The sequence below is a fragment of the Kitasatospora sp. NPDC001660 genome, from assembly GCF_053596725.1.
Genome location: NZ_JBSFGU010000027.1, coordinates 1 through 56,614 on the forward strand (window position 1 = coordinate 1; position 56,614 = coordinate 56,614).

Genomic DNA, 56,614 nt, shown 5'->3' on the forward strand with positions numbered 1-56,614 from the left:
CGAACTCCACACCCCCACCGCCGACACCGTCCTGGACCGCATGCGCCGCTTCGACGCCAAGGGCCGCACCAGCTGACACACCAGCAGCCCCGCCGCCCCTACGCGACCTCAGGACACCTCATGTACCGCACCGCACTGCGCAACGTGCTGGCCCACAAGGGCCGGCTGCTGATGACGGCCCTCGCCGTCATGCTGGGCACCGCCTTCGTGGCGGGCACGATGGTCTTCTCCGACACCTTCGGCAAGGCCATGCGGGACAGCAACTCCAAGAGCTACTCGGACGTCGCCGTCCAGATCGTCGACCGGGCCGCCGGCTCCGGCGCCTCCGCCAAGCAGAAGAGCGAGGGCGGCCCCACCGCCCTCACCGACGCCACCGTCCAGCAGCTGGCCGCCCTGCCCGGCGCCGCGAGCGCCCGTGGCGTGGTCAGCGGCTTCACCGGCGTCGCCGACCGGAACGGCAACCTCATCGGCCAGTCCTGGTCCGCCAAGGGCGCCAACTTCGCCCCGGGACCGGACGGCAACGACGCCCGCTACCCGATGGCCGAGGGCCAGGGCCCGAAGAACGGCAAGGAGATCGCGCTCGACCGCAGGACCGCCGGCAAGGCGGGCTACAAGGTCGGCGACACCGTCCGGGTCGCCTCCAACGGCCCGGTGGTCGAGGCGAAGCTCACCGGCGTCTTCACCACCGACGACCCGGTGGTGAACTCCGGCGGCACCCTCACCCTGTTCGACCGCGCCACCGCCCAGCAGCTGCTGCTGGAGCCGGGCCGCTACAGCAGCGTCGTGCTCACCGCCGGGCCCGGCACCACCGAGGACGCGCTGCTCGCCGAGGCGAAGGCCAAGATGCCGTCCGGCTCGCAGTTCACGGCCGAGACCGGCGCCCAGCTGCAGGCCGATGAGCAGGCCATGATCACCAAGGGCACCGACAGCATGCGGACGATGCTGCTCGTCTTCGCCGCGATCTCGCTCTTCGTCGGCATCTTCATCATCGCCAACACCTTCACCATGCTGGTCGCCCAGCGCACCAAGGAACTGGCGCTGCTCCGGGCGATCGGGGCCAGCCGCAAGCAGGTCACCCGGTCCGTCCTGGTCGAGGCCCTGGTCATCGGCGCCGTCTCCGCGGTGGCCGGTCTGCTCGCGGGCATCGGGATCGGCGCCGGGATGCAGTCCCTGATCGGCACGCTGAACGAGAACATGCCGAGCGGCCCGCTGGTGATCAAGCCGATGACCATCGTGGTGACCATCGTGGTCGGCGTCCTGGTGACGGTGCTGTCGGCGGTGCTGCCGGCCGTGCGCGCCGCCCGGATCGCGCCGGTCGCGGCGATGAGCAGCGGCGAGCAGCCGGCCAGCCAGAAGAGCCTGGTGGTCCGCAACACGATCGGCGCGGTGGTCACCGCTGGCGGCCTCGCGCTGATCGCCTTCGGTGCCTCCACCGGCGACGACACCGGCCGGATGCCGGTCGGCCTCGGCGCCCTGCTGGCCCTGGTCGGCGTGTTCGTCCTGCTGCCGCTGCTGTCCCGCCCGGTGGTCGCCCTGATCGGCCCGGTGCTGCGCAAGCTGGGCGGCACCCCCGGCAAGCTCGCCCAGCAGAACGCGGTGCGCAACCCGCGCCGCACCGCGGCCACCGCCGCCGCGCTCACCATCGGTCTGACCCTGGTCAGCGGCCTCACCGTGATGGGCGCCTCGGTCGGCGGCGCGATCGACCGGGCCGTCACCAGCTCGATGAAGGCCGACTACATCGTCTCGACCGCCAACGGCATGAGCCTGTCCGAGCAGGTGCCCGCCCAGATCGCCAAGACCTCCGCGGTCGCCGCCTCCTCGCCGATGACCTCCGCCTACTGGGAGCTCAACGGCACCGCCAAGGCGATCACCGGCCTGAACGCCGACTCCGCCGACCAGCTGGTCGACTTCAAGATGGTCAGCGGCTCCACCGCCGCGCTCGGCCAGGGCATGCTCCTGGTGAACCAGGACGTCGCCAAGAAGCTCGACGTCACCGCCGGCTCGACGCTGACCGTGTCCTACCCGGACGAGTCCACCGGGCAGCTCACCGTCGGCGGCGTGTACGAGACGGGCGGCATGCTCGGCCAGGCCGTCCTCGCCAACAGCGAGATCGCCAAGCACGATCCGAAGCCGTACGTCGCCGACATCCTGGTGAAGGGCAAGGACGGCGCCACCGCCGCGCTCAAGCAGTCGCTCAAGGACGCCACCGGCGCCAACCCGGTGATCGAGGTCAAGTCCAAGCAGGACGTGCGCGACGACTTCAGCCAGACCATCACCTTCGCGCTGAACATGATGTACGGCCTGCTGGCGATGTCGGTGCTGGTCGCGATCCTCGGTGTGATCAACACGCTGGCCATGTCGGTCTTCGAGCGCAAGCGCGAGATCGGGATGCTGCGGGCGATCGGCCTGGACCGCCGGGGCATCAAGCGGATGGTCCGTCTGGAGTCCGTGGTGATCTCGGTGTTCGGCGCCGGCGTGGGCCTGCTGCTCGGCTGCTTCATCGCCTGGGCGATCAACGGGACGCTGAAGTCCAGCCTGGCCGGGCTGACCACCGTCCTGCCGTACGGCCAGCTGGCACTCTTCCTGGGCCTCGCCGGGCTGGTCGGCCTGGTGGCCGCGATCTGGCCGGCCCGCCGGGCGTCCAAGCTGGACATCCTGGCGAGCATCAAGACCGACTGACGGCCGGTCGGAAGACCGCGGAAGGCCCCTGCCGGAGGATCCGGCAGGGGCCTTCCAACTTCTGTACTCCGCCCGGTCGCACGGCCGGCTGAGCACCACGGAGGTCGTGGTCCGGCAACACTGCCGGGCGGAGGGCCTCCGACTCATACCCCGGTGCTCCCACACCGGGGTCTCAGTCGCTTACTTGCTCGCGAGTTCCTTCTCGGCGGCCGGCTTGGCGGCCTCCACGGGCTTCGTGGGCGGGGTGACCTCCTGGATGGGCAGGTACGGCTGCTCCATCTGGGACAGGCCGACCATCTCGCGCTTCAGGAAGACGGCCAGGGTCCAGTCGGTGAAGACCCGGACCTTGCGGTTGAAGGTCGGGACCATGGCGCCGTGGTACGCGCGGTGGAACCACCAGGCGAGGCGGCCCTTCAGCTTGAACTTGCCGAAGAGGATCGCGACGCCCTTGTGCAGGCCGAGACCGGCGACCGCGCCGAGGTTCTTGTGCTTGTACTCCTTCTGCGGGAAGCCGCGCATGCCGGAGATCACGTTGTCGCCGAGGACGACGGCCTGGCGGCAGGCGTGCTGCGCGTTCGGCGGGCACCAGGCGCCCTCGCCGGCGGCGAGGTCAGGGACCTGGGCGTTGTCGCCGGCGGACCAGACGTAGTCGAAGCCCTGGACCTGGAGGGTCGGCGCGGTGTCGACGTGGCCGCGCGGGCCCAGCGGCAGGCCGAAGTTGGCCAGCACCGGGTTCGGCTTCACGCCGGCCGTCCACACGATGGTGGAGGCGTCCATCTCCATGCCGTTCTTCAGCACGACGTGGCCGTCGACGCAGGAGTCCATGGAGGTCTCGATGTAGACCTCGATGTTGCGCTCGCCGAGCTTCTCCTTGGTCCACAGACCGAGGTCCGGGCCCATCTCCGGGAGGATGCGGTTGGCCGCCTCCACCAGGATGAAGCGCATGTCGTCGCGGCTGACGGTCTTGTAGATCTTGGCGGCGTCGCGCGCCATGTCCTCGATCTCGGCGATCGTCTCGACACCGGCGAAGCCACCGCCGATGACGACGAAGGTCAGGGCCTTGCGGCGGACCTCCTCGTCCGAGGTGGACTCGGCCTTGTCCAGCTGGGCCATGACGTGGTTGCGGAGGGCGATGGCCTCCTCAACCGTCTTCATGCCGATGCCGTTCTCCGCCAGACCCGGGATCGGGAAGGTGCGGGAGACCGAGCCGGTCGCGACGACGAGGTAGTCGAAGGGCAGCTCGTAGGAGTCGCCGGCCGCGGGCGCGATGGTGGCGACCTTGCGGGCGTGGTCCACAGCGGTCACGTGACCGGTGAGCACCTCCGCCTTCTTGAGGGCGCTGCGCAGGGGCGCGACGAGGTTGCGGGGCGCGACGTTGCCGCCGGCCGCCTCGGGGAGGAAGGGCAGGTACGTCATGTACGACCGCGGGTCGACGACCGTGACGGTCGCTTCGCCGTAACGCATCTTCTTGAGGATGCGCATCGCGGCATACAGGCCGACGTAACCACCGCCGACAATGAGGATGCGAGGACGCTCCGTGGTGCTCATATCCGAAAGTATCCAGCACCGTCCGGAGCAACCTTCGTGAGCCCGGTCACAAGTGGATGGACACCCCGTGCTACACTGCGCGGCCACAAAACGGCCCCCTCGGCGACACCTCACCGCCCCCACGGGCGCCCCGTGAGTACCGGGGGTCACACCACCCGGCTGAGCAGCAACGATCCGTACAACACCCGGGTTCCCGTTGGTGATTTCGATTTTCAAACCTCAAGCGAGGCCTGGCCTGCGATCCAACGGGCGGCGCGGAGCGGCGGCCTTCGGTCCCGCAATTCGGACGTAGCGGGCGAGCGGATGCGACGAATGACCGGATCGCCATGTGAAGAAATTCACGAACTTTTCCGCCCGCGACCGGGCGCGTCCCGGCCCCGGACCCCCGCTCGGGGGCTCCGGGGCCGGTCGGGTAAGGCGCGCGGCAGGTCAGGAGGCCGTACTCCAGGCGATGCCGTCCAGGATGTCGTGCTCGCTCACGACGACCTCGGCGGCGCCGGTGCGCTCCATGATCTCCAGCAGCTCCAGCGCGCCCGCCGCGATCACGTCCACCCGGCCCGGGTGCAGCGACGGGATCGCCGCGCGCTCGGCGTGGGTGGCGGCCAGCAGCTCGCGGGCGATCTCGGCGACGCGCTCCCGGGTGATCCGCGAGTGGTGGATCACCGCCGAGTCGTAGGCCGGCAGGCCCTGGGCGATCGCGGACACGGTCGTGACCGTCCCGGCGAGGCCCACCAGGGTGGCCGCACCGGTCAGCGGGACGACCTCCTCGGCCCTGTCCAGCTCGGCCCGCACGTGCGCCCGGGCGTCGGCGATCTGCTCCTCGGACGGCAGCTCGGCACCGCCGAAGTGCCGCTCGGTCAGCCGGACGCAGCCGATGTCCACCGAGCGCGCGGCCTGGACGTCGTCCGCGCCGAGCACGAACTCGGTCGAGCCGCCACCGAGGTCGAACACCAGGTACGGGGCCGGGAACTGACCGCCGGTCAGCTCCTTGGTGGCACCGATGAAGGAGAGGTGCGCCTCCTCCTCGCCGCTGACCACCTCGGGTTCGACGCCGAGGATCTCGCGCACGCCCTTGACGTACTCGTCGCTGTTCTCGGCGTCCCGGGAGGCGCTGGTGGCGACGAAGCGGGTGCGCTCCGGGCCGACCCCGAAGCCGGCGATGACCTCCCGGTACTCCCGGCAGGCCGCGAAGGTGCGGGCCAGCGCGTCCGGGTGCAGCCGGCCGGTCTGGTCGACGCCCTGGCCCAGCCGGTTGATGATCATCCGACGGTCCAGGTCGGTGATCTCGCCGGTCTCCGGGTCCAGGTCGGCGACCAGCAGACGGATCGAGTTGGTGCCGCAGTCGATCGCGGCGACGCGGGTCGCGCTCACTCGGACTCCTGCGCTTCGGTCTCTTCCGCGGCGCGCTTCCTGGCGGCGCGCTCGGCGGTCTTCTGCTCCTTGGCGGCGATCACGGCCGCGTGGTCCTGTTCCTTGGCCCGGTTGCGGGCGACCCGCTCACCGGCCGCCTCGACCTCGGCCGGGGAGACGCACGGGCCCTTGGCCCACCAGTCCTCCAGCATGCCGAGCGCCTCGTCGCCGAGCGGGTTGACGCCCTCGCCGGCCGCCAGCGAGTGGCCGACCAGCACGTGCAGGCACTTGACCCGGTCCGGCATGCCGCCGGCGCTCGGGAAGCCCTCCAGCACCTCGATGGCGTCGCGCCGGGCGATGTAGTCCTCGTGCGCCTTCTGGTACGCGGCCGCCAGCTCCGGGTCCTCGGCGAGCCGGGCGGTCTGCTCCTTCATCACGCCGTCCGCCTCCAGGGTGCCGATCAGCGAGGCGGCCTTGGGGCAGGTCAGGTAGTAGAGCGTCGGGAACGGCGTGCCGTCCGGCAGCCGGGGGGCCGTCTCCACGACGTCCGGGTTGCCGCACGGGCAGCGGTGCGCCACGCCGCGCAGGCCGCGCGGCACCCGGCCCAGCTGGGCGGCGATGGCCGCGATGTCGGCGTCGGGGACGGCGGGGTGGTTCTCAGTGGTCATGGGGGGAGGGGTCTCCAGCAGGGGACGATGGGAGCGGGCGGGTCGACGGCAGGGCCGGGGCGGCCGGGGCCAGGGCAGCGGTGTCGGCGGCGTCCACCGAGTCCCAGATGCTGGAGTACCAGGGCTTGGCCGCCTTCACCGAACTGGTGGCCGTGCCGTCGGAGGGGGCGGGCGGGGCGGTGGAGGACGGGGCGGCGCCCGCTCCGGCCGGATCGACCGCGATGTACGGGGTCTCCCCCGGCATCGCGTAGTGCAACCGGGTGCGGGCCTGCGCCTTGACGTACTCGGGATCCTGCCAGCGGGCCTTGTCCCGGCGCAGCTGCTCGACCTGCTGCCGGGCATGCTCGGCCTTCGCCCGCTGGGCGGAAATCTCGGCGCGCTGGGAGATGAACTGCCGCGTCGGGTAGGCGAGGATCGCCACCAACGAACAGAGCACCAGGACGAGGACGGTCGCCCGGCTCGTGAACCGAGGGCGGGCCGCCAAGCCCGGGATCCTCCAGCCAGCCATCTCCCGTTCCCCTCCTGGTCGCGACGGTGCCCCGCCGTCCACCCTACGGGGTGAACGGCGGGGCACCGGTCAGGCATGCGCTACCGGGAGCGTTCAGCCCTCGTACTTGAACCGCGGGAACGCGCCGCGGCCGGCGTACTCGGCGGCGTCGTCGAGGATCTCCTCGATGCGCAGCAGCTGGTTGTACTTGGCGACGCGCTCGGAGCGGGCCGGGGCGCCGGTCTTGATCTGGCCGCAGTTGGTGGCGACGGCCAGGTCGGCGATGGTGACGTCCTCGGTCTCGCCGGAGCGGTGCGACATCATGCAGCGGTAGCCGTTGCGCTGGGCCAGCTCGACGGCGTCCAGGGTCTCGGTCAGCGAGCCGATCTGGTTGACCTTCACCAGCAGCGCGTTGGCGGTGCCGGTCTCGATGCCCTTGGCCAGGCGCTGCGGGTTGGTGACGAACAGGTCGTCACCGACCAGCTGGACCTTGTCGCCCAGCTTGACGGTGATGGCCTTCCAGCCGTCCCAGTCCGACTCGTCCAGCGGGTCCTCGATGGAGACCAGCGGGTAGGCGGCGACGAGCTCGGCGTAGTACTCGATGAGCTCGGCGGCGGACAGGGCCTTGCCCTCGAACTGGTAGGCGCCGTCCTGGTAGAACTCGGAGGAGGCGACGTCCAGGGCCAGGGCGATGTCGCGGCCGGGCACGTAGCCGGCCTTCTGGATGGCCTCGAGGATGAGGTCCAGGGCCTCGCGGTTGCTGTCCAGGTTCGGCGCGAAGCCGCCCTCGTCGCCGAGGCCGGTGGACAGGCCGCGCTCCTTCAGGACGCCCTTGAGGGTGTGGTAGACCTCGACGCCCCAGCGGACGGCCTCGGAGAAGGACTCCGCGCCGATCGGGGCGATCATGAACTCCTGGATGTCGACGTTGGAGTCCGCGTGCGAGCCGCCGTTGAGGATGTTCATCATCGGGACCGGCAGGACGTGCGCGTTCGGGCCGCCCAGGTAGCGGAACAGTGGCAGGTCGCTCGCCTCGGAGGCGGCGTGCGCGACGGCCAGCGAGACGCCCAGGATGGCGTTGGCGCCGAGCGAGGACTTGTCCGGGGTGGCGTCCAGGTCCAGCATGGCCTGGTCGATCAGGCGCTGCTCGGTGGCGTCGTAGCCGACCAGCTCCGGGCCGATCTGCTCGATGACGGCCAGGACGGCCTTCTCCACACCCTTGCCGAAGTAGCGGTTCTTGTCGCCGTCGCGGAGCTCCAGCGCCTCGAAGGCACCGGTGGAGGCACCCGACGGGACAGCGGCACGACCGGTGCTGCCGTCGTCGAGGCCGACCTCGACCTCGACCGTGGGGTTGCCACGAGAGTCGAGGATCTCACGGGCTACGACGACATCGATGGACGGCACGAGGCATCTCCTTGCGGAAGCAGGGTCCTGCTGACGGTGGTGCGGTCAGCGGGACGATTGCGGAGTCGTTACGACCAGAGCCTAACCGCACGGGGTCCCGGGGCCACGCCGACCTCGGTCCCGTCTCAGCGTGTGGCCGTGCTACTTGCCGGTAGTTCACCTGCCGGCCCCGTGGAATGGGCCGAATGCGGACGAAAGGGGCCGATCCGGGGTCGGCCCCCTCCGCGTGTCGCGCCGTCCGCCGTCGGTCGGGCGGTCAGCCGAGGTGCAGGACCTGGCCGGGCAGGATCAGGTTCGGGTCGCCGCCGACGGTGGCGCGGTTGCCGTCGTAGACGGACTGCCAGCCGCCGGACACGCCTTGGGCGGCGGCGATGGTCGACAGCGTGTCACCGGCGCGGACGGTGTAGTCGTGGCCGCCCTGCGGGGCGGCGGCGTGCGGGGCCGCGGCCGGGGCCTGCTGCTGGGGCTGGGCGTACTGCTGCTGGGCGTGCTGCTGCTGGGCGTGCTGCTGCTGGGCGTGCTGCTGCTGGGCGGCCTGGCCGGCGTACTGGTGGTAGACGCTCTGGTGGCTGGTCCAGTGCCAGGCGCCGTTGCTCTGGTACCAGTACACCTTCGCGTCGGCGTCCCAGCCGGCCTTGCCGGAGAAGCCCGAGGCCTGGGTCTGCTGCTGGGGCTGGGCCTGCTGGGCGTGCTGCTGGTACTGCTGGTGGTACTGCTGCTGGGCGGGCATCTGAGCCGGCTTCGGCTGGGCCGGCTTCGCCGCGGGCTGCTGCGCCGGCTGGGAGTGCTGCTGGGCGGCGGGCTGGGCGTCCGAGGTGTCGACGGCCGCCGGGGCGCCGCCCTTCGACAGGCCGGCCTTCTTCGAGCAGACCGGCCAGGCGCCCGGGCCCTGCGAGGCCAGGACCTTCTCGGCCACCGCGATCTGCTGGCCCTTGCTGGCCTGGTTGGCCTGCGGCGCGTACGCGGTGCCGCCGAACGCCTTCCAGGTGCTGGAGGTGAACTGCAGGCCGCCGTAGAAGCCGTTGCCGGTGCTGATGCCCCAGTCGCCGCCGCTCTCGCACTGGGCGACGGAGTCCCAGGCGGAGGCCGGGGCGGCGGAGGCGCCGGTGGCGGTGAGGATCGGCATCGCGAGTCCGACGCCGGCCACACCCGCGGCGGCGATGGCCTTCTCGGTCTGGGTGCGACGACGGTGACGGCCGGTTCCAACGAACAGCATGAAGGGGTCCCTCTCCGCACGCCTGCGAGGTGAGCTGTCGGGTTCGGACCGGGAGGTGGCCCGGCCGCCGTCTGCGGAAACGATTCCGCTCGGGCGGCTTCACCCCAAGCCGTGGAGGAACGGCAACAAACCTGGTTCCCCCGCCCCTGCCCAGGGTTCTGGTCGGTTTCCCGTGGTGCGGCGGGCAGGACTCGGCGTTCCGCACTCGGGGTCCGCAGCTGCGAACTCCAGGGAGAGTAGACAGATCCTCAGATCAATCACAAGCTCATATCGCAGATATCACACAGACATCACGGCGCGTGGTCGATCGCCTACCAACGGCGGTTGTTTGTCCGGATTGATGGGTGTTCACACCAGGCATGTGGACCGGTTTGCGACGTATCGTCAGCATGGTGGAGCGTCCGCGAGCGCATGCGGCGAGCGGCTCTCGGGACTGAATTCGACCGGTAGTTCACGCAATCCGCGCATGATCAGGCCACCGCGCCAGCGCAGTTCCTCGGGGCTTTGCGCCAGCGCGAGATCGGGCAGCCGGGACAGCAGCGTGGCCAGCGCCGCCCGCCCTTCGAGCCTGGCCAGCGGGGCGCCGATGCAGTAGTGGATGCCGTGCCCGAAACCCAGGTGCGGATTGTCCGTTCGGGCCAGGTCCAGGGTGTTCTCGTCCGAGAAACGGGCCGGGTCCCGGTCCGCCGCGGCCAGCACCACGAGCACCGGGTCGCCGACCGGGATGTCCACCCCGCCGATGGCCAGCGGGCGGGTCGCGAACCGCCACGTCGCGAGCTCCACCGGCCCGTCGTAGCGCAGGAGTTCCTCGATCCCGGTCTCCAGCAGCGCCGTCTCGCCGCGCGCCACCGACTCCTGGAGCAGGCGGCGCTGCTCCGGGTTGCGCAGCAGCGCGTACGTCCCGTTGCCGATCAGGTTGACGGTGGTCTCGAAGCCCGCGAAGAGGAGGATGAACGCCATCGCGGCGGCCTCGTTCTCGGTGAGGTGCTCGCCGTGGTCGCTCGCCCGGATCAGGCCCGAGATCAGGTCGTCCCCGAGGTCCGCCCGCTTGCGGTGGATCAGCTCCAGCAGGTACGCCCGCATCCGCTTCACCGCCCGCCCCACGCCGCCGCGTTGACCGCCGCCATGGCGGATCATCATCCCGGCCCAGTCGCGGAAGTCGTCCTGGTCCTCGGCCGGCACGCCGAGCAGGTCGCAGATCGCGTAGATGGGGAGCGGGAACGCGAACTCGTGGATGAGGTCCGCCGAACCGCGCTGCGCGAAGCCGTCGATCAGACGGTCGGTGAGCTGCTGCACCCGCGGCTCGAACTCGGCCACCCGGCGCGGTGTGAACGCCTTCGACACCAGGCGGCGCAGCCGGGTGTGGTCCGGCGGGTCGATGTTCAGCAGGTGGGTCATCAGGTCCGCCTGCCGCTCCCCCGGGATGCCGACCCGGCCGGTGCGGTGCGCCTGCTCGCTGTGGTGCGCGGGGTTCTTCGACAGCCGGCTGTCCGCCAGCGCCTGGCGCGCGTCCGCGTACCGTGTCACCAGCCAGGCCTCCACCCCGCTCGGCAGCGTGGTGCGGTGCACGGGGGCGTGCTCGCGCAGCCAGGCGTAGGCCGGGTACGGGTCGGCGGCGAACTCCCAGGTGAAGAGCGGCGGGCGGGCGGCGTCGGGCTGAACTGGCATGGGTCGACCGTATCCGGTGGGTCGGGGGCGACTCGCCATCCACGGTGCGTAACCGGCTCGTCAACGGCCCGGGGGCGGCGCATCACCACCTTGCGAACGGTCTGTGGACAGTGCGTGGACAGGCCTTGGACGGGCCTTGGACGGACGGCAGGCGTGAGCCTGGTCACCTGAGGGGTAACCCCTGTTGCGGAGGGTCAGGACGTGCCTACGATCCTCGGCAGAAATCGTGGGCGCCGGTGCGGTGCCGCCCACAGGGAGGAGCGACCAATGAGGGTCAGCGGCGCAGTCGTCGTCATCGCGGTACTCGACGGCGGGTCGGGAGCCGACCTCGCCCGCCGGTTCACCGCGGCCGGCGCCGCCGGAGTGCTGATCGCCGACCAGCGGGTCGCCGTCGCCGAAGACCTCGCCGCCGAGCTCGACCGGCCCGGCTGCCCCGTCGTCGGCGTCGGCGGGGACATCCGCCGCCCCAGCGACGTCGCCGCGCTCGTCGACACCGCCGAGAAGCACCTCGGTCCGATCGACCTGTTCTGCGTCGCCGGACCGGACGGCGAGCGGATCGTCTCCCTCGCCGACCTGCCCGACCACCTCGACCTGGACCGCCTCGCCGAACTCGTCGCCCTCGTCGGCGAGGCGATCGGCGAGGTCGTCCTGCCGCAGCCGCGGACCGCGCAGGACACGGTCTCGGCGGCCTGAGTCCCCGCCCCCTGGTCCGGCCTGCTCCGGCTTATTCCGGCTTGAGCCCTTCCGCCTCGCGGACCGCGTCCCGGTAGGCGCGCGCGGCCGCGCGCAGCGCCGCGTCCACGTCCACCCCGGCGTCGTGCGCCCGCTGCGCCACGGCCAGCAGCAGCCTGCCCGCGGACTGCTCCGTGAGCTCCGCGGGCAGCTCGTACGGCTCGTCCGGCACGCCCTCGAACCCGGCCCTGCGCACCCGCGACACCAGCTTCGCCGCGTACGCGAGCGACGGCAGACCGGCCGGCACGCCGTCCAGCACCGACTCGCGGTCCGCCTTCTCGGCGGCCTTCAGCTGCTCCCAGTTCGCCTCGACCTCGGCGGCGCCCTCCGCCTCGACGTCCCCGAACACGTGCGGGTGCCGGTACATCAGCTTCTCGACGATGTCGCCGGCCACGTCGTCGATCGAGAAGGCCTCGGTCGGGTGCTCCTCGGCGATCCGGGAGTGGAAGAACACCTGGAGCAGGACGTCCCCCAGTTCCTCGCGCAGCGTCTCCCGGTCCCCCTCCTCGATCGCCTCGACCAGCTCGTACGCCTCTTCGACCAGGTACTTCACCAGGCTCGCGTGCGTCTGCTCGGCGTCCCACGGGCAGCCGCCCGGCGAGCGCAGCCGGTCCATCACCGAGACCAGGTCCAGCAGGCGTGCCCCGGGCAGGTCGTACGACCCGGGCAGCACCTCGATCTCCGGCACCTCGCCCGCGTGCTCCACGGCCAGGCGCGCCAGCGCCTCCGTCAGGCCCGGATCCCCGTCGGGGCTGCCCAGCCACACCGTGGGACCCCGGCCGGCGGGCTGCTCGGTCAGCAGCCGCGCCAGGGCCGGCGCGGAGGCGGTCGCCACGATCTCCACGTCCACCCCGGCCTGCCGCACCGCGGCCACCTGCGGATGCCCGGCGTCCCCCGCCAGCACCCGCCCCGCCGAGCGCAACGCCTCCCACGCCGGCCACGCCAACAGCCCGGGGGCCACCCGGTGGGTGGTGGTGAGCAGGATCAACTTCGCGCCCGGAAGATTCGTCGTCACACCCCGAACCTACCCGCCGCAGCCACCGATCCGACCGGCGGAACCCGATCCCCCGCACTTTCCCGGCTCTCCCCACCACCCACCCCGCAGGCGGGCCCGGCACGGAAAGTCGGAACCGGCCGGCTTCCTGCGCGGGGCGGCTCAGCGGGTGGTGCGGTGGGGTTGGAGCGTGTCCAGGGTCCGGCGGAGGCGGCGGACGGCGGGGTGGTGGGGGCCGTCCCGGCGCTCGCGTTCGAAGAGGAGTTGGAGGAGCCACTGCCAGGCGCTCTCGGCTTCGCCGGTGGCGGCGAGGCGCAGGCCGATGCGTTCGCGGAGGTCGAAGGCGCGCTCCGGGTCGGGGTCGTGGGCCGCCGTGGCGAGCAGGGACCGGTACTCGGCCATCGCCTCCGCGCCCTGCCCCAGGTGGTCGAGGCAGATCGCCGCGCGGTAGCGGTGGTCGAGGGCCTGGGGTCCGTACGGGCCGCCCTCCGCCGTGGCGGCCAGGCGGCGGTACTCGGGGAGGGCCTGTGCGTAGTGCCCCTCCTGGAGGAGGGTGCGGGCGTGGATGGTCCGGATCGTCCGCACCAGCGGCGCGCCGTCGCCGAGCTCGGCCTCGGCGCGGGGCAGCAGCTGCGCGGCGAGCCCGAGGACCTCGGTGTGGCGTCCGGCGTCCACGAGGTCGGAGAGCCGTCCGCACTCCGAGCCGAGGTCCGGGGCGGACGCGGTGGCGGTGGCGGGGACGGCCGGGACCACGGGCGGCACGAATGGCGGTGGCGGGGTCGTGCGGGTCGGCGGCACCGGTGCCGGCCGGAGCACGGGCTCGGCCGCCCACGGCTGCGGCTGGTGCGGGAAGCGGTACGGCCGGGTGGGGTCGGGCAGCGGCGCGTACCGCGGCTGGGTGGTCGGCTCGGCCGTGGGCAGCAGCGGGAGCAGCCGCGCGTACACCTGCTGGGCGTCGGCGGGGCGGTCGGCGGGCTGCTTGGCGAGCAGGTCGAGGACGAGGCGTTCGAGTGGCTGCGGCACGTCCGGCCGCAGTTCGCGCAGGGGGACCGGCGGCTCGTCGACGTGCCTGCGCAGCACCCCGAGCGCGGTCGGCGCGCGGAACGGCTCCTCGCCGGCGAGCATCTCGTGCAGAAGGCAGCCGAGCGCGTAGAGGTCGCTGCGCGGGTCGGTGGTGGTGGCCAGTGCCTGCTCGGGGGCCATGTAGGACGGGCTGCCGATCGGCGCGCCGGTGAGGGTGAGGCGGGTGGCGCCGGGGTCGAGGGCGGTGGCGATGCCGAGGTCGAGCAGGACCGTCCGGCCGTCGTGCCGGACCATCACGTTGCTCGGCTTGAGGTCGCGGTGGACCACCGGCACCGCGTGGACGGCGGCCAGCGCGGCGCACAGCTGGGCGGCGACGGCGACCGCCCGCTCGATCGGGAACGGCGCGTCCTCGGCGATGAGGTCGGCGAGGCTGACCCCGGGGACCCGCTGCATGACGAGGTACAGCTCGCCCTCGTCCTCGCCGGCGTCGAAGACGGTGACCAGCCCGGGGTGGTCCAGCGCGGCCGTGACGCGGCACTCGCGGAGGAAGCGGCGGCGCAACTCGTCGCCGTGGCGGCGGTGTTCGGTGGTCGTGGTGACGGGGTCGGGGCCGGCGGCGAGGAGGTGGTCGGTGCGGAGCAGCTTGACCGCGACCGGGCGGTCCAGGCGCTCGTCGTAGCCGCCCCACACCTGGCCCATGCCGCCGTGGCCGATCTTCTCGGCGAGCCGGTAGCGGCCCGCGATGACACGGGAGGTGGTCACGACCGGCCCTCGCGGGCCTGGCGGCGGAGGAGTTCGCCGAGTTCGCGCAGGTCATCGGCGGGCGGTGACGCGGCATGGCCGGGCATGGCCGCGCCGTACGGGGCGATCGGCGGCGACGCGTAGGGGACGGCGGGCGGAACGGCCCCCCAGAGGGATCGACGGTCCATCAGGATGAAGTGCAGCGACGGGGTGAGCCAGAGCAGGCCCAAAGCGACCTCGCCGACGACGTTCGCGACCGGGGCCCTGGTGCCGCCGCCCGCGATCCCCGCGCAGACGATCATGGTGAGGAGCAGCACGCAGTAGACGACGGCGCCCGCGACGTCGTACGGGCGCCTGCGGCGCATCGCCAGCAGGAGGGAGGGCAGGGCGCCCAGCACACCCGCCGTCAGCAGCGGGGTGAGCACGCACAACACCCGCCCGGGCAGCCCGAACCGGCCCGGCGGCCGGGCGGCGGCACCGGGCGGGGGTCCGAACGTCCCGGGGTACTGCCCTGCCATGTGCACTCCTGAGCTGGTGAGGACGGACGGACCGAGCACACCGTACCGCCCGGATCGCCGGCGCTGGAGGGCTTCCCTGCGACCGCTGGCGACGGGGCGTCAACTCGGCGGCGGGGCAGTGGGAACGGGAGAGAAGAGCGGGTTCGCCGGCGAGGACATTTGGCCGAGCTGGAGCGAACGGGGGCGCGGGCAGGCAGCGAAAGGGGCAGCTGCAGAGGCGACTTGGGTCGGCAGGGAGGCGGCACCGGGCGCTGTCGGCCGGGAAACGCGGGAGGCGGGGCCGGGCTTTCGGCCGCGCCCCGGGCGAGAAGCGCCAACCCGGTGAGGCCGCCGCACCTCCGTCCGCTCCAGCACCGCCGCGGCCGGCCTGCGCGCCAGGCCGGTGAGGACGTGGTGTCGGCGGCCGTGGGGGTCAGGGTGCCAGGGTGCCGCTCGCCAGGGCGTCGGTGGCGGCCCGGGTCAGGGTCTGGGCCAGGGACGCGGCCTGGGTGAGGGTGGTGGCGAAGGTCGCCAGGCGGGCGAAGGCCGCACCCTGGCGCTGCTGGTCGGGGAGTGGGAGACGGGGCAGTTCGACGCGGCGGATGTCGAGGCGGGCCGTCGTGGTGGCGTGGCTCGCGGCGCGGCGGGTGCCGGCGGTGGAGCGGAGGTGGCCGGCCAGGAACTCCGGGTCGAGGGCGGCCGGGTCGGGGCGGAGCAGGTGGAGGCGGCTGCCGAGGGCGGCGCCGACGAGGGGGCCTTCGGCCGGGACGACGCGGGCGAGGCCGCCGCCGAGGGCGGGGACGAGGACGTCGCCGGGGCGGGTGCGGAGGTCGCCGACGGGGCCGGGGGTGGCGAGGGCGGCGGTGGGCGGGTTGCCGGCGGCGAGGTCCTGGTCGGTGACGACGAGGGTGTCGCCCTGGCCCGGGCGGGTGGTGGCGCCGGTGCCGGAGGAGTACACCTCCAGTGCACCGCCGCGCACGAGCTCGCCGATGGTGACGACGCCGACGGCGGGTTCCGCGCCGGGCGGGGGCAGGAGGGTGGCGGGGTCGGCGAGGCCGGCCAGGAGTTCCGCCAACCGCCCGCTGAGGTGGGACAGTTCGCCGGCGCCACCGAGCGGGGCGGCGGGCGGGACGTGCCGGGCGGGCGAGAGGTCGGTCTCGTCGTCGAGCAGGTCGATCGCGGCCATGGCCCGGCGGACGCCGGGGACGTCGGCGGGCACCGGCTCGCCGTCCCGGGCGGCCCGGTCGAAGGCGCGCCAGGCGTGGACGACGGTCCGCCGCAGCGCGGGCCAGTCGACCTTGTCGCGCCCGCCCTCCACCGGGACCGACCCGGCGTCGAGCAGCAGCACCTGGCGGAAGTCGTCCCCGGCCCGGGGCGCGCGGAGCACCCAGAGGTGCAGCGGCACGCCGTACGGCGGGGCGGCGCCGGCGGGCAGGGCGATGACGGCGCGCAGGGCGCCGGAGCGGAGGAGTTCGGCGCGGACGCGGCGGCCGGCCCGGCGCCCGGCTACGGCGGGGGGCAGCAGGAGGGCGGCGAGGCCGCCGGGGCGGGTGTGCGCGAGGCAGTGCAGGACCCACGCGAGTTCGGACTCGCCGCGGGGCGGGACGAGACCGCCCGGCCACCGGGTGTCGAACTGCAACTCCTCGTGCCCCCAGTCCCGTTCGTTGTACGGGGGCTGGCAGAGCACCGCCTCGAAGGTGTCGCCGGGGTAGGCGTCGGCGCGCAGCGCGTCGCCGGCGCGCACGGCGAGCGGGAGCGGGCCGGGTTCGGCGGCGGGGGCGTGCAGGGCGAGCCGGAGCTGGGCGAGGGCGGCGGTGACGGGGTCGGCGTCCTGGCCGTAGCGGCCGGTGGTGTGCGGGTGGGCGAGCAGGACGGCGCCGAGGCCGGCGGCCGGGTCGAGCACGGTGGCGGGAACGCCGGCGACGGCGGCGAGCAGCTCGGCGGCCTCCGGCGGGGTGGGGCTGAGCTGGCGGGTGTTGGCCTCGGCGTAGCGGGTGAGCAGTTGCTCGTACGCCCCGGCGGCGCCGGTGTCGGCGGCGAGGGCGGCGAGCAGGCGGGCGAGGTCGAGCTGGGTGCTGCCGAGGAGTCCGGGGAGGCGGAGGAGGCCGGCACCGTCCGGGCCGAAGGCGTGGACAACGGTGTCGGTGACGGCGCGCGGCAGCGCGGTGGCGAGGCGCGTGTCGGGTTCGGCGGCGAGGGCCGCCCAGCGCTCGGGGGCGCGGTGCAGCAGCAGGAGGACGGCGCCGGCCTCGACGAGGGGGGCGGCGGGGTGACCGGCCGGGTCGCGGAGGGTGTCGACGAACTGCCAGGCCCGCTCCAGGGGTGGGAGTTCGGCGATCTTGCCCTGCGCGCGCAGCCACGCCTCGACCTCGCCGAGCGCGAAGGTCGGGCTGGCGTCGGTGCCGCCGACCGGGCGCGGGAAGTCGGCGTGGCGGCGGCGCCAGTTGCTGACCGCGGCCCGGCCGACGCCGGCCAGCCGGGCGATCTCGACGGCGGTCACTTCGGCTCGGTCCGGCACGGGGGCTCCTCCGACGTCGCACGGGACAGGGATCAACGGGTGGGTGTGATCACACAGCATAGCCAACGCCACACATCCAGAGCGTTCACACGTGAACAGAGAGGTTTCATTAAAGGTCGTTGACATGGTTCACAGCGAGTGGTGTGATCTCTCTGTCGGCACCGCACCACCAGGCACCGCCGCGACACCACCACCGAGAACCGGAGAGACCCATGTCCATCCGCACGACCGCCCGCCGCGCCACCACCCGCCGCTCCGCCGCCCTCCTGCTGGGCGCCGCGCTGATCACGCTCACCGCGACCGCCTGCAACTCCACCGGCACCACCGTCTCCACCGAGGCGAAGCAGACCGCCCCGGCCGCCGCGGGCACCTCCGCCGGCGCCCCCGCCGCGCCGAGCAAACCCGCCGACGCCCCCAAGGCGCCCGCCAAGATCGGCGACACCATCGCCCTCAAGGGCACGGACAAGGCCAACACCGCCGACGTCGTCGCGGTGAAGGTGGTCGACCCGGCCGAGAGCGCCAACGAGTACCTCAAGCCCGCCGACGGCAAGCACTACGTCGCGGTGCAGTTCCAGATCAAGGCCACCGGCGCCCAGGCGTACGGCGAGGTCCCCGCCAGCAGCGCCAAGGTCGTGGACACCCAGGGCCAGGCCTACGGCCCGAACCTGGAGGAGACCAAGGCCGGCCCGGCCTTCCAGACCCCCACCAACATCGCCCCCGGCGAGACCGGCAAGGGCTTCGTCACCTTCGAGGTCCCGGACGGCGTCAGGCTCGACAAGGTCCAGTTCGCCCTGGACAACGGCTTCGCCAACCAGGTCGGCCAGTGGAAGATCGGCTGACCCCGGGCCGCGCTCCCCGCACGAACGCGACGGCGGCCCCGGGCCGAGCCCGGGACCGCCGTGCACCAACCGCCTGCGGGTGCTACTTCTTCGCCCCCGCCAGGTCGTCGAACATCGCCGACAGGAACTCGCTGCACCACCCCAGCAGCTCCCGCCCGACCAGCGGCTTGCCGCCGATCCGGCCGGTGCTCGGCCGGGGCACCAGCAGCTGCTGGCTGGCGGCCTTGACCTGGCTGCGCGGGTACAGCCGGTTCAGCCGCAGCTGCTGCGACTCGCGCAGCTCCACCGGTCCGAACCGGACGTTCGCCCCCTGCAGCGTGATGTCCGAGATGCCGCACCGCCGGGCGTACAGCCGCAGCGCCGCGACCAGCAGCAGGTTCTCCACCGGCTCGGGCAACTTGCCGTAGCGGTCGACGAGTTCGTCCCGGACCTGCTGGATGTCCGCCTCCGAGTTGACCGCCGCGATCGAGCGGTAGGCCTGCAGCCGCAGCCGCTCACCGGGCGCGTAGTCGTGCGGCACGTGCGCGTCGACCGGCAGCTCGATCTTCACCTCCAGCGGCTCCTCCTCCGGCTCGCCGCCGTTCGCGAGCGACTCGCGGAACTCGGCCACCGCCTCGCCGACCATCCGCATGTAGAGGTCGAAGCCGACGCCCGCGATGTGCCCGGACTGCTCGCCGCCCAGCAGGTTGCCGGCGCCGCGGATCTCCAGGTCCTTCATCGCGACGTACATGCCGGCGCCCATCTCGGTGTGCTGGGCGATCGTGGCGAGCCGCTCGTGCGCCGTCTCGGTGAGCGGCTTCTCCGGCGGGTACAGCATGTACGCGTAGCCGCGCTCGCGCCCGCGCCCGACCCGGCCGCGCAGCTGGTGCAGCTGCGAGAGGCCGAAGGTGTCGCCGCGCTCGACGATCAGGGTGTTGGCGTTGGAGATGTCGATGCCCGATTCGACGATCGTGGTCGACACCAGGACGTCGAACTCCTTCTCCCAGAAGTCGACGACGACCTTCTCCAGCTGGGTCTCCCCCATCTGCCCGTGCGCGGTGGCGATCCGCGCCTCGGGTACGAGGTCCTTGAGCCGGGCCGCCGCCTTGTCGATCGACTCGACCCGGTTGTGGATGTAGAACACCTGGCCCTCGCGCAGGAGTTCACGCCGGATCGCGGCCGAGATCTGCTTCTCGTCGTAGGGGCCGACGAAGGTCAGCACCGGGTGCCGCTCCTCCGGCGGGGTGGTGATGGTGGACATCTCGCGGATGCCGGTGACGGCCATCTCCAGCGTGCGCGGGATCGGGGTCGCGGACATCGTCAGCACGTCGACGTTGGCGCGCAGCTTCTTCAGCTGCTCCTTGTGCTCGACGCCGAACCGCTGCTCCTCGTCGACGATCACGAGGCCGAGGTCCTTGAACCTGGTCTCGGACGAGAACAGCCGGTGGGTGCCGATGACGACGTCCACCGAGCCCTCGAACAGCCCCTCCAGGACGGCCTTCGCCTCGCCGTCGGTCTGGAAGCGGGACAGTGCCTTCACCGTGACCGGGAAGTTGGCGTACCGCTCGGCGAAGGTCGAGAAGTGCTGCTGCACCAGCAGCGTGGTCGGCACGAGCACGGCCACCTGCTTGCCGTCCTGCACCGCCTTGAACGCCGCCCGAACCGCGATCTCGGTCTTGCCGTAGCCGACGTCGCCGCAGATCAGCCGGTCCATCGGGACGGACTTCTCCATGTCCGACTTGACCTCGGCGATGGTCGTCAGCTGGTCCGGCGTCTCGGCGTACGGGAAGGCGTCCTCCAGCTCGCGCTGCCACGGGGTGTCCGGGCCGAAGGTGTGGCCGGGCGCGGCCATGCGCGCCGAGTACAGCTTGATCAGGTCGGCGGCGATCTCCTTGACCGCCTTCTTGGCCCGCTGCTTGGTCTTGGCCCAGTCGGCCCCGCCGAGCCGGTGCAGCGTCGGGGCCTCGCCGCCGACGTACTTGGTGACCTGGTCGAGCTGGTCGGTCGGCACGAACAGCCGGTCGCCGGGGTGGCCGCGCTTGGCCGGCGCGTACTCCAGCACCAGGTACTCGCGGGTGGCGCCCTGGACGGTGCGCTGCACCATCTCGACGTACCTGCCGACGCCGTGCGCCTCGTGGACGACGTAGTCGCCGGCGACCAGGGCCAGCGGGTCGATCGCGTTGCGGCGCCGGGAGGGCATCCGGCGCATGTCCTTGGTGGAGGACTTCTGGCCGGACAGGTCGGTCTCGGTGATGACCGTCAGCTTGAGGTTCTCGTCGACGAAGCCGTGCTCGATCGAGCCGCAGGAGACGTACACGACGTCCCGGGTGGGCGCCTCGGCGAGGTCGGCGACGAGCCGGGCCGCGATGCCCTCGTTGCCCAGCACCTCCGCCAGCCGGGAGGCCGGTCCGTGGCCCTCCGTCACCATGACGACCCGCCAGTCGGAGGCCAGCCGCTCCTTGGCGTCGGCGATCGCGCGCGCGGTGTCGCCGCGGTAGGCCTCGACGGCGTGCATGCCGAGGGTCAGCGTATTGGCGTCGAACTCGAGAACGCCGTCCACCGTCGACTCGCTCGTCGCGAACGGGCTGACCGACCACCAGGGCAGCCCGATCTCAGCGGCGTGCTCGCGCACCTCGGCGAGCGAGCGCAGCGAGGCGGCGGAGACGTCGATGGTCTCCAGGTCGATCGGCCGGTCCCCGCCGGCCGCGGCGGCGACCCAGGAGGCGTGCAGGAACTCCTGGCTGGTGGCGACCAGGTCGGCGGCCCGGGTGCGCACCCGCTCGGGGTCGCAGACCACGGTGACCGAGCCGAGCGGCAGCACGTCGACCAGCAGCTCCATGTCGTCCACCAGGACCGGCGCGAGCGATTCCATGCCCTCGACCGCGATGCCCTCGGCGATCTTGTCCAGGATCTCGGCCAGCCCGGGGTGCTCGGCGGACAGCTCGGCGGCCCGCGCCCGCACCGCGTCGGTGAGCAGCAGCTCGCGACAGGGCGGCGCCCACAGGCCGTGCTCGGCGATCTCCAGCGAGCGCTGGTCGGCGACCTTGAAGTAGCGGATCTCCTCGATGTCGTCGCCCCAGAACTCCACCCGCAGGGGGTGCTCCTCGGTCGGCGGGAAGACGTCCAGGATGCCGCCGCGGACGGCGAACTCGCCGCGCTTCTCGACGAGTTCGACGCGCGCGTAGGCGGCGGCGGACAGTCGGCGGGCGACCTCCTCCAGGTCGTGCGACTCACCGCGCCGGACGGCGACCGGCTCCAGTTCGGCCAGCCCCTTCACCTGCGGCTGGAGCACCGAGCGCACCGGGGCGACGACCACCTGCACCGGCCCCGCCGCCGGATCGTCCGCGCGCGGGTGAACGATGCGGCGCAGCACGGCGAGCCGACGGCCGACGGTGTCCGAGCGGGGCGACAGCCGCTCGTGCGGCAGCGTCTCCCAGGCGGGGAACTCGGCGACGGCGTCGGGCGGCAGCAGCGAGCGCAGGGAGGCGGCGAGGTCCTCGGCCTCGCGGCCGGTGGCGGTGACGGCGAGCACCGGACGGCCGTGGTCCCCCGCCGCCGCGGCGGCGAGCGCACGGGCGAGCGCGGCGATGGCGAACGGCCTGGCGGCGGGCGGCCCGACCAGGTCCAGGTGGCGGCGGCCGCCGGCCGCGGCTCCGGTGGCGGTGGCCGCCTCGATCGCCTCGGCGAGCGCCGCGTCCCGCGCGACGACATCGAGAAGTCCGGTCAGGCTCATCTGGGGTCTCTTCTTCGTCCCGTGGCTGGTGCTGCCTCCGGGCGGCGAAGGCCCGCCGGGGCAACGCGAACGGCCCGGCACGCCGAGCGGCCGGGGGTCTCCAGCCTACGCCGCGGCACCGACACGCACGCGGTGTACGGCCCCGGCGGGGCCGGGCGGGAACGAACCATCCTCCCGGGGCCCGGCAGGAGCACCCGCGGACGAACCACTGGACGGAACACCGGGCGGGCCCGTGGACGAACCGACGGGAAGGCCGTCCGGCTCCGCTCCGCGATCCGCCACGAAGTGGCCATACTCCTGTCACTGCCCGTCCATGGAGATCGCGCACCATGGTGAACGTGCCCGCCGCACCCAACCGTGGGGGATGGCTGCGGAGGCACTGTCGCACCCCCGATGGGGGTCGGAGGTGCGCGGCCGGGCGACCCTGGGTGGGGGCGCCCGCCCAAGCGCCGGGAACCGTGGCGCCCTTTCCTGGAGGGCGCCACGGGTCTCGGCCTCAAGCGTTCCCGGGGCCCGTACGGGCCGGGCGACCGCACCCGCCCGACCCGCACGCGGGCCTCCGGCGGGCTACCAGCGCGAGAGGTTGATGTCGTACATCATCACCTGGCGGCCCTGGTTGGCGTTGAAGTCGTACTGCTCCCAGCTGAAGACCGTCCAGGAGCCGAGCCCGCCGCCGAGGTAGGTGACGACCCGGTTGTTGCCGGCGTCGATCCGGTCGACGTTGTAGACGCGGACGGCCATCCAGCCGTCGTTCGCGAAGCAGAGCCGCCCGCTGTAGCCGTAGTTGTACACCTTCGCGAAGTCGTTCCGGTTGCCGCAGTCGACCCGTTCCACGGCCTGTGCGCCGGGCGCCGGCAGCAGGGCCGCGGCGGCCGCGGTGAGCACCACCAGCGCACCCGGTCGACGGGCCTTCGCATTCCTGTTCCGGTGGTCCGAATTTCGCTGGTCCGATCGGAAATGTGTGCGGATAACCATGGACCCTCCATCGGTCGCGGTTGCGACTCCAGAGATTTGCACGGCGGGACAGCCCCGGACAGTTGTTTTCCGGCCAAGCCGATCCTTCGCGGCCGCCCCGGGAACCAGCCGCGAAGGAATGCGCTAGGGTCCGAACAGGCTTGCCGCGCTTGAGGATCGGAGCACTCGCTTTGCAACTTCCCGGGCAGTTCGGACGATTCACCGCCGGCGCCCTCACGGCGACTCTCGCGGCATTTTCCGCCGGCTGTTCCGGCGTTTCCGGAAGCGGCTCGTCGGATTCCGCGCCGACCCCGCCGGAGGTCTCCGCGGCGCGGGCCCCGGAATCCGGCCGGGGTGGAATGACCGGACTTCCACTCTCCGCTTATCAGGCCGACGACCGGAGCGCCGTGAAAGAGATTCAGGTGCGGAATGCGCTCGTCGGCTCGTGCATGCGCCGGGCCGGATTCGCCGCGTTCGACGGGGACGGCCTCCAGCCCGCCGAGGCCCCCGACAACGCGACCGCGCTGCCGGCCGGCGCCTGGGGCTACCTGGGCGCCGGGGCCGCCGCCGTCCAGGGCTTCCACCCGCCGCGGCGCACGCTCCCCCGCCCGGCCGCCGCCCCGGCCGGCTCCGGCGAGGCCTACGACGCCGCGCGGGTGGACTGCGACCGGCAGGCGGCGGAGCGGATCGGCCCGCCGCAGGGGCCCGGCACGGACCTGGTGGACCGGCTGTTCGGCCAGTCGCTGACGGCCACCGGGGCGGACGCCCGGGTGGCCGCGGCGACGAAGGACTGGTCGGCGTGCATGGCCGCGACCGGATTCGCGGTCGAGCGCCCGGAGGCCCTGCCGGAGCGGTACCGGGGCGCCGCGGAGATCACCCCCGCCGAGCTGGCCGCCGCCCGCGCCGACCTCGACTGCACGGCCCGGAGCAGTCTGGCCGCCCTCTGGTTCACCGTCCTCGCGGGCTACCAGCGCCAGCTGATCGACCGCAACGCCGAGGCCCTGGCCGCCCGGCGGGAGGCGGTCAGGGCCCAGGACGCGAAGCTCACCGCGCTGCTGGCGGACGGTGCGCCGGCACAGTGAGCCGCCGGATCAGCGGCGGCGGTAGGCGACGGTGTTCGGGGTGGCGTAGCCGCTGCCGTCGTCCACGATGACGATCTTCGGGATGATCCGGGTCTCCTCCGGCTCCCCGTCGGCGGCAACGGCCCCGACGGCGGCGGCCTCGGCCGGATCGGTCCTCGGCGGCGCGACCGGCATCGGCGGCACCACGGCCGGCGCCACGGGGCCCGTCGCCACGGGGCCGGTCGCCACGGGAGCGTCGGCGGGAGCGGCATCGGCAGGGACGCCGGTCTGGGCGGACGGCAGGCGTAGGGCGGCCGTCGCCGCCGCCCCGGCCGGCACGTCCCGCTTGCGCGGGTCGGGCACCGGGATCTCGCCGGTCTCCGCCTCGGGGTCCGTCTGCACCGCGTCCGTCTGCACGGCGTCCGCAGGTTCGGCGGCGGCCACGGACGCGGGCTCGATCTGGCCGACCGCCGCCCCGGTGAGCGAGGCCAGCGTGGCCTTGATGTGGTCGAGGTGCTGCTGCACCGTCTCCAGCCGGACCGCGAACTCGCTCTGCTCCCGCTCGCTCACCGCGTTGACCTTCTCGGCCTCCCGGCGGGCCTGCTCGATCAGCTGGTCCGCCTTGGCCTGGGCCTCGGTCTCCAGCTGCTTGATCCGGCCGAGCACCGTCTCCCGGTGCTGCTCGGCCTCCTTGAGCCGGCGCTCGGCGGTCGCCGCGACCTCGGCGTCCTCCGCTTCGGCCGTGGCCTGGGCCTCGGCGAAGGCCTCGTCGGCGCTGCGCCGCCGTTCGGCCAGCTCGGTCTCGGCCTGCTCGCCGGCCTCGGCGGAGGCGACACGCACCTTGGCGGCGTAGGCGGTGGCGGCGTCCCGGGCGGCCCGGTCGTCGCGGTCGGCGTCGCCGCGAATCGTCTCGGCCTCGGCGCGCGTGCGCTCCTCGGTGCGCCGGGCGGCCTGGTCGGCCTCGCTCCGGGTGGTGGCCGCGTACTCCTTGGCGGCGCGGTCGGCGGCCTGGCCGGCCTCGTACACCTCCTCGCGCAGGTCCTCGGCGAAGCGTTCGGCCTTCTCCCGGACGGCCCTGGCCTCGTTCTCGGCCATCACGGCCAGTCCGGCGGCCTCCTCGCTCAGCACCGTGTAGTCCGGCGCCGGGGCGTCCTCCGCGGCCTGGCGGACCTCCGCCAGCCGGTCCTCCATCTGCCGGATCCCGGCGCCGAGGACGCTGAGCCGCTCCCAGGCCTCGTCGCGCTGCGCGGTGAGCGCGGCCAGGGCGCGGTTGACCTGCTCGGGCGCGTAACCGCGCCGGGCCACGGTGAAGCCGTACTGGGGGACGGCGTCGCTCATGGGCTCTTCCCCTCGTGTCGCGGGCTGCGGAGCCCATGATCGGACGGAACGGACGGATCCGGAACCGGTGCGGCGACCGGGTCCGGATTCCTGCGTCGGACGGATCGGGACAGGTCGAGGACCGGAACGAACAGACCCACCCGCTTGACCTATTTTGCGCAGATCCGGACGAAACCCCAACGAGGCACCGCCGCGACGACACGCCGAAGGGGCCGTTCCGGACACCGGAACGACCCCTCCCCACCTGCGAGGATCCGTGACGGTCCGCTACAGCAGGCCGTCCCAGAACTGCTCCAGCAGCACGGCCCACCAGGTGTCCGTGTTCTGCAGGGCCGCCGGGTCGATCGCGGCGAGCTGCGCCTGGAAGTCGGCCGTCCAGTGTCCGGCCTGCTCCGGCGTCAGCCCGTACCGCAGCCGCCACATGCGGCCCAGCAGGGCCAGCGAGCGGACGAACTCCGGTACACCGGTGTTGACGAACCGGGGCGGCTGGCCGGTTCCGTCGACGTCCACCGCGACCACGTTCGCGGTGCCGTACTGGACGCACAGCTGGCGGCCGTAGTCGTTGCCGAGCACCAGGTAGCCGCCGAAGTCCGGGCCCTGCTGCAGGCCGCGCTCGGCGGCCAGCTCGGCGAGCGTCGGGATCGGCCGGCCGTCCTGCGCCTGCGCCCAGAAGAACGGCCCGAAGTCGCGCGGCAGCCCGGCCCACATCAGGGTCTGCGCGACGGGTTCCGGCACGCCCTGGCGGGAGACCGCGCGCTGCTCGAAGCGGAACACGTTCGGCCCGAAGTGCTGCCCGAGCTCCTGCGCCAGCTGCTGCGGCGGGAGCGGCGGCAGCGCCTGGACGGTGCCCGGCACGGGCAGCGGCACCCGCAACGGTCGGGCCCGCTGCGGGCCCGACGCCAGCTGGTGCAGCTCGTCCAGGTGGTCGAGCAGCTCGGCCATCCCCGCCTGCCGGGACGCGTGGTCGCGGCCGTAGGAGGCGGTGTGGGTGAGCCGGACGTTCGGCCAGGAGGCGGCGATCATGCGGTTGCAGTAGCCGCCCGGCAGGTCGCAGGACTCCAGCTCGGTGTAGAGCTCCAGCACCTGGTCCGGCGGCACGTTGAGCCGCCGCAGGTCCTGGAGGATCTTCCACTCCGGGTGCGGGGTGCCGGGCTCGCTGCGGTGCAGCAGCTTCTGCTCGGAGCCGTCCGGGCTGCGGTAGCTGAGCGCGGCGAAGTAGCCGGGGCCGACCGTGGGCACGCCCGGCGGCACCGGGGCGGCCTGCGGCGTGCCGGGCACCGGCGCCGGGGGGACGACACCGGGGGCGCCGCCCGCGTTCGGGTAGCCGTAGCCCGCGGGCCCGGCCGGAGCGGCCGGGCCGCCGGGCGGCGGCGGGACGGCCGGGCCGCCGGACGGCGGGGTGCCCGGGTCCGCCGGGCCGCCGCCCAGCAGCGCCGGGTCGATCGCGCTCGCCAGCTGGGTGGCCTCGTACGCGATCCCGGCCGCGGGCGCGCCGGGGGCCGGCGGGCCGGCGGCGGGCGCGGGTGCCGGGGCGGCCTGCGGCGCGCCGCCGCGCAGGCCCGCAGGGGGCGGGGGCGGCGGAGCGGAGGCGGCGCCACGGCCGCCCGGGTTGGCGGCGGGCGCGCCGGAGCCCGGGGTGTGCCGCAGGCCGGCGGGCGGGGGCGGCGGCGGGGCCGACGCGGCGTTGCGCCCGAGCGCGCCGCCCTGGGACGCGCCGGGAGCGGACGCGTCGCCGCGCAGTGCGGCGGGCGGGGGCGGCGGGGGCGCGGAGGCCGCGTTGCGGCCGAGCGCACCGCCCTGCGGCGCCTCGGCGGGCGCGGGCGCGGGGGTGGCCGGGGCGCCGGGCAGGCCGCCCAGGCCGGGGCCGCCGGGCGGGGCGAGCATGGTCGGCGCGTACTCGACGGCCGGACCGGCCGGCGGCGCGGCGGGGGCGGGCGCCTCGGGGGCGCCGGGCAGGCCCATCAGGCCGGGGATCCCGTCGGACGGCGCCAGCATGGTCGGCGCGTACTCGACGGCCGGACCGGCCGGCGGCGCGGCGGGGGCGGGCGCCTCGGGGGCGCCGGGCAGACCCATCAGCCCCGGGACCTCACCGGGCGGCGCCAGCAGCGTCGGCGCGGGCTCGGCCACCGCCGGAGGCTGCGCGGGAGCGGGAGCGGGAGCGGGCGGCGCCGGGGGCATGCCGCTCCTGGGCATCAGCGCGGTCGCGGCCTCGGAGCCGGCCGGCGGGGGCCCGTCGGACGTCTCGGAGCCGAGCGTGCGCAGGCTCTCGGGCATCAGCATGGTCGCCGCCTCGGAGCCGGCCGGGGCGGACGCGGGCGGGACCGGCGGAGCCGAGTGCACCTGCGGCGGGACGGCCGGCTCGTCGTGGCCGGGCGGCGGCGCGAGCATGGTCGGCGCGTCCCCGGCGGGCCGGTCGGAGACCGGCGGCGCGGTCAGGACGGCCGGCGGGGGCGTGGGCGGGCCGGTCGGCGGCGCCCAGGAGGCGGCCTCGGCCGGAACGCCGGCCGCGTCGGGAGCGGGCGCGTCGACGGGAGCGGGCGTGTCGAAAGGAGCCGCCGGATCGCCCTGCAACGACGGGGCCGGGCCGGGTACCGGAACGCCGGGCTCGACCACCGGCTCCGGCAGCGGAGTGGGCACCGGGGCCGGATCGGGAGCCGGGGCCGGAACGGGAGCGGGAGCCGAGGCCTCGCCCAGCCGCTCCGCCTCCGCCGCGATCGCCGCCGCGCCCGCCTCCTGGAGCCACTGCGGCGGGCTGAGCAGGAAGGACGTGGCCTCGACGGGCCCGGGCGCGGGCTTCGCCGCCCCCGCCGGGTTGGCCGCGACCGGCCGCCCGTACACCTCCTCGTACTGGCGGACCACCTCGTTGACGGGCAGCGCGGGCCAGAGCGTGCTCGCGCCGGAGTCGCGGGCGATCACCAGCCGCGCCTCACCCGTCGAACCGCCGTCGCCGCCCGCGTCCGGAGCCCCGTCCGCCGGCTGCACCGCCCAGCAGACGAAGCCCAGGTCGAACTCCCGGACCCGCACCTCGCACTGCTGCGACCGCGGCACCCCGCCGTTGATCCACTCCTCGGCGAGCTCCTGCGCCTGCGCGTACGTCACCACGCCCGGTTCACCCCTGTCCCCATCTTCGTCGTCCCCGTCGTCCCGTCAGCTCCGCCGACCCCGCAGGGCCCCGTCAGTCCACCGGGACGGCCCGGGCGAACCCGCCGTCCACCATCAGCTCCGCGACCGTCTCCAGCTCGGGCGGGCTGCCGGCCAGCCGGAGCAGGAACTCGTCGAAGTCCTCGCCGCAGGGCAGCAGCAGCCGCTCGGTCCGGGCCTCGGGCGACTCCGGGGCACCGGTGTCGCGGGCATCGTCGTACAGGTGGAACCAGACCGTTCCGGTCCGGTCGCCGCGGACCTTGAGCGCGACGATCCCGCCCTGGGCGTAGGCGATGCCGAGGTAGTCCTTGGTGAGGTGGTCGCGCAGGCACTTGTTGGCGTACACGACGTCCGCCGTCCCGTACTCCTCGGTGAGGCTCAGGAACGGCTGGTCGAGCAGCATGCCCAGCTCGGTGTCGAGCGCGACGCCGACCGGGGCGCGGCCGCCGCCGAGCTTGAGGAAGGTGCGGTAGGCGCCGGGCAGCCGGTAGCCGAGGCGGTCCTCGGCGCGCTGGAGCAGGTCCTCCGGGACGCTGATCGGGTCGCCGCCGTCCAGGGCCAGCGGGAAGTGCACCGGCCGGCGCTCCTGGAGCGGGCGGGTGCCGCGGTGGCCGTGGTCGGCGGCGGAGGTGGCGAGGCCGCCGTGGTGCCGCAGCAGCGCCTTGACCTCGACCGGGACGAGCTCCATCCGGCGCCAGCCGGGGGCGGCCCGACCGACGACGTGGTGCCAGGTCCAGCCGGGCGGGGTCGCGACGGCGGTGTGCAGGTCGGCCCAGAGCGGGTGGCCCTGGGTGAACAGCGCGGCGTTGGCCGAGACGTAGTCGGTGAGCCGCAGCTCGTCGACGCCGAGGCCCTCCGGCGGGTCGGCGACCTCGGCCGCCGCGGCGGCGTACGGACCGAAGTCCGGGTAGCCGTGCTCGTCCACCCGGACCCCGGCGGGGTACCGCTCCGCGCGGACCGGGTCCGGGAACTGCACCACCTGACCTGCGTATGCCGCGTTCGGTGCGGCGGCGACGCCGGGCCGACCTGTCGTCATCTGGGAGCCCCCACTGGCTGCTGCAACATCGGTGCGTTTGCTGGACACCAGCGTAGGGGGTCACCCTCCTGGCCGAACCCCCGCACCCGGGGCCGGTCAGCCGCCGAGTGTCGCCGGCAGCGCCCCGGCCACCCGGACTTCCTGCGCTTCGGTCAGCGGGCATCAGCGGGCGGGCGACGGAGTTCGGCGCGCAGGGCGACGGCCCGCACGTCGATCCGGGAGTTGCAGCCGAAGTGCTCGTGCGTGCGCTTCTCGCGCGCACCGTGGTCGCCGATCAGCCGGACGGCGTCGGCGAGTTCGCCGTGGTCGGTGAGCACCGCGCCGCCGTAGCCGTAGCCGTCGCAGCCGGACAGGCCTTCGCGGCCGGAGAAGTCATCGCACGATCCCCTCTCGCTCCGGCACCGGCAGGCGCACCCCGGCGACCTCAACGGTCGGCGCGGGCAGCGGAGTCGGACCCGGCGCGGGCGTCCCGGGCGGGCGGCCGCACCCCCGGCTCGCTGCCGGAACGGTACCGGCCGCTGCCGGGGCACGGGGTGGTTTCCGGAAATCGGCGAACAAGTCGTGACGACAGTGTGCAGATTGAGTCAGCGTTCCGTCTGGACCGCGGCCTGAACCGGTCAGGTGCCCCGTCCGTTCGCCCACCCCCGCACCCCGGTTGTGCGGATGTCGGTGTCGTTTGACAGGCTTGCCCCGGACCGACCCCATCAGTCCGGTCCACCAGTGGGAAACCCAGCAGGAACTCGACAGGAACTCCGCAGGACGAGGAGGAGGACGCATGACCAGCGGTGAGCCGACGGGCCCGCCCGTACTGCGCCACCTCCGGGACAGCCTGCTGCCCGCCGTCGCCGCCGCGCTGTCGCTCAAGGGCGGCGAGGTGCACACCCTGGCCGGGAACAAGTCCGCCCGGCGCCCGGTCCTCCACCCGCTGGTCGGCGACTTCCTGGACGGGCTGCCGGTCGAGCTGCGCGAGCGCTTCACCGGCCGCTGCCCGGAGGCGGTGCTGCTGTCGCAGTACCTGACCACGGTGGACGGCCGGCGCTCCAAGCGCGCCGCCCGCAAGCCCATGGGCCTGCACGAGGCCCGCAAGGCGCTCAAGGGCGCCCGGATGACCACCGTCCGGATCCGCGAGGAGGACGACCCGGCGCACGGCACCCACGCGCCGCCGTGCCGCTCGTGCGTCCCGATGCTGGAGCACTTCACCGTGCAGAGCGTCGCGATCGGACCGCCCGCCCGCTGACCGCCGGCGGCCGCGTCCTCGTCGGCGCGGCGCCACCGCGCCCCTGCCACCGCCCTGTCCCCGAGCCACCGGAGTCCGTCCTGAATCCGACCAGCCCGCCCCCGCCCCCGCCGGCCACCCTGGCCGCGAGCGCCCCCGGGCGGACCCGCCCGCGCTTCCCCGCCGACGTCGCCGCCGAGCTCAAGGCGGCCGGCTGGCACCCCGGCCGCTGGCAGATCCAGCAGGCCGAGGAGTGGGCCGACACCCTGGTGGGGTACGGCGGCGCGGCCGGCGTGCCGCACGCGGTGTTCCCGGCGGCGGTGGAGGCCTGGGCCGAGTTCGGCGGCCTCACCTTCGACCTGTCCGGCGCGGGCCGCCAGCTGGCCCGCACGCCGTTCCTGATCGACCCGATGTGCGGGCTGCACCAGCCGCGCACCCTGGCCGACCTCGGCCGCGCGCTGGGCAGCAAGGTCGCGCCGCTCGGCGAGGAGGCGTACGGGCAGGCGCTGTTGGCGGTCGACGAGGAGGGCCGCGTCTACAGCCTGGACCACACGGGAGAGTGGTTCCTCGGCCACGGGATCGACCAGGCGATCACGACGCTGGTCCTCGGCACCGCCCCGGAACGGCTGCGCACCGCGGACGAGAACTGAGCCGGGACGCCTAGCGCAGCGGCTCGGCGCGGACGGCCAGCCGGGACGGCAGCACCGCCTCGACCCGGAACCCGCCGTCCGCCTCCGGCCCGGCCGAGAAGGTGCCGCCGAGCGCGATCACCCGCTCCCGCATCCCGACCAGCCCGTTGCCGCCGCTCGGCAGCTTCGCCGCGCCGCGCTCGCCGCCCGGGCAGGCGTTGACGACGCTCACCCGGACCCCGTTCGGCGCGTACGCCAGCAGGACGGACACCTCCGCGCCGCCGGCGTGCTTGTGCGCGTTGGTCAGGCCCTCCTGGACCACCCGGTACGCGGTCTGCTCGGCGTCGCCGGTGAACTGCTGCCGGCTGCCGCTGACCGTCAGGGTGACCGCCATCCCGGCCGCCCGGGACTGGTCGACCAGCCGCGGCAGCCCGGCCAGCGAGTCCGGCTCGGCCGGGCGCTCGTCGTCCATCCGCAGCACGCCGAGGATCTCGCGCAGCTCGTTGAGCGCCTGCCGGCCGACCTCGCCCATCAGCTTCGCGCTCTGCGCGGCCTTCTGCGGGTCCTTCGCGACGATCCGCTCCAGCGCCCCCGCGTGCACCACCATCAGCGAGACCCGGTGCGCGACCACGTCGTGCATCTCCCGGGCGATCCGCGTCCGCTCCTCCAGCCGGGCCCGGCGGGCCCGCTCCTGGGCCTGCTCGGCCAGCAGGTCGAGCTCGGTCTCCAGGCCGTGCGCGCGGTCCTTGAGCGACTCGATCAGCCGCCGCCGCGCGCCCACGTACAGACCGGTCACCACCGGCGGGACGGTCAGGCCGACCGCCACCAGCACGGCTATCAGCACCTGGACCCAGAGCGGTGTCGGGTCCGGGGCGGCGGCGTCGCCGGGCAGGAGCATCGACACCATCATCACGGTGACGGCCTCGGCGAAGGCCAGCGCCGACAGCGCGACCACCCGGCGGCGGCGCGAGGGCCACTCCCAGGTCTCGGCCAGCGTGTAGAGCGACACCACGAGCAGCACCACGCCCAGCATCCCGGGCATCGCCACCAGCGTCACCAGCACCGGCACGGCCGGCCACCGCCGGCGCAGCACCAGCGAGCCGCCCGCCACCGCGCCGAGCACCGCGATTCCGGTCGCGCCGGCCGCGCTCAGGTGCGCGCGGGCGGACAGGAAGGCGATGGTGCTGAGCGAGCACTCCACCGCGGCCAGCAGCGCCAGCCCGATGTCGAGGAATGCGCTGCGCGGCCGTTCCCACCACCAGAACGACCGGACCGGCGCGCGCTCCCCAGGCGACTTGCTCATGGCTGACAGCCTAAGGCGCAACCCCGTTGCCTCCCCACCGGGATGGCCCGCGCACCTTCCCGGCGCCTCCAGTGGTCCAGACCACATGGCGGCCGCGGTGATCCTGTCCGCCATCCGGCCACCTCGCGGACACCCGCCTCCCCGACACCTATGCTGGTCGCGTCGGACAGCGCGGTCCGCACGCGTCACACCCGCCACACGCGGGCGGGCCTGTGACGATGAGCCGTTGCCGAACCCCACCACCACAGGGAGCCAGCCGTGACCGCTCCGGTCCCCAACCCGGCGGACAGCCCCGCCTCCGTCGCCGCCGGCCCAGACGCCGACAACGCCGCGCTGCGGGCGGACATCCGCCGCCTCGGCGACCTGCTCGGCGAGACGCTGGTCCGTCAGGAGGGCCCCCAGCTGCTGGGCCTGGTCGAACAGGTCCGCCTGCTCAGCCGCACCGACGGCGAGGCCACCGCCGAACTCCTCTCCGGCATCGACCTGGAGACCGCGGCCAAGCTCGTCCGCGCCTTCTCCACCTACTTCCACCTCGCCAACGTCACCGAGCAGGTGCACCGCGGCCGCGAGCTCGCCACCCGTCGCGCCCGGGAGGGCTCGCTGCTCGCCCAGACCGCCGACCAGCTCGCCGAGGCCGACCCCAAGCACCTCCAGGACACCCTGGCCCACCTCGCGGTCCGTCCGGTCTTCACCGCCCACCCCACCGAGGCCGCCCGCCGCAGCGTCCTCAACAAGCTCCGCCGGATCGGCGAACTCCTCGACCGCATCCACCGCGAGCAGCTCACCTCCGGCCTCGCCGACGCCGGACCGGCCCGCACCACCAGCGCCAAGCGCTCCGCCGACCGCCGCCTCGCCGAGGTCATCGACCTGCTCTGGCAAACCGACGAGCTGCGCATCGCCCGCCCCGAGCCCACCGACGAGGCCCGCAACGCCGTCTACTACCTGGACGAGCTCTACCGCGAGGCCGTGCCGGAGGTCCTGGAGGAGCTGCACGAGGAGCTCGCCCGGGTCGGCCTCACCCTGCCCGACGGCGTCCGCCCGCTCACCTTCGGCACCTGGATCGGCGGCGACCGCGACGGCAACCCCAACGTCACCCCGCAGGTCACCTGGGACGTCCTCAACCTCCAGCACGAGTACGGCATCAAGGACGCGCTCGCCGCGATCGACGACCTGCGGGGCACGCTCTCCACCTCCGAGCGCCTGGCCGGTGCCTCGGTCGAGCTGCTCGCCTCGCTCAACACCGACCTGCACCTGCTCCCCGAACTCAGCCCGCGCTACAAGCGGATGAACGCCGAGGAGCCCTACCGCCTCAAGGCCACCTGCATCCGGCTCAAGCTGGAGAACACCCGCGAGCGCCTGGCCGGCGGCACCCCGCACGTCGAGGGCCGCGACTACCTCGGCACCCGCGAACTCGTCGCCGACCTGCGCCTGATCCAGGACTCGCTGCGCTCCCACCGCGGCGAACTCATCGCCGACGGCCGCCTCGCCCGCGCCATCCGCACCATCGAGGCCTTCGGCCTCCAGCTCGCCACCATGGACGTCCGCGAGCACGCCGAGGCCCACCACCACGCGCTCGGCCAGCTCTTCGACCGTCTCGGCGAGGAGGCCTGGCGCTACGCCGACATGCCCCGCGAGTACCGGCAGCGGCTGCTCGCCAAGGAGCTCCGCTCGCGCCGCCCGCTCGCCCCCACCCCGGCCCCGCTGGACGACGCCGGTACCAAGACCCTCGGCGTCTTCAACACCATCCGCCAGGGCTTCGAGCGCTTCGGCGACGAGATCGTCGAGAGCTACATCATCTCCATGTGCCAGGGCGCCGACGACGTCTTCGCCGCCACCGTGCTGGCCCGCGAGGCCGGCCTGATCGACCTGCACGCCGGCATCGCCAAGATCGGCATCGTGCCGCTGCTGGAGACCACCGACGAGCTCCAGCAGGCCGACCGCATCCTCGACGAGATGCTCTCCGACCCCTCCTACCGGCTGCTCGTCTCGCTGCGCGGCGACGTCCAGGAGGTCATGCTCGGTTACTCCGACTCCTCCAAGTTCGGCGGCATCACCACCTCCCAGTGGGAGATCCACCGCGCCCAGCGGCGGCTGCGCGACGTCGCCCACCGCTACGGCATCCGGCTGCGCCTGTTCCACGGCCGCGGCGGCACCGTCGGCCGCGGCGGCGGCCCCTCGCACGAGGCCATCCTGGCCCAGCCGTGGGGCACCCTGGAGGGCGAGATCAAGGTCACCGAGCAGGGCGAGGTCATCTCCGACAAGTACCTGCTTCCCTCCCTCGCCCGGGAGAACCTCGAACTGACCATCTCCGCCACGCTCTCCGCCTCCGCCCTGCACACCTCCCCGCGCCAGGCCCCCGAGGAACTGGCCCGCTGGGACGCCGCGATGGACCGGGTGTCCGAGGCCGCCCACACCGCCTACCGGGCCCTGGTCGAGCAGGACGACCTGCCGAAGTACTTCTTCGCCTCGACCCCGGTCGACCAGCTCGCCTCGCTGCACCTGGGCTCCCGCCCGTCCCGCCGCCCCGACTCCGGCGCCGGCCTGGACGGGCTGCGCGCCATCCCGTGGGTGTTCGGCTGGACCCAGTCCCGCCAGATCGTCCCCGGCTGGTACGGCGTCGGCTCCGGCCTCGCCGCCGCCCGCGCGGCCGGCCTCGGCGACGTGCTGGACGAGATGTACGGGCAGTGGCACTTCTTCCGCAACTTCCTGTCCAACGTCGCCATGACGCTGGCCAAGACCGACCTGCGGATCGCCCGCCACTACGTCGAGCAGCTGGTGCCCGCCGAACTGCACCACGTCTTCGACCAGATCGTCGCCGAGCACGACCTCACCCTGCGCGAGGTGCTCCGGCTCACCGGCGAGGGCGAACTGCTGGAGCACAACCCGGTGCTGAAGCAGACCTTCACCGTCCGCGACGCCTACCTCGACCCGATCTCCTACCTCCAGGTCGCGCTGCTGCGCCGCCAGCGCGAGGAGGTCGCCGCCGGGCGCCACGAGGACCCGCTGCGCGCCCGCGCGCTGCTGCTGACCGTCAACGGCATCGCCGCCGGTCTGCGCAACACCGGCTGACGGCAGGCGCGTTGGAGGGGCCGGTGTCCACCCCCGTCGGACACCGGCCCCTTCGCGTGCGCGCCCCCTGGCAGACCTCGGCCGCCTAGCGGACCTCGACCACCTTGGGTCCGTACTTCGCCTTGATCTCCGCCTGGGCGGACTCCCACTGCGGGGTGTCGACCACCACGCCGGCGCCGTCGTTGGCGACCTGCACGAACTGCAACTGCACGCCCTTGGCCTGCCAGTACGCGCGGTCCGCGTCGATCCGGTCCGCGAGCTCCCGCAATTCGTCGAACGATCCGACCGCGTCGGTGGGCTGCAGCTTCACCGCGGGCCAGTCGACCAGCACCCGCGCCACGGCGGCGTCCAGGTCACCGCCGCCCGGGACGCGCATCACGTAGAGGGTGTCGCTCTCCGGGTCGCGGCAGACGCCGAAGTAGTGGTCCGCGTAGTTCTCCCTCCCCACCTTGTCGACGGCCTCGCTCGCGCGCGCCAGGTCGAGCTGCCGCAACTCGGCCGACGACAGCGGCGACGGCGAGCCCGACGGCGTCGGCGTGAACCAACCCGTCGGCGGAGGGGCCATGACGCGGCCCCCCGTCGGCAGGCTCGACGAGGGCAGACTCGACGTCGGCAGGCTCGACGAGGGCAGGACCGACGACGGCGTGAACGAGGGCGTGAACGACAGCGGGCCCGTCGGCACCCCGGTCGGGTGCTCGTGCATGCCCGGTGTCCGCAGCGAGGACGGCCCCGCGTGGCAGCCGAAGACCATCCTCCCCTTGAGAGAGTTCCACCCGGCCGACGGCGACGCCCCCGCCCCTCCCGTCGGCACCCCGGCCGGCCCGCCGCCCACGCCCTGGCCGGACGACGTCCCCCCGCCGCCCAACTGCGTCAGCACCCCCGCGCCGACCGCCAGCACCGCCACCGCCGTGACCCCCCGCACGACCCCCTGCCGCCGCACCCGCCGCCGACCCGCCGCCCGCAGCTCGGCCAGCGGCGGGCTGCCGACGACCGCCTCCGCTCGCGCCCCGAGCCGGACGACCAGCTCCTCCTCGAATCGGTCCTCAGCGCTCACGACCCACCAACTCCCTCACCGGTTCGAGTTCCTGTCGAAGCGCCCTGATCCCCCGCGCCAGGTGGGTCTTCGCCGTGGGCACCGAGCACCCCAGTTCCTCCGCCACCTGCGCGACCGACAGGTCCACGTAGTAGCGAAGCACCACGGCCGCCCGCTGCCGTCGCGGCAGCGCGCCCAGCGCCGCCGCCAACCACTCGTCCCGCTCGGCCTCCTGGGCCGCCGGGCCGTCCGGCAGCGCGGAGGTCAGCACCTCGCGTCTGGTCCGGCGCCAGCGCGACACGTGGGTGCGGACCATCGTCCGGCGGACGTACCCCTCGGTGGCCCCCGGGTCCCGGATCGCCGACCGCTTCGGATACACCCGGGCGAGGGCGTCGTGCAGCAGGTCCCGGGCATCGTGGACGTCCCCGGTGATCAGGTAGGCCCCCCGCAGCAGGGCCTGGTACCGCGCCGCGACGAACTCGTCGAACGGGTCCCCGTCGACGCCCCCCGGGCCCATCGATTCGCGCTTCATACCCACAGGACGCCCCGCCCGCCGAAAACGGATGACAGACCGGCGCCCGGATTCCGGGCACACGAAAGGGCCGGGGCCCACTTCCGTGGACCCCGGCCCGACAGCCGTGCGTGCCCTACTCGGCCGACCCGCCCGCGCGGTGGCGCCTCAGCCACAGCGCGGCGCCACCGGCCACCACCACGAGGCCGCCGCCGACCGCCAGCAGCCCGGCGTCCGGCCCGACCGAGTCGCCGAGCACCGGCGCGAACTGCGCCGCCGCCGGCTCCGGGGACGCCCCCTGCTCGGGCTCCGCCACCGGATCGGCGTGCGCCACACCACTGGACAGCAGCACCCCGGCCGCCCCCAGCGCACCGGCCGTGCCCATCCGCCGGCCGAACTGCCGCAACCGCATCACCCGGATCCGCCCCAGTCGGCGGACCGGACGCAATCTCCGCATCGAGCAACTCCCCAGGACCCGTTCGCGTACGGGACCGACGCTATCCGATCCCGCACAGAGTTCTCACACCTATTCAGGTTTGGACCGTCAAGCGTTGTACGACTGTTGCCGACCGGCCCCGGCCCGGTCCGCTCCGCCCCCATCCGCCCCCATCCGCCTCCGGTCAGCGCCGCAGCGCCTCGGCCGGCTCCACCCAGGCGGCCCGCAGCGACGGGTAGAGCCCCGCCACCAGGCCGACCAGACTGCCCGCCAGCGGCGCCGGCAGCACCGTCCACGGCTGGAGGACGGCCGACCAGTCGCGGACCAGCGCGACCCCCACCACCACCCCCACCCCGATCGCCGTGCCGACCAGCCCGCCGAGCGTGCCGAGCACCGTGGACTCGGTCAGGAACTGGGCCGCGATGTGCCGCGGCCGGGCCCCGAGCGAGCGGCGCAGCCCGATCTCCCCGGTGCGCTCCAGGACGGCGACCAGCGTCGTGTTGGCGATCCCGACCGCCCCGATCACCAGGCAGATCGCGGCGAGCAGCAGGAACAGCCCGGTGAGGTCGCCGGAGACGCTGTCGCGCAGCCCGTGCGGGTCGGGTGGGGCGATCACGCTGAACCTGGCCGGGTCCTCGGGCCGCAGGGCGGTGGGCGCCTGGCTCGCGATCAGCGGCGCGGCGCCGGTCCGGGTGCGGATCAGCATCCGGGCCTGCCCCTTGTCGCCGGTCAGCGGGTTGCCCCAGAGCGTGTGCGCGGTGGTGGACGGCACCATGACGCCGAGCAGTGTCTCGGGCAGCCGCTGGGTGTCCGAGACGATCCCGATGACGGTGAAGCCGACCCCGTTGATGAACACCGCGGGCGCGGCGTCCAGCCGGTTGATGCCCAGCCGGTCGGCGGCGGTGGCACCGAGCACGGCGACCCGCAGGTTGCGGGAGGCGTGGAAGGCGTTGAAGAGCGCGCCGGCCTGGAGGGTGGGCTGCATCGCGTCGAACAGTCCGGGGGAGGCGGCGTAGAGGTTCAGGCCGTTGCCCGGGTCGGTGCCCGGCACGGGCGAGTTGGAGATCCGCGGGTCGGTGAGCGGGGCCGGCCAGTAGACGCCGGCGGCCAGCGCCCCGTTGAGCCGCCCGACCCTGGAGTCCGCGTCGTCCGGGAAGTCCAGCGCCGCCCTGGGCTCGCCCTGCTGGGCCGGCGGCGGCTTGCCGACGTCGACCAGCGTCACGGTCGTGTTCTCCAGCATGGAGAACCGCTTGCCGATCTGCCCGGCCGCCGACGAGGTCAGCCCGAGGACGGCCACGAACGCACCGACCCCGAGGACGGTGCCGAGCAGGGTGAGCACCGAGCGGCCGGGCCGCTGGATCATCCCGGACAGCGCCTCCGCGAACAGGTCGGCCGGGCTCAGCCGGGAGAGCGGGATGTCCCCGCCGGGGCGCTTCCTGCGCAGCCTCATCCGGCCGCCACCTCCTCGCCGTCCAGGCGTCCGTCGCGGATGGTGACGGTGCGCCGGGCCCGGGCGGCGACCTCGCGGTCGTGCGTGATGACGAGCAGGGTGAGCCCGCCCGCGTGCAGTTCCTCGAAGAGCTCCATCACGCGCACGGCCGTCACCGAGTCCAGGTTGCCGGTCGGCTCGTCGCACAGCAGCAGGGAGGGCGCGTTGACCAGGGCCCGCGCGATCGCCACCCGCTGCCGTTCGCCGCCGGACATCCGCGAGGGCAGCGCGTCGATCCGGTGGCCCAGCCCGACCCGCTCCAGGACGTTCCGCGCGGCGGCGCGCCGGCCGGCCCTCAGGGTCCGGTTGTAGACCTGGCCGAGCATCACGTTCTCCTCGGCGGTGCGGTACGGCAGCAGGTGGAAGGACTGGAAGACGAAGCCGATCCGGCTGCCGCGCAGCGAGGTGCGGCGCGCTTCGGAGAGCGCCCCGGTGTCGATGCCGTCGAGCTCGTAGGTGCCGCCGCTGGGCCGGTCGAGCAGGCCCAGCAGGTTGAGGAAGGTGGACTTGCCGGAGCCGGACGGGCCGACCACCGCCGCGTACTCGCCGCGGGCGATCTCCAGGTCGGTGGGGTGCAGCGCGGTGACGGCCGGCGGCCCCGGGAAGGTCCGGGAGACCCCGCGCATGCGGATCACCGGCGGGTCGTCGGGCTCCGCCATCAGCCGGCCCCGCCCTGGAAGCCCCCGCCGGGCGCGGCGCCGCCGCCCGCGCCCGCCTGGCCGACGCCGACCAGGACCGGGTCGCCGGCCCTGAGGTCGCCGTTCTTGGCGGTGACCTGGACGTAGTTGTCGGCGACCACGCCCGCGGTGACCTCGACCGGGCGGCGGCTGCCGTCGGCGGCGGCCACCGTCACCGTGGTGCGGCCGTCCACACTGGAGCTGATCGCCGACGCGGGCACCGCCAGCACCTCCCCGGAGGTGGCGGCCTCGACGATGGTGATCCGCACGTCCTGCCCCTCCAGCGCGGGGCTCCACGGCTGGTCCGGGGTGATCGACACCGGCACGTACGGGTCCTGCCGGGCGCCGCCGGCCGGGTCCGCGCCCTGGCCGGCCGTCCCGGCGCCGGGCGCGGCGTTGCCGCCGGGGGTGACGAGGGCCCCCACCCCGCCCACCTGGGCGGAGAGCTGGACTCCGGTGGACTCGGACAGCACGGTGACCTTCATGCCCTGCTTGACCAGCGGCGCGTCGCTCGGCAACAGGTGGCCGGTGAGGCCGAGGCCGCCGGCGGTGAGGCTCAGGATCGGCGCGGTGACCTTGTCGCCCACCTTGGCGGAGACGGCGTGCACGCGGGCCGGCAGCGAGGGCAGGAAGAGCACTTCGGAGAGCGGCACCTGGGGGCCGTCCTTGGCCTGGGCCTGCGCGAGCTCCTGGCGCTTCTGGTCGAGCAGGCTCTTCGCCCGTGCCAGCTGGGTGGCGCTGTCGCCACCGCCTCCCGCCCCTCCCCCGTCCGCCCTCGGGGCACCGCTCGCGTCGCCCGGTGCCGGCGGCGCCTGCCGGCTCTGCAGGTCCTGCACCGCCTGTTCCTGCTGCTGGACGGCCTGTTGGGCGGTCCGGACGGCGGCGGCCGTGGTCTCGCCGGTCACCGGCACGCTGTAGCCGAGCTGCTGGTAGAGCTTGGTCACAGCGGCCTTGGTCCCGGCCCCGAACGAGCCCTTGGCGTCCCCGCCGGTGGAGATGCCGAGGTCCTTGAGCACGGACTGGAGCTGGGCGATGTCGTCACCGGACTCCCCCGGCTGCATGTCGCGGTAGGCGGGGATGGAGCCGGGCAGCACGAACACCGGCCGGCCCGACACCTCGGCCAGCACCTTCTTGCTGTCCACCTGGTCCCCGGCGGCGACCTTCAGCGCGCTGACGATCGGCGTGCCACCGCCGGGGCCGCCGGTCGAGGCGGCGACCGTGGCCGGCTGCACCGCGTACGTCTGCCCGGCCGAGAACACCCCCCGCAGTACGGTGGTGTTGGCCAGCACCCGCTGCACCACGGGCGCGGTGAGCGGCGAGGCGGCCGGCGGCTTGGTGTCCGCGGCCACCTGCTCCGGCGACTTCACCAGTGTGGAGGCCCCCAGCCCGGCCGCGGAGACCACCGCCGCCCCCACCGCGATCGCGACCACCATCCGGCGGCGCCGCCGCGCCGCGCCGCCGTCGGCCCGTCGGTCGGCGCCCTCGGCGTCGTCGTCCGCACCGTCGTCGCCGCTCCCGGCCGTTCGCCGCAGATTGCGCAGCATGCCCGCGTCCGCCTTACTTCGCTCGGTCCTGCACTGTGCATTCGAGGGGCTTGCGACTGTTGGTGACCTTCCACGCTCCGCCTGCCTGACGAAGCGTCATGATGGCCAGCTGGCGTGGCTTCTGTCTCACCTGGTCGATCTCGGCGCCGGTGGTCGCGTCGTGGATCAGCCAGCCGTTCAGGTCCGCGCAGTCGTAGACGATCCGGGCGTCCCCGTCGGTGCGCATTCCGGCCAGCCGGTGCCCGACGGCGCCCTCGTTGTACTGCTTCTTCCGGTACGCGTCCGCCAGGGTCGCCCGGATCGAGCTGAGGTTGGGCTCGTCGCTGTAGCGGGCCAGCCCGTCGTCCGGCGCACCCGGCGTCCGGTAGGCCGCCAACCAGGCGTCCCAGTAGGCGAGGTAGGCCTGCTCGACGGCCGGGTCCGGCTTCTCCAGGCGCTCGCCGTCGGGCCCGAGCCCGTACGGCCGCTCCGCGCCGGAGGCGCCCGTGCAGGCCGTCCCGAGCGCGGCCAGCAGCGCCAGTACGGCGGCCGCCCCGCGCCGCCTCACTGGCCCCTGCTCCGCAGCACCTCGGCCGCCTTGCGCAGGCGGGCGTCGACGAAGTCCCGCTGGGCCTTGAGCTGCTGCTGGTGCTGGGCGATCTGCTGCTGCTGGATCGCGCTCTGCACCCCGAAGGCGATGCCGGGCAGGTTGGTCTGCTTGGTGCACGCGACGTCGGCCTTGGCGGTGTCGATCTCGCGCTGGGTGACGGTCGCGCCCCAGGACTCGGCGGAGAGCGCCTGCGGGCTGCTGTACGAGTAGCCCTTCTGCTTCATGCAGTCGGCCCAGGTCTTGATCCCGGCGACCACCCGGGGGTCCACGTTGGTGCGCTGGTACGACTCGCTCATCAGGTCCTCGTACACCGAGCCGGCGGGCTTGGTCAGGCCCTCGTCGAGCTTGCGCCCGGCCTCCCCGAAGCAGCCGCCGTCGGGGATGTTCCCGCCGACCTGCTTGGAGTCGGTGACGGAGGTGGCGCCGGTCTCCGCGGTGAACTGGGCCGGGTCCAGCTTGGGCCCGTCGGTAGGCTTGCCCTTGACTCCGGCCGCGCTGCGGAAGCCGTACTGGGCGGCCTGCGCCTCGTCCAGGTAGCCGTACTGGTCGGCGATGTCCGCCGACTTGGCGGTCGGGCCGGTCGCGGGCGGCTGCCAGGTGCCGAACCCCAGCCGGTGCATGCAGTCCTGGGCCAGCAGGCCCTCGGCCTTGTTGAGCGTCTTCGCCTCGTCGTCGCTGGGGACGAAGGCCCGCAACGGCAGCGCCGTCAGGTCGGAGGCGGAGGTCGGGGTGGGTGTCGCCGTCACGGCGGGCGCGCCCGCGGCGCCGGTGCCGGCCTGGCCGCCCGGCGGTCCCCCACCGGACGCGGACTGGCCGCCCGAGCCCGACGAGCAGCCGGCGATCACGGCGGACGCCAGCACGAGCACTGCTGCAACGGGGATGGTGCGCCTCGACATTGACCGGTGTGCCCTTCGGCTGTGGTTGTGAGTAGGCTGCGAAGCGGTGCCGCTCGCCCTCCTTCTCCGAGGGCGAGCGGCACCGCCGTACTACCGGGTGCTACCGATCACCGGTCAGCAGTGGGTGAACTGGTTCACGCCCTGGGTCAGGTAGACCTCGGAGCTGTAGCCCTGGACGCCGGTGGCCTTGTCCTTGTTGTTGTCCCAGTAGGCGTTGCCGTTCACGCTGGTACCCGTGGTGTAGCAGTAGTCCCAGTTGCCCTGGCCCGGGTAACCCTGGCCGTAGACGGTGGCGTTGGTGTCGGCCGCGGAGCGGATCCGGACACCGCCGGTGGTGTAGTCGCCGTCGAGCGTGCCGGCACTCGCGATGCCCGCACCCAGGACCAGCGCCGAAGCGGCGGCCACGGCCACGGTGATCCCGCGCAGCGAACGAGACTTGAGCATGGTTTTCCCCCTTGTCGGTATAAGCCTGAGGGTTCTCGGTCCGATCGGACCGCTGCCCATCACATCAATCCGGCGACGGCCGCTCAATTGTCCGAACGGACATTCCTGAGCAGGTGCCGCTGTGCGGCGAGTGCCGCGGCGGTGCGCGTCTCCACGTTCAACTTCCGCACCACCCGGCCGACATGGGCCTTCACGGTACGCTCGGTGATGTACAGCAGATGGGCGATCTCGGTATTGGTGACCCCCGTCCCCAGATGCTCGAAAACCTCGTACTCGCGCTCCGACAGCGCGTCCAGCTCCCCCTCCGTCAACGGCGGGACCCGGCACGGGCACGCGTCGTTGACGCAGGTGTGACCCTCGGGCACGACTTCTCCTCTCAGGGCGGCAGGACCGCACCCCCCTGTGCGGCCCCGACCCTCGATTGAAGCAGCCGACACCCTGGCGCAACATCGGACGTTCGTCCTCCATTTGCGAAGCATCCGCCACCCCCGACGCCTGATCAGCCCGAAGCCGGAATCCTCCGGATTCGCCACTGTGGCCGACGTCACATCATCAGGAGTTGTACGTCGACTGCGCCCGCTCCAGCCCCTCCGACAGCAGGGCCTCCACCGCGTCCGCGGAGCGGTCGACGAACCACTCCAGCTCCTTGCGCTCGGCGCCGGAGAAGTCCTTGAGGACGAAGTCCGCGACCTCCATCCGGCCCGGCGGGCGGCCGATGCCGCAGCGGATCCGGTGGTAGTCGGGCCCCAGCGACTTGGTGATGGACTTCAGGCCGTTGTGCCCGTTGTCGCCGCCGCCGAGCTTGAGCCGCAGCGTCGCGTAGTCGATGTCCAGCTCGTCGTGGACCGCCACGACCGCGGCCGCCGGCACCTTGTAGAAGTCGCGCAGCGCCGTCACCGGCCCGCCGGACAGGTTCATGAACGACATCGGCTTGGCCAGCACCACCCGCTTCCCGGCCAGCCGCCCCTCGGCGACCTGCGCCCGGCTCTTGTGCGCCTTGAACTTGGCGCCCATCCGCTGCGCCAGCAGGTCGACCACCATGAAGCCGATGTTGTGCCGGTTCCGGGCGTACTGCTCACCCGGGTTCCCCAGCCCCACGACCAGCCACGGCCCCTCGTACGTTTCCCCACTCATGCTTCCACCTCTTCCTCGAACGCCATCTTCCCGGACACACCGCTGCCCCGGCCGCTCCAACGGGAGCGACCGGGGCAGCGGTCTCAGCAGTCAGCGAGAGGCTCAGGCCTCGGCGCCCTCGGCCTCGGCGGCCTCCTCCTCGACCGGGGCGGCCTGGGCGGCGATGACCTGCAGCACGACGGCGTCGGCGTCGACGGCCAGGGAGACGCCCTTCGGCAGGGCGATGTCCTTGGCGTGGACCGAGGCGCCGGCCTCCAGGCCCTCGACCGAGACGGTGACGGCCTCGGGCAGGTGGGTGGCCTCGGCCTCGACCGGCAGGGCCTGCAGGACGTGCTCCAGCAGGTTGCCGCCGGCGGCCAGCTCGCCCTCGGTGTGGACCGGAACCTCGACGGTGACCTTCTCGCCGCGCTTCACGAGCAGCAGGTCGACGTGCTCGATGGTGCGCTTGATGGCCTCGCGCTGGACGGCCTTCGGCAGCACGTACTCGTCCTTGCCGTCGATCGGCACGACCAGCAGGGCGTTCGGGGTCTTGAGGGCCATCATCAGGTCGTGGCCGGGCAGGTTCAGGTGAACCGGGGCGTGGCCGTGGCCGTAGACGACACCGGGGACGAAGCCGGCGCGGCGGGCGCGGCGGGCGGCACCCTTGCCGAACTCGGTACGGGTCTCGGCGGCAAGGCGGATCTCGGACACGACTGCACTCCTCGTGAAGACTGGCGCGGGGGTGCAGGCAACGCGAAAAACCGCCGGGACCACACCCTCAGTACGTTGGGGGTCACTCGGCGGCAACGACCTCTGCCGGAGTCCGGAAGTCCGGCACCGGCAGCGCGCCGATCACGGAGCGGGCACCCGTCGAGCGGGCACACGGCATCCCTCGCCGAGCAGTTTCACGAGTCTAACCGCACCTGCGCCCTGCCGCGAAATCGGCGGCGGCCCCGGCCCGCGACGGACCGGGGCCGCCTGCGCGGGCCTTCGTCAGTGCACGCCCTCGAAGAGGCTCGTGACCGAACCCTCCTCGAACACCTCACGGATGGCCGCCGCGATCGACGGGGCGATGGACAGCGTGGTGATCTTGTCCAGCTGCAGCTGCGCCGGGGTCGGCAGGGTGTTGGTGAACACGAACTCGCTGACCCGGGAGTTCTTGAGGCGGTCCGCCGCCGGGCCGGACAGCACACCGTGGGTGGCCGCGACCAGGACGTCCGCGGCGCCGTTCTCGAACAGCGCGTCGGCCGCGGCGCAGATCGTGCCGGCGGTGTCGATCATGTCGTCGACCAGGACGCAGACCCGGCCCTTGACGTCACCGACGACCTCGGCCGACAGGATCGTGTTGGCCTGCGTGATGTCGCGGCGCTTGTGGATGATCGCCAGCGGCGCGTCCAGGCGGTCGCACCACTGGTCGGCCACCTTCACGCGGCCGGCGTCCGGCGAGACGATCGTCAGCTTGGAGCGGTCGACCCGCTCGCCCACGTAGTCGGCCAGCAGCGGCAGCGCGAACAGGTGGTCCACCGGGCCGTCGAAGAAGCCCTGGATCTGCGCGGTGTGCAGGTCCACGGCCATCAGGCGGTCGGCGCCGGCCTGGCGCAGCAGGTCGGCGACGAGACGGGCGGAGATCGGCTCGCGGCCGAGGTGCTTCTTGTCCTGACGGGCGTACCCGTAGAACGGCAGGATCGCGGTGATGCTCTTCGCGGAGGCCCGCTTCAGAGCGTCGATCATGATCAGCTGCTCCATGATCCACTGGTTGATGGGAGCCGTGTGGCTCTGCATCACGAAGCAGTCCGCGCCGCGCGCGGAGTCCAGGAAGCGGACGTAGATCTCGCCGTTGGCGAAGTCCAGGGCCTTGGTCGGGACCAGCTCGGTCCCCAGCGCCGCGGCCACCTCCTTCGCCAGTTCCGGGTGGGCACGGCCGGAGAAGAGCTTCAGTTTCTTCTCACCCGACGTCGTGATCCCGCTCACTGCACCGTCTCCTCGCGTTGCGGACGCTGAACCCCTCCACCCAACGCGAGCAGGCGCAGCCCGCACGCAAGATGGGTCGGGGGAATGTCGGTACGCCTGGACACGGGCGGTAGGCCCAGTGGCGCACGTATGTCCCCAAGGTTACGCGCCCGCGCAGAAACCGTCCGCCCCGGGACCGCCCCTCGGACCCCGTGCGTCCCGTCAGGCCTCCACGGTCCCGTCCGCCGCTGCCTTCGCGGCGTTCGCCGATGCGGTCCCCGGGCGCTTGCGCTCCACCCAGCCCTCGATGTTGCGCTGCTGCGCCCGGCTCACGCCGAGTGCGCCCGGCGGAACGTCGGAGGTGATCACCGAACCGGCTGCGGTGTAAGCACCGTCACCGACCGTGACCGGCGCGATGAACATGTTGTCCGACCCGGTGCGGCAGTGCGCGCCGATGACCGTGCGGTGCTTGTTGACGCCGTCGTAGTTCACCGTGACCGAGGCCGCGCCGACGTTGGTGCCCTCGCCGATGGTGGCGTCGCCGATGTACGACAGGTGCGGCACCTTGGCGCCCTCGCCGAGCTCGGAGTTCTTGACCTCGACGTAGGTGCCGACCTTCGCCCTGCGGGCCAGCTTCGCCCCCGGCCGCAGGTAGGCGTACGGGCCGGCGCAGGCCTGCTCGCCCACCTCGGCGCGGTCCGCCGTGGTGTTGCTCACAACGGCGCCGGCGCCGATCCGGGTGTCCCGGAGGGTCGAGTTCGGGCCGACCTCGCAGCCCTCGCCGAGGTGGGTGGCGCCCTGCAGCTGGGTGTTCGGCAGCACGACGGCGTCCGCCTCGTACGTCACCTGCACGTCGATCCAGGTCGTCGCCGGGTCGACCACCGTGACGCCGTCGCGCATCGCGCGCTCCAGCAGGCGGTCGTTGAGCAGGCGGCGGGCCTGGGCGAGCTGCACGCGGTCGTTGATGCCGAGGATGTCCCGCGGGTCCTCGGCCACCACGGCACCGACCCGGTGCCCGCCCTTGCGCAGGATCTCCAGGGTGTCGGTCAGGTACTCCTCGCCCTGCGAGTTGTCCGTGGTGAGCTCGGTCAGCGCCGCGGCGAGCAGCTTGGCGTCGAAGGCGAAGACCCCGGAGTTGATCTCGGTGATCAGGCGCTGGGTGTCGGTGGCGTCCTTCTCCTCGACGATCGCCGCCACCGAGCGGTCCTCGTCGCGCAGGATCCGGCCGTAGCCGAAGGGCTCGGGCACGACGGCGGTCAGCACGGTGACCCCGTTCTCCTGCTCGGTGTGCGCCTTGGCCAGGCGCTGCAGCGTCGCCCCGGTCAGCAGCGGCGAGTCGCCGGCGGTGATGATGACGGTGCCGTCCAGCACCACGCCGTCGGCGGCGAGCGCCTCCAGCGCCGTGCGCACCGCGTGTCCGGTGCCGTTCTGCTCGTGCTGCACGACCGGGCGGGCCGCCGGGTAGTGCGCCGCCAGGTGCTCCTCGACCTGCTCGCGCTGGTGGCCGACCACGACGACCAGCTGCCCGGGCGTCAATTCCAGCGCCGCCGAGACCGCGTGACCCACCAGCGTCCGGCCGCACACCTCGTGCAGCACCTTGGGCAGCTTGTTCGACTTCATCCGTGTCCCGCCACCGGCGGCAAGAACGACAACGGCGGCAAGCGAATTGGCACCCATGCGGGGAGGCTCCTCAGTCGGTTCACAGAGAGGGCAGAGCGGGCCCGGCCCGGACCCCAGGCGGGTCGCCATTCGCACAGTCCGCCGAGCAGCACCGACAATACCGGCGCACAGTTGATACGCCCGAACTAGAGGCGTGTACTGGCTCCGCCGCTAGGATTCGAACCCAGACAAAGGCCTCCAAAGGGCCCTGTGCTGCCATTACACCACGGCGGACAGTTGCTCAGACACTACCCGAGTCACCCCCGCTCTGGGTATCGGCTGTGCCCATCCGCCATCCCTCGATCCGGCGGTACAGGTCAGCGCCGCCGACCACTCCGACCACCAGACAGCCGTGGTACCCCTCGCCGGTGTTCTGGCGGACGGTCTTCGCCGAGTGACGCTTGAGGGTCGTGCGCCCGAAGCTCTCCAGCGTCATGCGTACGCCCCTCACGGCGGAGGCGGCGGGCGGCTTCGCGCTGCGCGGTCCTGGCTCGCATGCGATGAATGTGTGTGCGATACGTCCCACTCCGGAGCGAATCCGGGGTTCATCCATCCAGTCGGGTGAATTCACCCAAGCGCCGTGCGGCGGTGTGTTCCCTTCGCCGCGGAGCGCAACCTACGATGCCGTAGGTTACGGCACCGTAGCCTTCACCCCGCCCGCAGAGGGACAGGAACATGACCATCCAGGCCGGTGACGCGCGCGCCGGGTCCACCGCGCCGCCCAGCGACTCCACCGATTCGCCCCCCGCACTGCTGTCCGCGACCCACGGCGGGGAGCGCCAGGGCTTCGCCGAGCGCCTCGCGCTCGGCCTCTTCATCGTCGTGCCGTTCGCCGCCCTGGTGGCCGCCGTCCCGGTGGCCTGGGGCCAGGGGCTCGGCTGGACGGACGTGGCGATCACCACCGCCATGTACTTCCTCACCTGCCACGGCATCACCGTCGGCTACCACCGCTACTTCACCCACGGCGCCTTCAAAGCCGGCCGCCCGATGCGCCTCGCCCTCGCCGTCGCCGGCAGCCTCGCGGTCGAGGGCCCGCTGGTGCGCTGGGTGGCCGACCACCGCAAGCACCACCGCTTCAGCGACAAGGACGGCGACCCGCACTCGCCGTGGCGCTACGGGGAGAGCATGCCCGCGCTGCTGAAGGGCCTGTGGTGGGCGCACATGGGCTGGATGTTCGACGAGGAGCAGACCCCGCAGGTCAAGTACGCGCCGGACCTGGTCAACGACCCGGCGATGCGGCGGATCTCCCGGCTGTTCTGGCTCTGGACGTCGATCTCCCTGCTGCTGCCCCCGCTGGTCGGCGGGCTGGTGACGCTGTCCTGGCAGGGCGCGCTGTCCGCGTTCTTCTGGGGCTCGCTGGTCCGGGTCGCGCTGCTGCACCACGTGACCTGGTCGATCAACTCGATCTGCCACGCGGTGGGCCGCCGCCCCTTCCGATCCCGGGACCGCTCGGGCAACGTCTGGTGGCTGGCCGTCCTGTCCTGCGGCGAGTCCTGGCACAACCTGCACCACGCCGACCCGACCTCGGCCCGGCACGGCGTCCTGCGCGGACAGATCGACTCCTCGGCCCGGCTGATCCGCTGGTTCGAGCTGGCCGGCTGGGTCCGGGACGTCCGCTGGCCGGACGCACAGCGGATCGCCGCCCGCCGCGCCGCATGAGGGCGCGCTTCGAGCATGATGTAGGGGTGAACGGGAGCAGCGCAGACAGCACAGGCGGCCACCACAGCACGCGGACGGACGCGGCGCCCGAAGCGGCGCAGGCCCGTCCGCTTGCTGCTGCCCCGTCCGCCGGGGCAGACGGGGACGGGGCCGCGCCCGGGGGTGCGGCCCCGACGGCGCCCCGCCGCCGCGGCGGGCGGGTGCGGATGACCGGCAAGCAGCGGCGCGAGCAGCTGCTCGAGATCGGCCGGACGGTCTTCGCGGAACGCGGCTACGACGGCACCTCGGTGGAGGAGATCGCCGAGCGGGCCGGCGTGTCGAAACCGGTGGTGTACGAGCACTTCGGGGGCAAGGAGGGGCTGTACGCAGTGGTGGTGGACCGCGAGATGCAGCTCCTGCTGGACATGGTCACGGGGGCGCTGACCGGCGGGCACTCGCGCGAGCTGCTGGAGCAGGCCGCGTTCGCGCTGATGGACTACATCGACACCTCGACGGACGGCTTCCGGATCCTCGTGCGGGACTCGCCGGTGGCCCAGTCGACCGGCACCTTCGCCTCGCTGATCAGCGACATCGCGACGCAGGTGGAGGACATCCTCGGCCTGGAGTTCAAGTCCCGCGGGTTCGACCCGCGGCTGGCCCCGATGTACTCGCAGATGCTGGTCGGGATGGTGGCACTGACCGGGCAGTGGTGGCTGGAGGTCCGCAAGCCGGACAAGGCGCAGGTCGCGGCGCACCTGGTGAACCTCGCCTGGCACGGCTTGGAGGGCCTGGAGCGGCACCCGAACCTGGTCGGCGAGCGCAAGGCCTGAGCCGCTACCGCTTGACCCCCACCGCGAAGATCCGCCGGAACGGGAAGACCGTGCCGTGCGGCCCGGCCGGGTAGGCCTCGCGCAGGAGCGCCCCGTACTCGGCGAGGAAGGCGGCCCGCCGCTCCGGGTCGGTGAGCGTGCTGAGCACGGGCCGCAGCGCGGTGCCCTTGACCCACTCCAGGACGGGGGCCGGGCCGGGCAGCAGCGTGCTGTAGGTGGTCTCCCAGACGTCGGTGGCACAGCCGGCCCCGGCGAGCGCGTCGAGGTACTGACCGGGCTCGTGGACGCCGTTGCGGGTGGCGTCGTCGCCGAGGGCCTCGCGCCAGCGCGGGCTGCGGCGGAGCTCGGCGAGCAGCACGTGGCTGGGCGCGTCGAAGTTGCCGGGCACCTGGAACGCGACGACGCCGCCGGGCTTGAGCGCCTCCGCCCACCGCGACAGCAGCTCCAGGTGGCCCACCACCCGCCCCTCCTCGCCCGCCTCCGGCGAGGAGGGTCCCTGTCGGGTCCGGCACCTCTCCACGTTCATCCGTCCCTCCTCGCCCGCCTCCGGCGAGGAGGGTCCCTGTCGGGGCCGGCACCTCTCCACGTTCATCCATTGGAGGGCGGCGTTGGAGACGATCAGGTCGGGCTCGGCCGGGGCCGGGTCGTAGTCACGGGCGTCGGCGAGGACGTACTCGGCACTCGGCTCGCCCTCCCTGCGGGCGGCCTCCAGCATCGGGGCGGAGTTGTCGACGCCGGTGATCCGGGCCTGCGGCCAGCGCTCGCGCACGACGGCGGTGGAGTTGCCGGGGCCGCAGCCGATGTCCAGGATCGTCGCGGCGGGCTCGTTCGGCAGGGCGGGGACGCGGGCGAGCAGGTCGCGCAGCGGACGGGTCCGTTCGTCGGCGAAGCGCAGGTACTGGGCCGGGTCCCAGGCAGGGGTGGTCATGGCACACCTCGCAAGTATCTCGACATCAAGATATCCATGTGTAGAGTCACTGGCACATTTCTCGATGTCAAGAGACTTCACATCGACACATCCACCGATACACTGATCGTCATGGAGGACGAGGTCGACAGGCTGGTCGCAGCGTGGCGCCGGGAGCGCCCCGACCTCGACGTGGAGCCGCTCGAGGTGCTCAGCCGGGTCAGCCGGCTCGCCCGGCACCTGGACCGTGCCCGCCGCACCGCCTTCGCCGAGCATGGCCTCGAACCCTGGGAGTTCGACGTCCTGACGGCCCTGCGACGCGCCGGCTCCCCCTATCAGCTCTCCCCCGGACAGCTGCTCACCCAGACCCTCGTCACGTCCGGCACCATGACCAACCGGATCGACCGCCTCACCGGCAAGGGCCTGGTCAAGCGCCTGCCCGACCCGGACGACCGCCGCGGCGTCCTGGTCCGCCTCACCGACGACGGCCGCGACCGCGCCGACCAGGCCCTCGCCGGACTGCTCGCCCACGAACGCGAACTCCTCGCCCAGCTCACCGCCGTCCAGCAGGACGAACTCGCCGCACTGCTGCGGCTGCTGGTCGCCCCCTTCGACAACATCCCGGGCTGAGCCCGGCCGCGTCCACGCCCAGCCGTCGACGCTCAGCTGGTGGAGGCCACGGACGGCGGCGCGGCAGGCTCCGCAGGACTGACCCCGGCCCGGCGGGCGACCGCGACGGCGGCCAGGGTGGAGTGCACGCCGAGCTTCCCGAGCACGTTCTGCATGTGCGTGCGGACGGTGTGCGGGGACAGGTAGAGCCGCTCGGCGACCGCCTGCCGGCCCAGACCCGCGACCATGCAGCGCAGGATCTGCTTCTCCCGCGGGGTGAGCGTGTCCACCAGCCGCTCGCTCTCGGTGCGGTCGCGCCGGGCGGTGGTCAGCTCGCGGATCACCCCGGTGAGCAGCGCCGGCGGCAGGTGCGTCTCGTCCCGCAGCACCCCGCGCACGACGGCGAGCAGCCGCGCGAGCGAACTCTCCTTCGCCACCCAGCCGGTGGCCCCCGCGTGCAGGGCCCGGGCGGCGCGGTGCGGATCGTCGGCGGTGGCCAGGACGATCGCGCGCAGCCCCGGGTGGCCGCGGCGGACCCGGCCGAGCAGCGTGATCCCGTCCGGCGGCGGGGCGACCGGCCGCAGCTGGTCGGTGCGCACGTGCTCGGGTCGCAGCTGGTCGGCGGAGCGGACGCCCGGGCCCGTCGGCGGCACGGCCGGGCGGCGCGGCGGCGGCACGGCGGAGGGCGGGCGCCGGCGGGCCGGGTCCAGCGGCTCGGCGCCGGACCGGACCGGCCCCCGCGCGCCGGGCGGCGCGGCGGCCTCGGAACCGAGGTCGGCGTCGATCAGGACGACGTCGAAGGCCCTTCCCTCGACGGCGGCGCGCTCCAGCGCGCGCTCGGCGGCGGCCGCGCTGCCCGCCGCACCCACCTCGACGTCGGGCTCGGCGGCGAGCGCCGCGGCCAGGGCCTCGGCGAAAATCCGGTGGTCGTCGACCACCAGGACGCGGATCCGCCCCATCGTCACTACCCCCCTGCTCAGACCGGTCCGAGCCCGGGGCGGGGACCGGCCCCGGCGCCCGCGGGTCCGGCACTCCGTTCCGCCCGCCCACCGGTGGCCGGCAGGGCCGAACGTGCGCCGCCCCCAACCGGTACCGCATTCAGCGTACGGGCCCGGGGACACGCTCGTGGCGGTTTGGTGAAGTTCCGTCAGGAGGTGCGTGCATGACTGGATTTGATCCGTCCGCGTCGCCTTCCATCCGCGCTTGCGCCCCGGGTTTCCGCCGCGTTGTCCCGCCGCGCGCCGCGGACGCCGAGGCGCCGGAGAACGCCGAGAACCCGGAAAACGCCGAGAACCCGGAAAACGCCGAGGCGCCGCCCCGGGGATTCGGGACGGCGCCTGCGGTTCGTTCGTGCCGGGCTCAGAGCCCTGGGCTCAGGGCCCTGGGCCCAGGGCTCACAGGCCGTTCTTCTCCAGGGTGAACTTCCAGGCGTCGGCGACGATGTCGTCCAGGTTCGGGCGGCGCGGCGTCCAGCCCAGGGCCTGGTGGGCGCGCTCGGCGGAGGCCACCAGCACGGCCGGGTCGCCGGCGCGGCGGCCGGAGACCTGCACCGGGATCTCGCGGCCGGTGACGCGCTTGACCGACTCGATCACCTCGCGCACCGAGAATCCGCTGCCGTTGCCCAGGTTGCAGATCAGGTGCTCGCCCGGCTTGGCGGCGTCCAGCGCCAGCAGGTGCGCGTCGGCCAGGTCGGCGACGTGGATGTAGTCGCGGATGCAGGTGCCGTCCGGGGTCGGGTAGTCGTCGCCGTACACCGCGATGTGCGGGCGCTGGCCCAGCGCGGCCTGGAAGACGAGCGGGATCAGGTGCGACTCGGGGTCGTGCCGCTCGCCGTAGGCGCCGTACGCGCCGGCCACGTTGAAGTAGCGCAGCGACACGGCGGCCAGGCCGTGGGCGACGGCCTCGCTGGTGATCAGGTGGTCCACGGCGAGCTTGGTGGCGCCGTAGGTGTTGGTCGGCGCGGTGCGGGCGGTCTCGGCGATCGGCACGACCTCCGGCTCGCCGTAGGTGGCGGCGGTGGACGAGAACACCAGCTTGCGCACCCCGGCCGCGCGCATCGCGCTGATCAGCTCCAGCGAGCCGGCCACGTTGTTGCGCCAGTACTTCTCCGGGTCCGCGACCGACTCGCCGACCTGCGAGGAGGCGGCGAAGTGCAGCACGCCGTCGAAGGAGCCGTCGAGCACCTTGCCGGCCTCCTGGATCCGGCCCTCGACGAACTCGGCGCCGGCCGGCACGCCCTCGCGGAAGCCCGTCGAGAGGTCGTCCAGGACGGTCACCTGGTGCCCCGCCTCCAGCAGGTGGGCGGCCACCACACTGCCGACGTAGCCGGCGCCACCCGTGACCAGGTACTTACTCATGATGAGACCTCCAGCGCGCGATGGTCCGCCGGATCGGCGGGGGCCATCGGAAACGTGCCAACGACTGGCGCCTATTCTCCCTGGCCCCCGGGGGTGCTCGGGACCACCTCCCGGGTAGCCTCCCGGGCCGCTTTCCGGGCCGCTTTCCGGACCGCTTCCGAGCCACCTCGCGGACCGCTTTCCGGACCGCTCAGTCCGAGGCCATCCGCTCCAGCAGGCCGGTCCGGGCGGCCACCGCCGCCGCCTCCAGCCGGGTCCGCGCGCCGAGCTTCATCAGCACCCGCTGGACGTGCGTCCGGGCCGTGCTCGCGGCGATCCGCATCCCGGCGGCGATCGCCGCGGTGTCCTCGCCGTCCGCGATCCGGGCCAGCACCTGCACCTCACGGCGGGTCAGCAGGCGCAGCAGCCGGACGGCTTCGTCGTCCGGCTCTGCGGCCGGGCGCAGCAACTGGTCGAAGGCCCCGCGCAGCACGTCCACGGCCACCGCGGCCTCGCCCGCCCGGGCCCGTCCGATCGCCCGCTCGACCACTTCGATCCGCTCGTCACTGGGCACGTATCCCGCCGCCCCGGCTGCGAACGCCCCGGCCACACCGCGCAGTTCGCCCACCGGCCCGAGCACGATCACGGCCACCTCGGGCCGCTCCCGACGGATCCGGCGCAGCCCGTCGAACGCCCCCGGCTCGGCCGGCGCGGCCACGCCGAGCAGGCACACCTCGGGCCTGCGCCCGGTCACCAGGTCGGCGGCCACGCCCGCCGGCGAGCCGACCGCGAGCACCCGGTGGCCGCGCAGCTGGAGCGCGGTCGCGAGTGCCTCGGCCAGCAGCCGGTGGTCGTCGACCACCACGAGTCGAACGCCCATGACGCCTCCCGGTCGGGGTCCGGCTCGCGCCCGCACCCCTCGGGCGGGCGGCCGATGACGCACCATCACAGCGCATTCCGTACCCGACCCGCTAGGCCGTCAGGCGTGCCGGCGCGACCGCGGAAACGCGAAAGACCCCCGCCGTGGGCGAGGGTCTTTCAGTGGAGCCCCCATGCGGAATCGAACCGCAGACCTTCTCCTTACCATGGAGACGCTCTACCGACTGAGCTATAGGGGCTTGCCGGGTGTTTCACCGGGCCGGTCGAACAAGGAAGACATTACACGGCCGTCGACCCGAAAGGGAAATCGGCCCCGCTCCGCCCCTCGGCGACCTCACGCCTCGGTGTGCGCCTGGTCGAACGCCTCGCGCGCCGCGACCATCTCCGGGGTGCGCCGTTCCGTCCACCGGCCCAGCGGCGCCAGCAGCCCGGCCAGCTCCACGCCGAGCGGCAGCAGCTCGTACACCACGCGGGGCGGCGTCTCCGGGTGGACGGTACGGCGCACCAGCCCGTCCCGCTCCAGCGTGCGCAGCGACTGCGTGAGCATCTTGCGGCTGACCCCGTCGACCGCGCGCTGCAGCCCGGAGAAGCGCTGCGGGCCGCACGCGTCGAGGCTCATGAGGATCAACATCGACCACTTGTCGACGAGTTCGGCGAACATCGCCCGGCTCGGACAGAGCTGTGCGAAGACGTCGAGCGCCGGATCGACGCCCGCGCCACCGTTGTCGCCGGCCTCTCCAACCCCGGCGCCACCGCTCATCCCGGTCTCCGCGTCACCGCACACCACGGCCGGCACCACCTCCGGCCCGGCCCCCGACTGGTCCCGCTCGGCCCGGATCCGCTCCTGCGTAGTCATGCCGTCCAGGCTACCGGGCAGGTCTCCGATCCACCCTTGGTAACTTTTGGAGACTTGGTCTATATTGGAGACCAATGGATGGGGGTGCGCCACGCCGCCCCACCCGCCCCTCCCGCACGCACAACCGCCATCGCTTGTGCGCACACCGTTCGTACACGCCACCCGCCCAGGAGTGCCCCGCATGACCGCCATCCGCCCGACCGTCGCCATCGCCTTCCACTCCGGCTACGGCCACACCGCCGTCATCGCCGAGGCCGTCGCCCGCGGCGTCTCCGCCGGTGGTGCCGAGGTCGTCTCGATCGCCGTCGACACCATCACCGACGAGCAGTGGGAGCAGCTCGACGCCGCCGACGCGATCATCTTCGGCTCCCCCACCTACATGGGCACCGCCTCCGGCG

49 protein-coding genes, 2 tRNA genes and 1 riboswitch (1 of these 52 cut by a window edge) are annotated in these 56,614 nt (G+C 73.5%); of the genes, 11 read left to right on the top strand and 40 right to left on the bottom strand.

Annotated features, from left to right (window positions below):
• The first annotated feature begins 120 nt into the window (after window positions 1-120).
• Window positions 121-2,679 carry an ABC transporter permease gene (locus ACWCXH_RS25650; protein ID WP_449803825.1) on the top strand — a complete coding sequence of 853 codons (2,559 nt, stop codon included), beginning with the start codon at window positions 121-123 and terminating at the stop codon, window positions 2,677-2,679.
• Between the two features lie 180 nt (window positions 2,680-2,859).
• Here the strand turns inward: ACWCXH_RS25650 and ACWCXH_RS25655 are convergent, their stop codons facing one another.
• From ACWCXH_RS25655 to ACWCXH_RS25685, 7 genes are all read right to left on the bottom strand, one after another.
• The gene (locus tag ACWCXH_RS25655; protein WP_449803826.1) at window positions 2,860-4,227 is read right to left on the bottom strand and encodes an NAD(P)/FAD-dependent oxidoreductase; all 1,368 of its coding nucleotides are present in this window, start codon (window positions 4,225-4,227) and stop codon (window positions 2,860-2,862) included.
• A 429-nt stretch (window positions 4,228-4,656) separates the two neighbouring features.
• The gene (locus ACWCXH_RS25660) at window positions 4,657-5,598 is read right to left on the bottom strand and encodes a Ppx/GppA phosphatase family protein (protein WP_449803827.1); all 942 of its coding nucleotides are present in this window, start codon (window positions 5,596-5,598) and stop codon (window positions 4,657-4,659) included.
• Window positions 5,595-6,263, bottom strand: a complete 669-nt coding sequence (locus ACWCXH_RS25665) for a DUF501 domain-containing protein (RefSeq protein WP_449803906.1) — start codon at window positions 6,261-6,263, stop codon at window positions 5,595-5,597. Before ACWCXH_RS25665 ends, ACWCXH_RS25660 begins: the two co-directional genes overlap by 4 nt.
• A complete protein-coding gene (locus tag ACWCXH_RS25670) occupies window positions 6,235-6,729 on the bottom strand; it encodes an FtsB family cell division protein (protein WP_449803828.1) in 495 nt (164 codons plus the stop codon). The genes ACWCXH_RS25665 and ACWCXH_RS25670 overlap by 29 nt, the downstream gene beginning before the upstream one ends.
• A gap of 117 nt (window positions 6,730-6,846) precedes the next feature.
• Complete coding sequence (eno, locus tag ACWCXH_RS25675; RefSeq protein WP_449803829.1) at window positions 6,847-8,133, bottom strand: phosphopyruvate hydratase; 1,287 nt, start codon at window positions 8,131-8,133, stop codon at window positions 6,847-6,849.
• 256 nt (window positions 8,134-8,389) lie between these two features.
• Window positions 8,390-9,349 carry a transglycosylase family protein gene (locus ACWCXH_RS25680; protein ID WP_449803830.1) on the bottom strand — a complete coding sequence of 320 codons (960 nt, stop codon included), beginning with the start codon at window positions 9,347-9,349 and terminating at the stop codon, window positions 8,390-8,392.
• A 5-nt stretch (window positions 9,350-9,354) separates the two neighbouring features.
• Window positions 9,355-9,523: riboswitch (cyclic di-AMP (ydaO/yuaA leader) on the bottom strand.
• A 210-nt stretch (window positions 9,524-9,733) separates the two neighbouring features.
• Window positions 9,734-11,017, bottom strand: coding sequence for a cytochrome P450 family protein (locus ACWCXH_RS25685; protein WP_449803831.1), 1,284 nt, complete (start codon window positions 11,015-11,017; stop codon window positions 9,734-9,736).
• A 267-nt stretch (window positions 11,018-11,284) separates the two neighbouring features.
• Here ACWCXH_RS25685 and ACWCXH_RS25690 point away from each other — a divergent pair, with 267 nt between their 5' ends.
• On the top strand, window positions 11,285-11,710 hold the full coding sequence (locus tag ACWCXH_RS25690) for an SDR family NAD(P)-dependent oxidoreductase (protein WP_449803832.1): 426 nt from the start codon (window positions 11,285-11,287) through the stop codon (window positions 11,708-11,710).
• Window positions 11,711-11,741: 31 nt separating this feature from the next.
• On the opposite strand, the gene ACWCXH_RS25695 is transcribed toward ACWCXH_RS25690, so the two are convergent.
• The 4 genes from ACWCXH_RS25695 to ACWCXH_RS25710 all read right to left on the bottom strand — a co-directional run bounded on the left by ACWCXH_RS25695 (window position 11,742) and on the right by ACWCXH_RS25710 (window position 17,522).
• Complete coding sequence (locus tag ACWCXH_RS25695; protein WP_449803833.1) at window positions 11,742-12,764, bottom strand: MazG family protein; 1,023 nt, start codon at window positions 12,762-12,764, stop codon at window positions 11,742-11,744.
• A gap of 141 nt (window positions 12,765-12,905) precedes the next feature.
• Complete coding sequence (locus tag ACWCXH_RS25700) at window positions 12,906-14,465, bottom strand: protein kinase domain-containing protein (RefSeq protein ID WP_449803907.1); 1,560 nt, start codon at window positions 14,463-14,465, stop codon at window positions 12,906-12,908.
• Window positions 14,466-14,524: 59 nt separating this feature from the next.
• Complete coding sequence (locus ACWCXH_RS25705) at window positions 14,525-15,025, bottom strand: hypothetical protein (protein WP_449803834.1); 501 nt, start codon at window positions 15,023-15,025, stop codon at window positions 14,525-14,527.
• A gap of 412 nt (window positions 15,026-15,437) precedes the next feature.
• Entirely contained in the window at window positions 15,438-17,522 is a 2,085-nt protein-coding gene (locus ACWCXH_RS25710) for an N-6 DNA methylase (RefSeq protein ID WP_449803835.1), read from the bottom strand.
• Between the two features lie 212 nt (window positions 17,523-17,734).
• On the opposite strand from ACWCXH_RS25710, the gene ACWCXH_RS25715 reads away from it, so the two are divergent.
• Complete coding sequence (locus ACWCXH_RS25715) at window positions 17,735-18,361, top strand: DUF4352 domain-containing protein (protein WP_449803836.1); 627 nt, start codon at window positions 17,735-17,737, stop codon at window positions 18,359-18,361.
• Between the two features lie 82 nt (window positions 18,362-18,443).
• Here the strand turns inward: ACWCXH_RS25715 and mfd are convergent, their stop codons facing one another.
• Window positions 18,444-22,073, bottom strand: coding sequence for a transcription-repair coupling factor (mfd, locus tag ACWCXH_RS25720; protein ID WP_449803837.1), 3,630 nt, complete (start codon window positions 22,071-22,073; stop codon window positions 18,444-18,446).
• Window positions 22,074-22,640: 567 nt separating this feature from the next.
• Entirely contained in the window at window positions 22,641-22,961 is a 321-nt protein-coding gene (locus ACWCXH_RS25725) for a beta/gamma crystallin domain-containing protein (protein ID WP_449803838.1), read from the bottom strand.
• A gap of 488 nt (window positions 22,962-23,449) precedes the next feature.
• Between ACWCXH_RS25725 and ACWCXH_RS25730 the strand changes: the two genes are divergently transcribed.
• Complete coding sequence (locus ACWCXH_RS25730) at window positions 23,450-24,109, top strand: hypothetical protein (RefSeq protein ID WP_449803839.1); 660 nt, start codon at window positions 23,450-23,452, stop codon at window positions 24,107-24,109.
• 9 nt (window positions 24,110-24,118) lie between these two features.
• Here ACWCXH_RS25730 and ACWCXH_RS25735 read toward each other — a convergent pair whose 3' ends face one another.
• The 4 genes from ACWCXH_RS25735 to ACWCXH_RS25750 form a co-directional block, all read right to left on the bottom strand.
• A complete protein-coding gene (locus tag ACWCXH_RS25735) occupies window positions 24,119-25,426 on the bottom strand; it encodes a hypothetical protein (protein WP_449803840.1) in 1,308 nt (435 codons plus the stop codon).
• Between the two features lie 267 nt (window positions 25,427-25,693).
• On the bottom strand, window positions 25,694-28,528 hold the full coding sequence (locus tag ACWCXH_RS25740; protein ID WP_449803841.1) for an SUKH-4 family immunity protein: 2,835 nt from the start codon (window positions 28,526-28,528) through the stop codon (window positions 25,694-25,696).
• 73 nt (window positions 28,529-28,601) lie between these two features.
• Window positions 28,602-29,603 (bottom strand): SMI1/KNR4 family protein, encoded by a 1,002-nt coding sequence (locus ACWCXH_RS25745; protein WP_449803842.1) that lies wholly within the window; start codon window positions 29,601-29,603, stop codon window positions 28,602-28,604.
• Between the two features lie 152 nt (window positions 29,604-29,755).
• On the bottom strand, window positions 29,756-30,133 hold the full coding sequence (locus tag ACWCXH_RS25750; protein ID WP_449803843.1) for a DegT/DnrJ/EryC1/StrS family aminotransferase: 378 nt from the start codon (window positions 30,131-30,133) through the stop codon (window positions 29,756-29,758).
• Between the two features lie 245 nt (window positions 30,134-30,378).
• Between ACWCXH_RS25750 and ACWCXH_RS25755 the strand changes: the two genes are divergently transcribed.
• Window positions 30,379-30,840, top strand: coding sequence for a YwqJ-related putative deaminase (locus ACWCXH_RS25755; protein ID WP_449803844.1), 462 nt, complete (start codon window positions 30,379-30,381; stop codon window positions 30,838-30,840).
• A 119-nt stretch (window positions 30,841-30,959) separates the two neighbouring features.
• Complete coding sequence (locus ACWCXH_RS25760; protein ID WP_449803908.1) at window positions 30,960-31,469, top strand: SUKH-3 domain-containing protein; 510 nt, start codon at window positions 30,960-30,962, stop codon at window positions 31,467-31,469.
• Between the two features lie 10 nt (window positions 31,470-31,479).
• Here ACWCXH_RS25760 and ACWCXH_RS25765 read toward each other — a convergent pair whose 3' ends face one another.
• Window positions 31,480-32,751, bottom strand: a complete 1,272-nt coding sequence (locus ACWCXH_RS25765) for a sensor histidine kinase (RefSeq protein ID WP_449803845.1) — start codon at window positions 32,749-32,751, stop codon at window positions 31,480-31,482.
• 333 nt (window positions 32,752-33,084) lie between these two features.
• On the opposite strand from ACWCXH_RS25765, the gene ppc reads away from it, so the two are divergent.
• Window positions 33,085-35,820, top strand: coding sequence for a phosphoenolpyruvate carboxylase (gene ppc, locus ACWCXH_RS25770; protein ID WP_449803909.1), 2,736 nt, complete (start codon window positions 33,085-33,087; stop codon window positions 35,818-35,820).
• An 85-nt stretch (window positions 35,821-35,905) separates the two neighbouring features.
• Here the strand turns inward: ppc and ACWCXH_RS25775 are convergent, their stop codons facing one another.
• The 16 genes from ACWCXH_RS25775 to ACWCXH_RS25850 form a co-directional block, all read right to left on the bottom strand.
• Window positions 35,906-36,874: a hypothetical protein gene (locus ACWCXH_RS25775; RefSeq protein WP_449803846.1), complete on the bottom strand. Its 969-nt coding sequence runs from the start codon at window positions 36,872-36,874 to the stop codon at window positions 35,906-35,908.
• Window positions 36,864-37,385 (bottom strand): SigE family RNA polymerase sigma factor, encoded by a 522-nt coding sequence (locus ACWCXH_RS25780; RefSeq protein WP_449803847.1) that lies wholly within the window; start codon window positions 37,383-37,385, stop codon window positions 36,864-36,866. The genes ACWCXH_RS25775 and ACWCXH_RS25780 overlap by 11 nt, the downstream gene beginning before the upstream one ends.
• Window positions 37,386-37,500: 115 nt before the next feature.
• Entirely contained in the window at window positions 37,501-37,821 is a 321-nt protein-coding gene (locus ACWCXH_RS25785) for a hypothetical protein (protein WP_449803848.1), read from the bottom strand.
• A gap of 163 nt (window positions 37,822-37,984) precedes the next feature.
• Entirely contained in the window at window positions 37,985-39,250 is a 1,266-nt protein-coding gene (locus tag ACWCXH_RS25790) for an ABC transporter permease (RefSeq protein ID WP_449803849.1), read from the bottom strand.
• Entirely contained in the window at window positions 39,247-39,948 is a 702-nt protein-coding gene (locus ACWCXH_RS25795) for an ABC transporter ATP-binding protein (RefSeq protein WP_449803850.1), read from the bottom strand. The genes ACWCXH_RS25790 and ACWCXH_RS25795 overlap by 4 nt, the downstream gene beginning before the upstream one ends.
• Window positions 39,948-41,510, bottom strand: a complete 1,563-nt coding sequence (locus ACWCXH_RS25800) for a peptidoglycan-binding protein (protein ID WP_449803851.1) — start codon at window positions 41,508-41,510, stop codon at window positions 39,948-39,950. Before ACWCXH_RS25800 ends, ACWCXH_RS25795 begins: the two co-directional genes overlap by 1 nt.
• A 13-nt stretch (window positions 41,511-41,523) precedes the next feature.
• Window positions 41,524-42,057: a hypothetical protein gene (locus ACWCXH_RS25805; protein WP_449803852.1), complete on the bottom strand. Its 534-nt coding sequence runs from the start codon at window positions 42,055-42,057 to the stop codon at window positions 41,524-41,526.
• Entirely contained in the window at window positions 42,054-42,995 is a 942-nt protein-coding gene (locus ACWCXH_RS25810; protein WP_449803853.1) for a hypothetical protein, read from the bottom strand. The genes ACWCXH_RS25805 and ACWCXH_RS25810 overlap by 4 nt, the downstream gene beginning before the upstream one ends.
• A 114-nt stretch (window positions 42,996-43,109) precedes the next feature.
• Window positions 43,110-43,439 carry a hypothetical protein gene (locus tag ACWCXH_RS25815; protein WP_449803854.1) on the bottom strand — a complete coding sequence of 110 codons (330 nt, stop codon included), beginning with the start codon at window positions 43,437-43,439 and terminating at the stop codon, window positions 43,110-43,112.
• Between the two features lie 83 nt (window positions 43,440-43,522).
• The gene (locus ACWCXH_RS25820; RefSeq protein WP_449803855.1) at window positions 43,523-43,804 is read right to left on the bottom strand and encodes a response regulator transcription factor; all 282 of its coding nucleotides are present in this window, start codon (window positions 43,802-43,804) and stop codon (window positions 43,523-43,525) included.
• Between the two features lie 187 nt (window positions 43,805-43,991).
• Entirely contained in the window at window positions 43,992-44,573 is a 582-nt protein-coding gene (pth, locus tag ACWCXH_RS25825) for an aminoacyl-tRNA hydrolase (protein ID WP_449803856.1), read from the bottom strand.
• Between the two features lie 102 nt (window positions 44,574-44,675).
• Window positions 44,676-45,263, bottom strand: a complete 588-nt coding sequence (locus tag ACWCXH_RS25830) for a 50S ribosomal protein L25/general stress protein Ctc (RefSeq protein WP_449803857.1) — start codon at window positions 45,261-45,263, stop codon at window positions 44,676-44,678.
• A 282-nt stretch (window positions 45,264-45,545) separates the two neighbouring features.
• A complete protein-coding gene (locus ACWCXH_RS25835) occupies window positions 45,546-46,523 on the bottom strand; it encodes a ribose-phosphate diphosphokinase (RefSeq protein WP_449803858.1) in 978 nt (325 codons plus the stop codon).
• Window positions 46,524-46,724: 201 nt separating this feature from the next.
• Window positions 46,725-48,179: a bifunctional UDP-N-acetylglucosamine diphosphorylase/glucosamine-1-phosphate N-acetyltransferase GlmU gene (glmU, locus tag ACWCXH_RS25840; RefSeq protein ID WP_449803859.1), complete on the bottom strand. Its 1,455-nt coding sequence runs from the start codon at window positions 48,177-48,179 to the stop codon at window positions 46,725-46,727.
• A gap of 142 nt (window positions 48,180-48,321) precedes the next feature.
• Window positions 48,322-48,395, bottom strand: a tRNA-Gln gene (locus ACWCXH_RS25845).
• 7 nt (window positions 48,396-48,402) lie between these two features.
• The gene (locus ACWCXH_RS25850; protein WP_449803860.1) at window positions 48,403-48,597 is read right to left on the bottom strand and encodes a hypothetical protein; all 195 of its coding nucleotides are present in this window, start codon (window positions 48,595-48,597) and stop codon (window positions 48,403-48,405) included.
• A 239-nt stretch (window positions 48,598-48,836) separates the two neighbouring features.
• On the opposite strand from ACWCXH_RS25850, the gene ACWCXH_RS25855 reads away from it, so the two are divergent.
• Window positions 48,837-49,820 (top strand): acyl-CoA desaturase, encoded by a 984-nt coding sequence (locus tag ACWCXH_RS25855; protein WP_449803861.1) that lies wholly within the window; start codon window positions 48,837-48,839, stop codon window positions 49,818-49,820.
• Window positions 49,821-50,026: 206 nt separating this feature from the next.
• Window positions 50,027-50,629: a TetR family transcriptional regulator gene (locus ACWCXH_RS25860; RefSeq protein WP_449803862.1), complete on the top strand. Its 603-nt coding sequence runs from the start codon at window positions 50,027-50,029 to the stop codon at window positions 50,627-50,629.
• Window positions 50,630-50,633: 4 nt separating this feature from the next.
• Here ACWCXH_RS25860 and ACWCXH_RS25865 read toward each other — a convergent pair whose 3' ends face one another.
• Entirely contained in the window at window positions 50,634-51,557 is a 924-nt protein-coding gene (locus ACWCXH_RS25865) for a methyltransferase domain-containing protein (protein WP_449803863.1), read from the bottom strand.
• Between the two features lie 111 nt (window positions 51,558-51,668).
• Here ACWCXH_RS25865 and ACWCXH_RS25870 point away from each other — a divergent pair, with 111 nt between their 5' ends.
• A complete protein-coding gene (locus ACWCXH_RS25870; RefSeq protein ID WP_449803864.1) occupies window positions 51,669-52,166 on the top strand; it encodes a MarR family winged helix-turn-helix transcriptional regulator in 498 nt (165 codons plus the stop codon).
• A 32-nt stretch (window positions 52,167-52,198) separates the two neighbouring features.
• On the opposite strand, the gene ACWCXH_RS25875 is transcribed toward ACWCXH_RS25870, so the two are convergent.
• From ACWCXH_RS25875 to ACWCXH_RS25895, 5 genes are all read right to left on the bottom strand, one after another.
• Entirely contained in the window at window positions 52,199-53,104 is a 906-nt protein-coding gene (locus ACWCXH_RS25875; RefSeq protein WP_449803865.1) for a LuxR C-terminal-related transcriptional regulator, read from the bottom strand.
• 435 nt (window positions 53,105-53,539) lie between these two features.
• Window positions 53,540-54,502, bottom strand: coding sequence for a UDP-glucose 4-epimerase GalE (galE, locus tag ACWCXH_RS25880; protein WP_449803866.1), 963 nt, complete (start codon window positions 54,500-54,502; stop codon window positions 53,540-53,542).
• A 190-nt stretch (window positions 54,503-54,692) separates the two neighbouring features.
• Entirely contained in the window at window positions 54,693-55,361 is a 669-nt protein-coding gene (locus ACWCXH_RS25885; RefSeq protein ID WP_449803867.1) for a LuxR C-terminal-related transcriptional regulator, read from the bottom strand.
• Window positions 55,362-55,523: 162 nt separating this feature from the next.
• Window positions 55,524-55,599 (bottom strand) — tRNA-Thr (locus ACWCXH_RS25890).
• Between the two features lie 95 nt (window positions 55,600-55,694).
• Window positions 55,695-56,216 carry a winged helix-turn-helix transcriptional regulator gene (locus tag ACWCXH_RS25895; protein WP_449803868.1) on the bottom strand — a complete coding sequence of 174 codons (522 nt, stop codon included), beginning with the start codon at window positions 56,214-56,216 and terminating at the stop codon, window positions 55,695-55,697.
• Between the two features lie 181 nt (window positions 56,217-56,397).
• Here ACWCXH_RS25895 and ACWCXH_RS25900 point away from each other — a divergent pair, with 181 nt between their 5' ends.
• On the top strand, window positions 56,398-56,614 hold the beginning of the coding sequence (locus ACWCXH_RS25900) for a flavodoxin family protein (protein ID WP_449803869.1). 380 nt of this gene lie beyond the right edge of the window; the window shows 217 of its 597 coding nt (coding positions 1-217); it begins with the start codon at window positions 56,398-56,400; its stop codon lies beyond the right edge, outside the window.

What these genes read in the sequence shown, in the direction of transcription:
- ACWCXH_RS25745 (WP_449803842.1), bottom strand. Translation starts at nt 29,603, where the DNA reads ATGACGACAGGTCGGCCCGGCGTCGCCGCCGCACCGAACGCGGCATAC.
- ACWCXH_RS25690 (WP_449803832.1), top strand. Translation starts at nt 11,285, where the DNA reads ATGAGGGTCAGCGGCGCAGTCGTCGTCATCGCGGTACTCGACGGCGGG.
- ACWCXH_RS25875 (WP_449803865.1), bottom strand. Translation starts at nt 53,104, where the DNA reads ATGGGGCGGATCCGCGTCCTGGTGGTCGACGACCACCGGATTTTCGCC.
- ACWCXH_RS25790 (WP_449803849.1), bottom strand. Translation starts at nt 39,250, where the DNA reads ATGAGGCTGCGCAGGAAGCGCCCCGGCGGGGACATCCCGCTCTCCCGG.
- ACWCXH_RS25860 (WP_449803862.1), top strand. Translation starts at nt 50,027, where the DNA reads ATGACCGGCAAGCAGCGGCGCGAGCAGCTGCTCGAGATCGGCCGGACG.
- ACWCXH_RS25815 (WP_449803854.1), bottom strand. Translation starts at nt 43,439, where the DNA reads ATGCTCAAGTCTCGTTCGCTGCGCGGGATCACCGTGGCCGTGGCCGCC.
- ACWCXH_RS25850 (WP_449803860.1), bottom strand. Translation starts at nt 48,597, where the DNA reads ATGACGCTGGAGAGCTTCGGGCGCACGACCCTCAAGCGTCACTCGGCG.
- ACWCXH_RS25650 (WP_449803825.1), top strand. Translation starts at nt 121, where the DNA reads ATGTACCGCACCGCACTGCGCAACGTGCTGGCCCACAAGGGCCGGCTG.
- pth (WP_449803856.1), bottom strand. Translation starts at nt 44,573, where the DNA reads ATGAGTGGGGAAACGTACGAGGGGCCGTGGCTGGTCGTGGGGCTGGGG.
- ACWCXH_RS25705 (WP_449803834.1), bottom strand. Translation starts at nt 15,025, where the DNA reads ATGGCAGGGCAGTACCCCGGGACGTTCGGACCCCCGCCCGGTGCCGCC.
- ACWCXH_RS25700 (WP_449803907.1), bottom strand. Translation starts at nt 14,465, where the DNA reads ATGGGCCAGGTGTGGGGCGGCTACGACGAGCGCCTGGACCGCCCGGTC.
- ACWCXH_RS25680 (WP_449803830.1), bottom strand. Translation starts at nt 9,349, where the DNA reads ATGCTGTTCGTTGGAACCGGCCGTCACCGTCGTCGCACCCAGACCGAG.
- galE (WP_449803866.1), bottom strand. Translation starts at nt 54,502, where the DNA reads ATGAGTAAGTACCTGGTCACGGGTGGCGCCGGCTACGTCGGCAGTGTG.
- ACWCXH_RS25885 (WP_449803867.1), bottom strand. Translation starts at nt 55,361, where the DNA reads ATGGGCGTTCGACTCGTGGTGGTCGACGACCACCGGCTGCTGGCCGAG.
- ACWCXH_RS25655 (WP_449803826.1), bottom strand. Translation starts at nt 4,227, where the DNA reads ATGAGCACCACGGAGCGTCCTCGCATCCTCATTGTCGGCGGTGGTTAC.
- mfd (WP_449803837.1), bottom strand. Translation starts at nt 22,073, where the DNA reads ATGAGCCTGACCGGACTTCTCGATGTCGTCGCGCGGGACGCGGCGCTC.
- ACWCXH_RS25865 (WP_449803863.1), bottom strand. Translation starts at nt 51,557, where the DNA reads ATGACCACCCCTGCCTGGGACCCGGCCCAGTACCTGCGCTTCGCCGAC.
- ACWCXH_RS25755 (WP_449803844.1), top strand. Translation starts at nt 30,379, where the DNA reads ATGACCAGCGGTGAGCCGACGGGCCCGCCCGTACTGCGCCACCTCCGG.
- ACWCXH_RS25685 (WP_449803831.1), bottom strand. Translation starts at nt 11,017, where the DNA reads ATGCCAGTTCAGCCCGACGCCGCCCGCCCGCCGCTCTTCACCTGGGAG.
- glmU (WP_449803859.1), bottom strand. Translation starts at nt 48,179, where the DNA reads ATGGGTGCCAATTCGCTTGCCGCCGTTGTCGTTCTTGCCGCCGGTGGC.
- ACWCXH_RS25870 (WP_449803864.1), top strand. Translation starts at nt 51,669, where the DNA reads ATGGAGGACGAGGTCGACAGGCTGGTCGCAGCGTGGCGCCGGGAGCGC.
- ACWCXH_RS25785 (WP_449803848.1), bottom strand. Translation starts at nt 37,821, where the DNA reads ATGCGGAGATTGCGTCCGGTCCGCCGACTGGGGCGGATCCGGGTGATG.
- ACWCXH_RS25765 (WP_449803845.1), bottom strand. Translation starts at nt 32,751, where the DNA reads ATGAGCAAGTCGCCTGGGGAGCGCGCGCCGGTCCGGTCGTTCTGGTGG.
- ACWCXH_RS25855 (WP_449803861.1), top strand. Translation starts at nt 48,837, where the DNA reads ATGACCATCCAGGCCGGTGACGCGCGCGCCGGGTCCACCGCGCCGCCC.
- ACWCXH_RS25810 (WP_449803853.1), bottom strand. Translation starts at nt 42,995, where the DNA reads ATGTCGAGGCGCACCATCCCCGTTGCAGCAGTGCTCGTGCTGGCGTCC.
- ACWCXH_RS25795 (WP_449803850.1), bottom strand. Translation starts at nt 39,948, where the DNA reads ATGGCGGAGCCCGACGACCCGCCGGTGATCCGCATGCGCGGGGTCTCC.
- ACWCXH_RS25800 (WP_449803851.1), bottom strand. Translation starts at nt 41,510, where the DNA reads ATGCTGCGCAATCTGCGGCGAACGGCCGGGAGCGGCGACGACGGTGCG.
- ACWCXH_RS25735 (WP_449803840.1), bottom strand. Translation starts at nt 25,426, where the DNA reads ATGAGCGACGCCGTCCCCCAGTACGGCTTCACCGTGGCCCGGCGCGGT.
- ACWCXH_RS25715 (WP_449803836.1), top strand. Translation starts at nt 17,735, where the DNA reads ATGTCCATCCGCACGACCGCCCGCCGCGCCACCACCCGCCGCTCCGCC.
- ACWCXH_RS25780 (WP_449803847.1), bottom strand. Translation starts at nt 37,385, where the DNA reads ATGAAGCGCGAATCGATGGGCCCGGGGGGCGTCGACGGGGACCCGTTC.
- ACWCXH_RS25895 (WP_449803868.1), bottom strand. Translation starts at nt 56,216, where the DNA reads ATGACTACGCAGGAGCGGATCCGGGCCGAGCGGGACCAGTCGGGGGCC.